The sequence below is a fragment of the Pseudomonas sp. Colony2 genome, assembly GCF_019382755.1.
Taxonomy (GTDB): Bacteria; Pseudomonadota; Gammaproteobacteria; order Pseudomonadales; family Pseudomonadaceae; genus Aquipseudomonas.
Window position 1 is genome coordinate 3404444 of record NZ_CP080030.1, and the last position, 53615, is coordinate 3458058.

The window sequence follows — 53615 nt, forward strand, 5'->3', positions numbered from 1 at the left end:
GTTGCAGATGCACCGCCCGGTCATCGCAACAGTACTGCGCTACCTCGACCTCAGTTCTTCGCCCGGCTCAATGGAAATTCGTACCGGCGCTTATCGATAAAGATCGAATAACGTAATCCTCCGTCGCCGCTCGGCTGAAGAATGCTGTGGGTCTTGGATTTATGGAAAGGGTGGCTGTAAAGAGAGGGAAGGTCTGAATAGGCATAGCTTTCAAAATGCAGTTCGTCGCCTACCCAATGCACCTCGTTGTACAGGAAGTGCCAGTTTTTGCTGGAAGCCATGTAGAGGTAGGCACTGCCGTTGGGACCCATGATGACTTCTACCTCTAGCTCGCCTTTGTCATTTGCCCACTTGCCAATATATCGCTCCATACCGGAGTGGGCAGGTATCCCGGGATCCGCTACAAAGTCACTGGCCTTGAAAGGGGTTTTGCGCGCAGCTTCAGCGGCGGCGTTTGGATAAAGGGCACACAGCGGTGCGACGTTACTGACTTTTACGTAGTTGAAGGTCAGGCTCGTATCCGAAACATCCATGCTCAGCGTCATGGTCTGCGGGTCGAATGCCAGGACCTTCAGGTCGAAGTTGTCTGAAGGTGATTTGAGATGGATGACCTTTCCATCGTCGGACACCTTGAAGTCGCTCACTTCTTTTTCCTGGTGCTTCCCGGGTTCAGCGCAGTTGAATGGATGCAATGTGGCTTTGGCATCAGCGCTGTATTCGACCACGTTGGCAATTCCGTTGCGCAGAGGAACCATGGCCCAGATGCCAACTACGTTATCTTGAGTCGCCAGCGCGTGCGTCGAAGGCTTGGCGCCATGGTTGGCACACCCGGTCATCATCAACGTGGCCAGGGAAATTGTCAGAACGTTGATCCGCATCGGGCTTATCCGTAAGAGTGTTCGCATTGATCCATCTGTCGCGGTTGGCGACCTTCTGGCAGGCAAGCATCATAAGGGATCGTTACGCTACGGTGCAGACCCAGAGGTGATTCTGCCGATAGGGCGCGCGGGTGAAGTGAACATCTGAAACCAGATGCATGCCTCGCTCTTGCAGGGCTTCGGTCAGTTGTACGAGTGTCTCTGCCTGGATAGTCATTGCTGTTACCTCGTCAGATTTACTGCGTTCATAATTCTTGACCGGCCGGGCAACTGGCTAATTCAAATTTTCTACAACGTTGATTGACGTGTGGTTGCTTCAGTTCTTTTGCTCCCGATCCCAGGATAAGCGCGACCTGAAAATACGCGGGCAGTGGTGCTCACGCACTCGAGGTGACCTACAGTGAAACATCGCGCCGGTATGACATGAGGAGATCCTATGTCCACTTTCAAGCTGACTTCGCGCGTCTTCAGTACGCCCCGTCACACAACGCATTATCTGGAGTCGGGACCTGCCGATGGGGCATTGATGATGTTCCTGCATGGTTGGCCCGAACTCGGTTTGATCTGGCGTGCACAGATGGAAGCGTTCGCTGCCCAAGGCTGGCACTGCGTCGCACCCGATATGCGCGGCTATGGCGGCTCTTCGGCGCCGGCCGCGATCAATGCGTACACGATTGAAAACATCGTGGCAGACATGACAGAGCTGCATGACCATCTCGGTGGAACGCCCGCCATCTGGGTGGGCCACGATTGGGGCAGCGTCGTGGCCGGTGAACTGGTCGCCCATGAACCTTGGCGCAGCCGCGGCGTTGTGTTGGTTTCGGTTCCGTACTTTCCTTCCACGAACGCGCTGGCGACGCTCATACCGCTGGTTGACCGAGGGATTTACCCGGTCGACCAGTATCCAGACGGCCAATGGGACTATTACCGCTACTACAACACGCATTTTGCGTCCGCCGTGGCTGATCTTGACGCGGACAAAGCAGCATCGCTGGCGTCGATTTATCGAAGAGGCGACCCTGCAAGCATCGCCAGGGTCGCCTCCAATGCCGAAGTGACCCGCAAAGGCGGGCGGTTTGGCGAAGCGCACCGGGCTCCCCCGACCCCGCCAGACCCGGCGCTCTGGCCCGAGACGGACTTCGCGGTACTGGTGCGCACGTTCGAGGAGCATGGTTTCCGCACGCCCTGCGCGTGGTATCTGAACGACGACGCCAACATCGAATACGCCCATCGCGCACCCAATGGCGGCCGCCTCTCCATGCCCGTCCTGTTTGTGAACGGTGATTACGACCCGATGAATACCATCAACGGCAATCAGTTGGGCGATCCAATGCGCGCGGCCTGCGCAGACCTCACAGTGACGAGCCTGCCTGGCGGGCATTGGCTGCCGGTGGAGTGCAAGACCGAACTCGTTGCGGCCATAAGTCGCTGGCTGATGCTCGCGAAATTCGTGGCCCATCAGTAAGCCCGGATCACACCTTGGGATGGGTGAGTCGGGTACCGGCACGCGTGCCGGTAGTCAGCGTCGTGGCTTGTGATCAACTGCGTTTTGGCTTCTTTCTTGACCGGGTTTGCCGTGATGAGATCTCGATCCACGTCGGCGCATGATCACTGGCATGCTCTTCACCCCGTACCCATGCATCTACGCCGACGTTTTTCAGGTACGGGGCGAGTACCGGGTTGAGCAGCAGATGGTCGATGCGCAGCCCGGAATTCTTCTGCCAATGCTGACGGAAATAATCCCAAAACGTGTACACCCGCTCTTCCGGGTACAGGTGCCTCAGCGAGTCGATCCAGCCCTGGGAAAGCAGCCTTTGAAAGCACTCACGGCTTTCTGGCTGGAGGAGGGCATCCTTGAGCCATGAGCGGGTGTTGTAGATGTCCAGGTCGGTGGGCACCACGTTGTAGTCACCGGCCAGGACCACGGGATGTTCGCTGGCCTGCAGTGTTGCAGCGTGGGAGATCAGGTGTTCGAACCACGCGAGCTTGTAATCAAATTTTGGCCCGGGTTGAGGGTTTCCGTTGGGCAGGTACAGGCATCCGACAATCACGCCATGGACAGCCGCTTCCAGGTATCGAGACTGCGAGTCGTCCTTGGCTCCCGGCAAGCCCTTATGGATCAAAAGGGGTTCGGAATCCCGCGCGAGAATTGCCACTCCGTTCCAGGAAGCCTGGCCATGGTGCAATGAGCCATAGCCCGCCGCCTCAAGTTCTCCAGCGGGGAACGCGTTGTCTTGCGCCTTCAGTTCCTGCAGGCAGACGATGTCCGGGCGCTCCTTTTCCAGCCACTGCAGAAGGTTGGGCAGTCGCGTCTTTATGCCGTTGACATTGAATGTCGCGATCTTGAGGTTCTGCATGGCGTCGGTCCTTCAATGTGCCGGGTGCGCCGGGTGTTCGGCCACCGTGGGGGTAGGGGGCCTACCCTTGCTCATTTGGCGATGTCCCCTATACCGGTTTAGTCGCAAAGCCTCTTTTCGACTACAGCAAGCCTGCTTTTGCTCACTGACATTACGACCGGAACCTGTTTTTGAAACGACCATTGGTGTCATTTTCCGGTTGTGCCCCCGACTGGTTCAACGCTCACTGATCCAGCACAAGCACTTCGCGGCAGACCGAGAGGGGGCAGGTTGTTCAGGCGAGCTGTCGGAACGTATGATCGCAGCGAGCGCCCTTTTCCGGGCGCTGAGACTCACCCTTTGAAGGACATGAGCATGGAAAAGCACTTCGGTAATTCAGGCCTGTTCAAGGCTGCTTCGTATCACTGCAACACGCTCCTGGGCAGCGGCATTGCTCGCTGGGAGCTGAAAAATATTGCGTTGAATACGAAGGAGTTTTTGATATGTCCAAAGAACTACTCGGAGTTTCTGCTCTAGGGTTGATGGTGGTGGGGGAGTTTTGTGCAATCTACAGCGAGGTGGTAACCGCCAGGCTTGCCCAGACAGGGCATGGTTCATGGGAGGCGTTCGTCCTTCCCGTTGTGCTGATGTGTTTTGCCGGGCTTTGCCTGTTGGGTGCGTATTGGCTGGGGTACGTGGCGGTCGGTGATATCTGGGTCGTCACCGTGGTCTCAGTCACCTCCCTGGTGCTGCTTGAGCCCGTGGTGGTCTGGGCGCTGTTCCATGAAGCACCAGGGCGTGGCGCGCTCATCGGGTTTGTCCTCGGCGCCTTGGGCATGCTTGCTACTGTATTGCTTTGACTCCGCCCTCTGGCCCGGCAATCAAACGCCGGGCCAGCTCGCCTCAAATGGTCACAGATTCATCTTGAAGCCTGTGTGGGTTGGCAAGAACCCCAGGGACTCATAAAACCTATGAGCATCTGGCCGCGTACGATCACAGGTAAGCTGGATCAGTTGGCAGTGGCGCTGACGTGCTTGCTCAAACGACCATTCGAAGAATTGCCGGCCCAATCCGCTCCCACGCATTCGCTCGTGCACGCGGACGGCTTCGATTTGAGCTCGCCATGCGCCCCGATGAGAAATATTCGGAATGAAAGAAAGTTGGAGAGTACCGACCACCTCTTCATCAGCCACAGCGACGCCAAGAAACTGGTTCGGGTCTGCGTCGATGGCCTCAAACGCTCGTGTGTAGGAGCTCTGAAGCGGAAGACTGCTATCCTCTCGAACAGGCCCCAGGGAGTCATTTGCCAGCAGCAAAACAATGAAAGGCAAGTCGTCGATACTGGCGCGTCGTATGGTCAGATTCGTCACAACGGTTTCCTGAGGTGCGGTGGTATAGAGGAACCCAGCCGATGGGGGCATTCGCATCCAAACATAACATTCATCCACGGAGCAACGAGCCCATGTCAAATACCGCTGGCATGTTCATCCGTCAGTTCTTTCACGGTACCCGGGCCGACCTGGAGCCGGGCGATCTGATCCGCGTCGGCTACCCGTCCAACTTTACAGAAGGTAAAGCACTGTCCTGGGTTTACTTTGCGGGCACGCTGGATGCCGCCATCTGGGGGGCTGAGCTGGCGCTCGGCAGTGGGCGGGAACGGATTTATGTTGTGGAGCCAACGGGGGCAATCATGGATGACCCCAACGTGACGGATAAGAAGTTTCCCGGCAATCCCACGCTTTCCTATCGCTCCACTGACCCTTTGCGCGTCGTGGCGGAGGTCACGAAATGGCACGGGCATCCGCCTGAACGGTTGCAGCAGATGAAGGACAACCTCGCGCGTTTGAAGGCCGAGGGTCGCGACGTGATCATTGACTGATATCATCGGGCACAAGCCGGCGTCACCCGATCGCCAAGGGGCTTTCCTTAACTGTTCCAGCAGGTGCTTCCATGCAGAATTCCCCTCCTGAAGGTCTACCTACCTATCGGATCCTGACAGGCAAGGACGATGCCTCCTTCTGTCACCGGGTCTCTGAAGCGCTTGCGCTGGGTTACCAGCTTTACGGCTCGCCAGCGGCAACCTTCAATGGCGAGTACGTGGTGGTGGCACAGGCTGTCGTTTGGAACGCCGATAACAACGCTACTGTCAGGAACTGACGCGGGCTTGAATTAAGGTGAGTTCTCTCACTCCTGTCAGGTCAAATGATGAAATTCTCGTCTGTTCGTCTCGTTACCAACCACTTTGAACGGCTCGTTCAGTTCTATCACAACCTCTCGACTGTCGAGCCAAGGCACCTGGCTGACGGGTTCGCTGAAATTCACCTCGACGGCGTCGTCCTGGCCATAGCCGATGAACGCCTGGTCCGCCTTCACAACGATGGACTGGCAGTCGCCGCCAGCAACCGTTCGGCGATCCTGGAGTTTCAAGTGGACGATGTGGAGGCCGTCCTGCTGCGTATCGGTCGGGCTGACGTGGTGATGCCGGTGACGGTCATGCCATGGGGCAACACTTCGGTATTGCTGCGTGATCCGGATGGAAGCCTGGTCAACGTCTTTTCGAGACCTTGCCGCTGAATTGGTCCGCTGTTGTCGACAGGTTCGGTAGGGTCGATAACGGGTTAAAGTAATCAGCTTAAGCGCCGATCAATTAACATCGATACCGGAATTGGATATTTGACATGATCACGAACGTCAGCAGTCTCGCTTCAGTACCCGCCAACCCAAGTCCGGCCAGCGTCAGCGATAGCTCCAAGACCGAAGACTCTGGAACCTTGAGTCTCAACCCGGACACGGGTGCCAAAAGTGCGCCCGCTGCAGGTGGCGGCCAGGCGGCATCCACGTCGCAGGAGTCCGACACCGTCAAGGCGCTGAAAAAGCAGATTGCGGAGTTGCAAAAGCAGCTTCAAGAGCAGCAGCAAAACATGCAAAAGGCCCAGGCCAGCAATCAAAGCGCAGACGCCAAAGCGGCCGCCGTGGCTGCCGCCCAGGCGCAGATTGCCGCAACGGCAGCTGCATTGCAGTCTGCGTCTTCGGCGTTGTTGCAGGCACTGACTTCCGACGGTGGAAGCGGTACCGGTTCCATCGTCAGTACCACCGCCTGAGAGGCAGATTTGGTTTTCCACAAGAAGCATTCGTGTACCCACGGGCCATTCTGTTCGACCTGTATAACACGCTGACGCACCGAGCCTTGATTAGCCTCACCTTGCACACCAAACGTCAACGGAACTGCGTTTATGAAATACAGCTGGATCGCACTTGTCTTACTGCTTTGTGCCTGCACGAGCGGCCCCACCCGGGAACAACTGGCAGAACAACGCTTATGGGAATACCAGTTGCTCACTCACCTCAATCACTTCAAGTCGTACCCCGAAGAAGCTCGCCTGCAAGGATTGACCGGCCTGGTCAGGGTTGAATTCGTGGTCGACGCCAAAGGCAACCTGATACGCCACAAAGTCATCAGCCATACAGGTTCGGATCTGTTCGTCAGCGCCGTGGAGAGATTCGTTCCGGCGGCGTCGCCAGTGCCTGCGCCTCCACCCTCAATGCTGCTCAAAGGCGAGATTCAAGTGGTGGCCCCGTTTGTATTCTGCCTGGAGGGCGTGGCCTGCGGCGGCTCACCGCCACGCCGGCTGTAGCTGACCTGCGGATAAATTCCGGGCAAAGAAAAGCCCGCGATGGGGAGCGCGGGCTTAAAGGTTTTCACCAGGAGCTGAGGTGACCATAGGCGCCCGACTGTGAAAGGGTTGTGAAAGGGCGCCAGCGCTGCACTCAACTCAGTAGGCGCCCGCGGCCGCCTTTGCACCGCTGACGATGGCGATCCCGGAGCTGCTGCCCAGGCGCGTAGCACCGGCTTCGATCATCGCCTGGGCCGTCGCCAGGTCGCGCACGCCGCCCGACGCCTTCACGCCTATCTGCGCCCCCACCACGCCGCGCATCAGGCGCACATCCGCCAATGTCGCGCCGCCATGGCCGAAACCGGTGGAGGTCTTGACGAACGCCACGTTCAGCTCGCGGCACAGGCTGCAGGCATGGGTTTTCTGCTGGTCATCCAGCAGGCCGGTCTCGAGGATGACTTTCAGCGGCACCGCGCCGCAGGCCGCCAGCACCTGGGCAATATCGTCGCGTACCTGGTCCAGCAGGCCATCCTTCAGCCAGCCGATGTTCAGCACCATGTCGATCTCGCCTGCACCGGCCTCGATCGCAAGCTTTGCCTCATAAGCCTTGGCCGCACTCAAGCCCGCACCCAGGGGGAAGCCGACGACGGCACAGACCAACGGCGCGGAGTCGCGCAGGCATTCGGCGGCCAGCGGCACGTTGGCGCTGTTGACGCACACGGACTTGAAGCCATGCTCGCGGGCCTCGGCGCACAGTTGGCGAATGCTCGCCTGGGAAGCATCGGCGGCCAGCAGGGTGTGGTCGATATAGGCTGCGAGCGGCAACGGATCAGTCGGCATGGCAAGTGTCCTGTAAGGATGAGGTGCTGGGAAAAGGCGGTTTGTGTTAAGTTGGATGCATTAAATGTGAAATAAATAACATTGTAAATGGAATTTGTGACTGTCCTGATCAAGGGCACGCATTCAACGAGGGTTGGAACGCAGTGGATTCAAAGAAAAGCGAAAGATTTCGGGCCATGCACAAGGCCTTGCAGGGCGAGTCGGCGATTCACTTGCGTGACATGGCCGCATTGCTGGGTGTATCGGAAATGACCCTGCGCCGCGACCTGGCAGACAGCCCACAGGGCCTGCGACTGTTGGGCGGGCACGTAACCCGCAGCGGGCCGCCGGAGCCCGATTACCAGGTCGCCGAACAGGACCAGCGCCACGTCGCCGAGAAGCGTCAGATCGGCGTGCTGGCCGCCAGCCTGGTGCGCCCCGGCGACACGGTGTTCATCGATTGCGGCACCACCACGCCGTTCATTATCGAGGCGTTGCCGGATGACCTGGAGTTCACCGCGCTGTGCAATTCCCTCAACGTATTGCTCAAGCTCCAGCAAAAGCCCCACTGCACCATCATCCTCTGCGGTGGCACCTTTCACCGGCGCAACATGGTCTTCGAGAGCCATGCCGAGGCGGGCATCCTGGATGGCATCCGTGTGGCGTGGGCGTTCATTTCCGCGGCCGGCGTCAGCGCCGCCCACGGTGTGACCTGCTACAACCTCAACGAAGTGGAGGTCAAGCGCCGGGTCATGGCGCGGGCGCAGACCTGCGTGCTGGTGGCCGACCACAGCAAGTTCGACGAAGTACGTGCGGCACACTTTGCCGAGCTGTCGGACTTCCAGCGGGTGATCAGCGACCCCGGGCTCGAGGCGGTACAGCAGCAGGTGATCAGGGACAGCGGGGCGATCCTGCTGATCTGACTCAAACAGAATTGTGATTTTTATTTCATTTGTTCGGAATTTAACAAATTGGCCTTGACACTCTCGGGAGCAAGGCATAGTTTTTCAAATGTGATCGCGGTTCACATTTGTGAGCACGACCTCCCTGAAGGCCGTGCCCGAATCCTGACAACAATAAAAATAGGAATCACCATGCTCCAGATAGCCCGTAAACCTGTTCATGTGCTGGCCCTTGCACTGGCTGTCGCGGCCTCGGCGCTGGCGCTGAACGCCCAGGCCAAGGATCTGAAGATCGGTTTCAGCCAGGTCACCCTGCAATCTCCCTTCTACGTACAACTGCGCGACGGCGCCAAGGCTGCAGCGGCCAAGGGCGGCGACGAGCTGATCTTCCTCGACGCCAACGGCGATATCAGCAAGCAGAACAACGATATCCAGGACCTGCTGACCCGCAAGGTCGACATCCTCATCATCAATGCCGTGAACCCCGACGCCGTGGGCGCGGCCCTCGACGCCGCCAAACGCGCCAAGGTGCCGGTGATTGCCGTCGACCGCGCAATCAATGCCCCGGTCGCCACCACTATTGGCCGTAACAATGCCGAGATGGGCGAGCTGTCCGGCAAGGCGCTGCTCGCCGCGCTCAAGCAGCGCGGCGTGACCAAGGGCAAGATCATCGAGATCCAGGGCGACGCCGGCGGTACGGTGATGAAAGAACGCCGCAAGGGTTTCCACACCGCTTTGGCCTGCACCGACTTCAAGATCATCGACGGCCCCTACAGCGAGTACATGCGCGCCAACGCAGTCACGGCAATGCAGGATTTGCTGCAAGCGCACCCGGACCTCAAGGCGGTGATCGCGCATAACGACGACATGGCCATGGGCGCGCTGCAAGTGCTCACCGAAAGCGGCAAGAAAGACGTCCTCGTGGCCGGGATCGACGGCTTGTCCGAGGCCTTGAATGCCATCCAGAGCGGCGATCAATACGTGGCCACCGCCCTCAACGACCCACGCTACCTGGGCGAGGTCGCCATTGAGGCGGCGCGGGCCCTGGCGGCCGGCAAGTCGGTGCCGAACTTTGTCGACGCCGGCACCCAGGTGGTGACCAAGGCCAACGTGGCCGAGGTCAAGCATGACTCTACCTTCGGCGAATACCGCCCCGGCGCGCTCTGACGGATCTGCGCCGCCACGCTATGGATTTTTGCGGGCACCTCTTGCGGGAGGTGCCTGTTCGAACGCACTCGTCACTCAACAGAGGAATTCACTGTGAAAGCTGCCGTCATGTACCAACCGGGCGATATCCGGGTCGAAGATGTTCCAAAACCTGCGGTCAAGGCCGGCCACGCGCTGGTTCGGGTCGCCGCCTGCGGCGTGTGCGGCTCGGATATCCCGCGCATGCTGAGCAAGGGCGCCCATGTGATGCCGCTGATTTGCGGCCATGAATTCGCAGGCTTTATCGAAGAGATCGGCAGCGGTGTCGAAGGCTATGCCATCGGCGAACTGGTGACAGTGCCGCCGATGATCCCGGACGTCAGCAGCGACCAATATGCCCGAGGCTTTCCGTCCCGCTCGGAGCGCTACGATTACTTCGGCAGCCGCCGCGACGGCGCATATGCCGAGTACGTCAATGTGCCGCTGAGCAACCTGATCAAGGTGCCCCAAGGCATGGACCCGATTGCCGCGTCCCTGGTGGACCCGGCGGCGATTGCCCTGCATGCGATCTGGAAAGCCGACTTCAAGGCCGGGCAGAGCGGGGCAGTGGTAGGTTGCGGGCCAATCGGCCTGTTTGCGATCCAGTGGCTGCGGATCATGGGGGCCAAGGACATCGTCGCCATCGACATCGCCGAAGAGAAACTCGCCATGGCCCGCGAAGCCGGCGCCACCCACACCCTGCTCAGCGGCGCGGCGGATGCCGAGTTGCCCCGTTGCCAACTGGTGATTGAAGCGGCAGGCCATCCCAGCTCGATCAACCAGGCCGTGCAACTGACCAAGGCTGGCGGGCATGTGGTGTTTATCGGCATTCCCACCAGTGACGTGGCCCTCAGCACTGCGACGTTCTCGCACTTCCTGCGCCAGGAAATCTCCCTGCACGGCGCCTGGAACTCGTTCTCGGCACCGTTCCCGGGCGATGAGTGGACGGCCTCCATCGACAAGCTGGCTTCCGGTGAATTGCAGTGGCAGTTCATGATTACCCACGACTTGCCGCTGGATGAATTGCCGGCGATGTTCAAGCGCTATGCCGATCGCAGCGAAGTCGCGGCCAAGGTAATTTTCCGTCCCTGAGCCGCGCCGTCAGCTGTGTGTCGCCAAGCCCGACGACGCTGTGCGTTGCCGGGCTTAAAACAAAAAGCGTTGTTACAAGACGCAGGAGAACTACCGATGACCTTGTTGTTGGGACTGGATTTCGGAACAGGTGGGGTGCGGGCTGGTTTGTATGACCTGCACAGCCACAAACTGGTACACGTCGCCGAGGCGCCGTATGCCACGCAATACCCGCAGTTGGGTTGGGCCGAGCAGGCGCCGGCGGACTGGTGGTCGGCGCTGGGCAAGGCCTGCCGGCAGTTGATGGCCCAGGCCGGGCACCCGCAGGTGGCGGCGGTGTGCGTCGCCACCACAGCCTCCACCGTGGTGGTTGCCCAGGCGGACGGCCAACCCCTGGCCCCGGCGTTGTTATGGATGGATTGCCGCGCCGCTGCCGAGTCGGCGCGCACCGCCCACGTCAGCCACCCGATGATGAACCAGGGCGGTGACGCGGTGGAATGGCTGGTGCCCAAGGCCATGTGGCTGGCCGAGCACGAGCCTCAGGTTTACCAGCGCGCCGAGCGTATTTGCGAGGCCGTGGACTGGATCAACTTTCAGTTGACCGGGCGCTGGGTCGCCTCCCAATTGAATGCCAGTTGCAAGTGGAATTACGACACCTTGCAGCAGCGTTTTCCGGTGGAATTGTACGCCGAACTGGGCGTGCCTGAACTGGCGCAAAAACTCCCTCAGGAAGTGATCAAGGTTGGTGGCCGGATCGGCCCATTGAGCGCCGATGCCGCCAATCATCTGGGCCTGAGCCGCGACACGCTGGTGGCCCAGGGCGGAATCGACGCCCACATGGCAATGCTCAGTGCCGGCACCACTGGCGCCGGCGAGCTGTTGTTTATCGGTGGTACCTCGGTGGTGCAACTGATGCACACCCCGCAACGCATCGACGTACCGGGCATCTGGGGCCCGTACCCCGGCGCCTTGCTCGACGGCCAATGGTTGATGGAAGGCGGGCAAGTCTCCGCCGGTTCGATCCTCAACTGGCTGGCGCAAAAGATGTTCGGCCTCGACGATGCCGGGCACCAGCGCCTGATCCGCCAGGCCGCAGAACTGCAGCCCGGCTCCACCGGCTTGCTGGTGCTCGATTACTGGATGGGCAACCGTACACCGTACCGCTCACCGGACATGCGCGGCGCGATCATGGGCCTGTCGCTGAACCATGACCGGCATGACCTGTACCGCGCCTCGGTGGAAGCGATTGCCCTGGGCTCGGCGAACATCTTTCACACCTGGCGCTCCGAGGGCATCGAGATCACCCGGGTGGTCGCCGCCGGTGGTTTCCAGAAGAACCCGTTATGGTTGCAGGCCACGGTGGATGCCACCGGTGTGCCGTTCGAAATGGTGCCCCACGACAACCTCACCCTGATCGGCACCGCCGCCGCTGCCGCCTGCGCCCTCGGCGAGTTCGGCACCTTGCAGGAAGCCGCTACCGACTTCACCACCATCGGCCGGCTGATCGAGCCCGACCCTTACGCCCACGAGCAATACATCGAGCTGTTGGGCCGCTATCGCGCCGCCACCGACAGCGTCGCGCCCATCAGTTGCAAGCCACCGGCGAACCGCACGCTCGGCGTAAGGCCGGCAGCATGAGCGCCCATCCTGAAGAAACGTTTGCCACGCGGTTGTCGGCCGATTCCCAGCGTGATGACTTGATGGTCCAGGTGGCCAAGCTGTATTACGACCTGGAAAAGACCCAAAGCGATATCTCCCGGGAGACCGGCCTGACCCGCTGGCAAGTCAGCCGCTTGCTGCGCGAGGCGCGGGATTGCGGGGTGGTGCGCATCGATATCGTCGCCCGCTCGGCGCGCTTGCCGCAGCTGGAAGTGGCTTTGCAACGGCGTTTCGGCCTGCGTGAAGCATTGGTGCTGGATGTGGAAGATGCCGACACCGCGCTGAACGTGGTGACCCAGGCCGCCGCCCGTTACCTGTGCAACTTGCAGCCGATGCCGGCGCTGATCGGCGTGTCGTGGGGCCGCACCCTGACCAAAATGGCCCAGTGGCTGGTGCCGCGCTGGAACGAGGGGGTCAACGTGGTGCTGCTGAACGGCGCGATCAATACCCGTTCGATGGGCGAGTCCAGCCATAACGTCGCCGAGCGCTTCGCCCAGGCTGCCCGTGGCCAGGCCACGTTGCTGCCGGTGCCGGCGATTCTCGGGCATGCGCATACCCGCGAGGCGCTGGAGCAGGACCCGGTGATCGCCCAGGTATTGCGCCTCGGGCAACAGGCGCCGGTGGCGTGTTTCAGCCTGGGGGAGTTGTCTGATCATTCGGTGTTGATGGAGTCGGGTTACATCGACCGGCCATTGCTCGAAGAGCTGGAACGCCTGGGCGCCGTCGGCGACATCATGGGCCGCTTTATCGGCATGGACGGTGAACCGGTGATGCCCGAACTCGACGCCCGCACCCTGGGCCTGCCGTTGGCCGCCTTGCGCGACAAGGCCTGGTCCATTGCCGTGTGCGTCGGCGCGCAGAAGCACCGTATCGTCCACGCCAGCGTCAAGGCCGGCTACGTCAATGTGCTGGCCACCGACGCGGCCACCGCCCGCTATTTGCTGGAGCAGGATCATGAGTGAGTTGGCCCTGGATATCCGTCATGTCAGCAAGCGTTTTCCGCCCAATGTGGTGGCGCTGACCGATGCCTCCCTCGACGTTCGGCCCGGTGAGGTGCATTGCCTGCTGGGTGCCAATGGCGCGGGCAAAAGTACCCTGTTGAAAATCGTCGCCGGCGCCCATCGCCCGGATGGCGGCGAGATGTCGGTGGCGGGCCGGCGGGTGGAACTGAAGAATCCGCAACAGGCGCGCCAGGCCGGGATCGCGATGATCTATCAGGAGCTCGACCTGATCCCGCAGATGACCGTCGAAGAGAACCTGATGCTCGGCTACGCGCCCCAGCGCTTCGGGATTATTTCCCGGGGCAAGCGCAGTGCGTTGGCCAAGGCCGCACTGTTGCGGGTCGGGGCCAACTTCTCGAGTTCCGACCGGGTGGGCAGCCTGTCGATTGCCAACCAGCAATTGGCGGCCATCGCCCGTGCACTGACCTGTGAGGCCCGGCTGGTGGTGATGGATGAGCCTTCGGCGGCGCTGAACGAGACCGAACTCAAGCGGGTGTTCCAGGTGATTCGCGAGATCACTGCGGCGGGTGTGGCGGTGCTGTATGTCAGCCACCGCTTGAATGAAATTCGCGAGATCGGCGACCGGGTCACGGTGCTGCGTGCCGGGCGAACCCTGCAAACCCACGAGCTGGCGCAGATCGACGACCAGGCGCTGATCGCCGCCGTGGTCGGCGAGCACCGCGACCTGCTGGAACGCAGCCCGCGTCAGGCGCCGCGGGATAACCTGGCGCTGAATATTCGCCGGCTGCAAGGCGAGCAGGGCCTGGACGTGCAGGGGCTGGAAGTGCGTCAGGGCGAAATTGTCGGGCTTGCCGGGCTTAACGGGGCAGGGCGCAGCACGTTGCTCAAAGCCTTGTTTGGCGTGGGGCGCAACGACAGCGATGTTGAACTGTTTGGCCAGCCTTATCAGCCGCAAACCTCGCGCCAGGCGATCCGCCAGGGCGTCGGGTTGGTGCCGGAAAACCGCAAGACCGAAGGCCTGCTGCTGGATGCGCCGATCTACCGCAATGCCTGCCTGGTGCACACCCGGCACTTGAACTGGTTTTCCCATCGCCAGGCCAAGGACCGCGCCGGCCCGGTGCTGCAGCGCTTGCAGACCAAGCTCGACAACCTTGAGCAACCGGTACGCCAGCTCTCCGGCGGCAATCAACAGAAGGTGGTCATGGCCAAGTGGGTGATCGACGGCGCGCGCCTGTTGCTGCTGGACGAGCCCAGTCGTGGCCTGGATGTCGGCGCCAAGGCCGACCTGTATGCCCTGGCCCGCAGCCTGGCGCAGGAAGGGGCGGCGGTGCTGGTCGCCAGCAGCGAGCTGGACGAGTTGTACGTCAATTGCGACCGCATCTGGGTGATGCATGAGGGGCGCAACGCGCTGTGTTTCGACCCCTTGACTGCCAGTCGCGACCAGATCGACCAGGCCATCCTTATCGGTAGAACGAGTGTAGAACCATGACTATTGCAAGCAACCCAAGCCCGGTTTTCGATAAGCCCGTCACCCTTACCAGCCGCCGTCGCAGTGCGGTGCTGGAGTGGGTGATGCGCTACAACTTTGTGTTCATTTTCCTGTTTGCGGTGGTGGTGGCGACGTTCCTGTCGGACGACTTCCTGACCTTCGGCAACATCGCCAACCTGTTCCAGCAGGGGGCGATTGTCGGGATCATCGCCATCGGCATGACCTTCGTTATCCTTACGGCCAATATCGACCTGTCGGTGGGCAGCCTGTGTGCCTTCGGCGGGATCCTGGTGGCGGTGCTCCTGCAGCAGCAGGTCAGCGGCTGGCTGGCGGTGCCGGCCACGTTGCTGGTGGGACTGGCCATCGGCACCTTGATGGGCAGCCTCACGGTCTTTGGCAAGGTGCCGAGTTTTATCATCACCCTGGCCGGGCTGGTGTCGCTGCGCGGGGCCACCTTCCTGGCATCCGACGGTGCGCCGATTGGCGGATTGCCGGCCAGCTTCACCTCGTTCGGCTCGGCCATGATCGACATCTGGCCCAGCGCTGGCATTGCGTTTCCGGTACTGGGGCTGATCTTTATCCTGATCACCGTCATCGCCTGGCTGGTGCTGCGCTACACGGTGTTTGGCGAATACGTGCTGGCCACCGGCGGCAACCTGGAGGCTGCGCGGCTGTCCGGCGTGCCGGTGCGGGCGGTGACGATTGCGGTGTTCGCCATCTGCGGCGGCCTGGCAGCATTCGCCGGCTTGTTGATGACCTCACGCCTGCACGTCGGCCAACCGACCGCAGCCCAGGGCCTGGAACTGGATGCAATTGCCGCCGTGGTGCTGGGTGGCACCAGCCTGTTCGGCGGGCGCGGCAGCGTGGTAGGCACGGCGGTGGCGGTGATGCTGCTGCAGGTGTTGCGCAATATCTTCAACCTGCTGGGGCTGGGCTCGTTCTACCAGATGGCGATCACCGGGGTGATCATCGTGCTGGCGATTTTGCTCAACCGCTTGATCGACCATTACGCCGGGCGCACCTGAGGACACCGTGATGAATGCACCGCTACCCGCGCCGATCAAGGCCGTGATCTTCGACATGGACGGCCTGCTGCTCGACACCGAAGGCATCTACACCGAAGTCACCCAACTGATTGCCGACCGCTACGGCCGCACCTTTGACTGGAGCATGAAGCAGAACACCATCGGCCTGGGGGCTTATGAACTGGCCAGCTATATCGTGCAGGCCGTGGGCTTGCCGATGAGCCCCGAGGCGTTCTTGCAGGAACGCACACCATTGATGAATGCGCGGTTTCCCCAGGCGGCGGCCATGGCCGGGGCCCAGGCGCTGGTGCGGCATTTGTCGGCCCACGGTGTGCCGATTGCGGTGGGTACCAGTTCGTCGCGGCACTATTTCGAACTGAAAACCACCTTGCACCGCGACTGGTTCTGCTTGTTCGATGCCATCGTCACCGCCGATGACCCTCAGGTAGGCGCTGCCAAGCCGGCGCCGGATATCTTCCTGGTGGCTGCCGAGCGACTGGGAGTGACGCCCGCTGAATGCCTGGTGTTCGAGGATTCGCCATTTGGCATCACTGCGGCCAAGGCGGCCGGGATGTACGCCGTGGCCATCCCGGACCCGGCGATGCCGCAGGAGAAGTTCCTGCATGCGGATGGAAGACTGCTGAGCCTGGAGGCGTTTGACCTCGCGCGATGGGGGTTGCCAGCCTACCGCTGACTCGACGTCCGGTAGGCTGCCTCGTCGTCAGCGGGTGTATGGTAGACCGGGCAAACACCTGGATTATCTCTGGAGAGAGAGGTGACTATGAGCACTCCCATGCTGAACAAGCTGCATCTCAACGGTTATGACATCGTGCAGGTCAACAGCGGCCCGTGGCGCGTCTGTACCAAGGCTGATCGCCTGGCATCCTTCGGTTCCCGTGAGCAGGCGCTGGCGTATGCCGCTGCGCTGCCGGGGTACAAGGCCAGGTCGATGCCGGTGGCCAATGATGCTTGAACCATCAAAAGCCTCGGTCAATCCGGGGCTTTTTATTGGGTCTCGCTTGAGCAATACATAAACGGTGGCGAGGGAACTTGCTCCCGCTGGAGTGCGAAGCGCTCCCAGGATTTTGGGGCCGCTACGCAGCCCAACGGGAGCAAGCTCCCTCGCCACACAGAGGATATGGTGGGATGATTCGCAGCTGATCAGCCCGTAGGAACCTGTCATGTCCCTGGCAACCTTATTTCTGTTCGTCATGATGAGCGCCGCGATTATCGCGATACCTGGCCCGACGGTTCTGTTGGCCCTGCAAAATGGTTCGCGCCATGGTTTGCAGGCGGCGTTCTGGGGCATGGCCGGGGCGGTGTTGGCCGACGCGTTGCTGGTGACGGCGGTGGCGTGTGGCCTGGGATTGCTGCTCGCGGCCAGCGAAGGGTTGTTTCAGGCGCTGAAATGGATCGGTTCGGCGTACCTCATCTGGATCGGCTGGCAGATGTTGCGATCACCCCAGGCGGCGTTGCCATCGGTGGGCGAAGGTGAGGATGGCGGCACCCGCTCGGCGAGTATTTTCACCCGCAGTTTCCTGGTGGCGATTTCCAATCCCAAGGCGTTGTTGTTCATGTCGGCATTCCTGCCGCAATTCGTCGACAGCACCCAGGCGCAACTGCCGCAGTACGCGTGCCTGTTGCTGGCGCTGTGCGTGCTCAATGTCAGCATCATGATGTTCTACGCGGTATGCGGGGCACGCTTGCTCAGTCGCCTGCGGCCCGCACATTTGCAGCATTTCAATCGCGGGGCGGGTGGGTTGTTGATGACGATGGGCGTGCTGTTGGCCGCTTACCGTCGTGCCCCGGCCGCGTAACTTAAACGAATGGCTGGCCGTGGAACCCGCGTGGCAGGCGCTGACGGCCTGGCAGGTCGGTCAGGCGCTGGGTCCAGGCACTGCGCCAGTCACCGGCGGCATGGGCGGTTTTGGACTTGCGCGCGGCACGCCGAGCGGCGTTGCGTTGGGTGCGGCGGGCTTCCTTGAAGACTTCGGTGTTACGGCAGGTACGGCACTTGACCCGATTCAGCTCGGTGCTGGAAGGGAGGTTGTTGCCGTGATGACCGCAGGCAAGATGCCCGGCGACCTTGAAGTGAATGACCATGTAAGCGTCTCCTTCTTGGGGGATGCGTCGCATCGGTAATCTGCTGATGCGCGCGGGCAGGGCGGGGCAGCCATTGGCTGATGTTCACCGCTCTGTCTTTTATGACAGTTCGCTGCTCCATGCGTTCGTTTGAGGGTATTGCGCCTCCGTCGACACCCGTAGCGCCTGCTGGTAATGCAACGGCGAGCGCCCGATCTCACGTTTGAAGGCATGGCTGAATGCGCTCTGGGAGTTGTAGCCCAGCGAGAGCGCGAGCTCGATCAACGAGCGTTTGCCCTCAGCCAGCGCCCGCGCTGCCAGACGCATGCGCCACTGGGTGAGGTAGGCCATCGGCGAGACCCCGGCGACGTCCTTGAAGTAGGCCGCAAAGCTGGCTCGCGACATTGCACACGCCTTGGCCAGTACCTCCAACGGCCTGGTTTCGCCCGGCTCGCCATGGATAAGGCGCAGCGCCGGCGCCAGGCGTTTGTCGGTCATGGCGCGCAGCCAACTGCCGGACAGCGGCGGTGCGGTTTCGAAATGCAAACGCAGAATTTCGATGAACATCAGGTGCGCCAGTTGCGATGAGGCCACTGCTGCACCCGGACGATCATGCTCCCGTTCACGCACCAGTTGATTGAGCAACCAATGCAGTGTTTCGAGCGCATGGGTCCTGGCATTCAAATGGATGAAGGGCGCCAGTGCTGCACGTAGCAGGTGTTCGGAGTCAGGGCTGAGTTCCACCTTGCCGCCAATCATGAAGAACTCATCCCCATCGCCGTGATACGCCAGGGCACCCACTCGCTTGTCGAGGATCTGTTGCAAATCCACCGGTGTTGCACTCAGGTCGCTGGCCATGACATGGGGCCTTTCGGCCGACAGTAGAAACACATCGCCTTCGTTTACCGCAATGGGCGTGCTTTCGCCTTTGATCTTCAGCCAGCACGTCCCTCGCAACACGCCCCAGAACTTCAATTGGGTAGCCGGTGGAAAGGCGATCGCCCAGCGTCCGCCCGCCACCAGGCCGCCGGACATCACGGAGCGGGCTTGCATGAAGGTGAGCAACTCGGAAAATGGATCAGTCATGATTTAGACGATTGCTTATAAAAACTGGAGTCTAGCGCATTCATCGTCTAGGTCGGATGGATATGCTGGGGTCTCCAACGTCACTACAGAGGGTTTGATCATGACATCACGCACTTGGTTGATCACCGGAGCCAACAGTGGCTTTGGACGCGAGATGACCGAGCAATTATTGGCACGGGGGGAGCGCGTTGCGGGCACGGTCCGGGATTTGGCGAGCATGGCGGACCTGCGAGCGCTTCATGGCGAAAGGCTGTGGCTGGCCGAGTTGGATCTGACTGATACCCCGGCGATTCGCCGGGTGGTCGATCAGGCATTCAAGGCGCTGGGGTCCATTGAGGTGGTGGTCAGTAACGCAGGCTACGGCCTTTTCGGCGCCGCAGAAGAGATGACCGATCAGCAGATCGAGCATCAATTGGGTACCAACCTGCTGGGTTCCATTCAATTGTTGCGCGCCGCGCTGCCCCACCTCAGGGCCCAGGGTGGCGGGCGGATCCTGCAACTGTCCACCATGGGCGGGCAGGCCGTTTTCCCGGGTGGTTCGCTGTACCATGCGAGCAAGTGGGGAATTGAAGGCTTTGTCGACGCCTTGGGCGAGGAAGTGGCTTGTTTCAACATCGGCTGCACCCTCATCGAACCCGGTAGCGCCCGCACCGGTTTTCGCTATCGCAGCGCGCAACTGGCGCCACGCCTGGAAGACTACGACCGTTCTCCTTCCAGCCACGCACGGCGGATGATCGAAGGCGGCACGACGGTGTCGTCGGGTGACCCGGCCAAGATGGTTGCGATCATGCTTGCCAGCGTCGACCAGCACCCTGCGCCCAAGCGCATTGCCTTGGGGCCAGACGCCTACACCGTGATGCACAAGCAGCTCAGCGACCGTCTGGCAGCACTGGAAGCGCAAAAGGACCTGGCATTTTCGACGGACTTCTTTGTGCCGTAACGAAACCGGCATCGCTGTCCGCGACGCACCCGCTCGTTTATCCTCCGGTCACACACACAATGTGACTGGAGTGGAAGATGAGCAATCAAGAGTCCCAGGAAGGCGGCTGCCGTTGTGACCGGGTGCGTTTTACCGTGACCGAAAAACCATTGATCACCATGGCGTGCCACTGCACCGGGTGCCAGAAGATGTCATCCAGCGCGTTCTCGCTGAGCGCGCTGATCCCCAGCCACGGATTCACCATCACCCAGGGCAACCCGGTGATCGGCGGGTTGCATGGCGTAGACCGCCACTACTGCTGCCCCCACTGCATGAGTTGGATGTTTTCCCGCCCCAATGGCGTGGAAGATCTGATCAACCTGCGTCCCACCATGCTGGATGACGCCAGCGGTTATGTGCCATTCATTGAAACCTGGACCAGTGAAAAGCTGCCGTGGGCGACTACCCCGGCGCAGCACAGCTTTGCGCAGCTCCCGGAGAGGGAGAATTTCCCCGCGCTGATACAGGCGTACGCCGAGTACAGCGGCGGTTGAACTAGTCCATCAGCGCCAGCAGGTCGGTGTCGCCCACGTCGCGCCCGGCCTGGGTCAACAGCGTTGTCACCTGGCCCCGGTGGTGGGTCTGGTGATTGAAGAAGTGCACGAGCAGTGCATGAAAATTCTTGTTCATGGGCGTGCCCGCCATGTTGTGGTACTGCAGGGGCTGATCCAGGTCCGACTCACTGATCGACTGCACCCAGTCGATGATGAGCTGGTCGAGCCAGGCGCGGTGGGCCGACAGTTCACGGATATCGGCGAAGGCCAGTTTATTCAGACGTGGCGGCAACCCCAACGCGTCTAACGGTACCAGCGCGGCAAAGCCTGCTGGATGCTCGGCGAAACGCTTGAGCCAGACGCGATCACCCAGGGCGAGGTGGTTCAGCGTGCCAAGAATCGACCCGAAGAACGCGCCACGGTCGGCAATCAAGTCTTCGTCGCTCAGGCCGTGGGCCGCTTCATACACCTTGCGGTTCATCCACTGGTTATAGGTCGCCATCAAGGCAATCTGCTCGGTACGGGTCACGTGAGGTTCCTCGATGGGGCGCGCGTCGCCATGATAATGCGAGCCTGCCGGGCGGTCATGGTGTTCTCGCGCAGCGCAGCTATTGTTGTTGATCTGGAACTCTGCGCCCTGGGAGGGTGACACCATGAATACCGGCGATCTACTGGAACAATTGCTGCGGGCGGGCCAGGCCTCGTCCAGCCAGCAGGGCGGCGCTGCACCCGGGTCTCAGGGCGGGCTCGGTGGTTTGGGCGGCTTGCTTGGCGGTTTGCTGGGCGGCAGCGGTGCTTCGGCTTCCGGCGGTGGCGGCCTTGGTGGCTTGCTCGGTGGCCTGGGCGGCATGCTCGGCGGAACCCGTGCGGCGCCTCAGGGGCGCACCGGCGGCACCAACTACGCGGCGCTGGCGTCGTTGGGGATGATGGCGTTCCAGGCGTATCAGGCCTGGCAGCGGCAACAGGCGTCGGCGCCGCAGCAGGCGTTGCAGACGGTTGACCAGTTGTCTGGCGCGCAGGTCGAAGAACACAGCCACGCCGTGCTGCGTGCATTGATCGCGGCAGCCAAGGCGGATGGCGAGATTGATGAGCGGGAGCAACAGATGATCTCGGCCGAGATCGGCAAGCACACCGATGATCCGCAATTGCAGGCGTGGCTGGATGCCGAGGTGGCCAAGCCGCTGAATGCGGCGGATTTTGCCGAGTTTGCCGGCGACCCGGCGGTGGCGTCGGAGGTGTACCTGGTCAGTGTGCTGCTGGTGGATGACCAGCGGGACGCGGAGCGCAATTATCTGGATGAGCTGGCGGCGCAGTTGAAGATTGATCCTGCGTTGCAGGTGCATCTGGAGCAGCAGGCCAAGGGGCAGGTTTAAACCGCTATTACGGTCATACCAAACCTGTGGCGAGGGAGCTTGCTCCCGCTGGGCTGCGTAGCGGCCCCGGAATCTTTGGGAGCGCTTCGCACTCCAGCGGGAGCAAGCTCCCTCGCCACAGCAAGCTCCCTCGCCACTGGGATCATCGTCTGCGGGTTAGAACCGCAGTGTGGCCCCCGTCGTGAGCCATTGATGCTGATCCCCGATCAAACTGCGTCCTACCACCAGGTCCACGTCCACATTCTTGCCGATATGCATCCTCGGCCCGGCTTGCCACGCCTGGTCGCCGCCTTGCTGGCCGTAGCGTTCGGCGATCAGTGTCAGTGAGTCCATCAGGCTGTATTCAAACCCGGTGCCCCAGGTCGGCCGATGGGTCTGGTCGCCGTCGTTATAAGCGTGGCTCCAGCCGGCGTTGAAGTTAAGCCGCAGGGCCTCCATGGGCTGCCAGGTAAACGGCACATTCAAGTCCGCGCCATCAAATGAGTGCCGGCGGTTCAGCGCGTAATGCACGCCGGCAGACGCGGCCAGTTCCAGGCCCAGGTCTTCCCGGGCCCACAACTGCGCCTTGAGCTGCGGATTCACTTGGGTTTCGCCGTCGCCATCATGGTTGGCCCGGGACACGGCGGCAGTCCACTGCAACCAAGGAATGGCAGCGGAGGTGCAGGCCGGCGCCAGGGTTTCACTGTGGGTTGAGCCAGCGTGCCGGTTGGCGGTGAACCAGGCGTCGACATTGCATTCGCCCGGGGCGTTGATTGCGCCGTCGTCGACCACGTAGGAGCCGCCGGCCGCATGGGCATTCGACATCAGGCTGAGCACCAGCACGATGCCCGCGGTCACGCCGACGAAAATCAGGTTGCGCCGCACTGCCCGAAGCTTGGAGGCGGGCAGGGGATGGAAGGTAACGTGGGTGGTGCGGTTGCGGTATTTGGCGAAACCGTCAGGGGTGTGTTTCTTGTACATGGTGAACCTCGATCAACAGCCGGTGGCGCGCCCCGACCGGACTTGGCAGGGACGCGCCGTGTTTCAAATAGAAAAAAGTGTGCAACGGGGTACCGCTACAACGGGGTTCTTCGTTCATGCCTGGATACTCCAATAAGGGTTGATTCAGCTGTCTACAGTCAGCACATGGATGCCACTGGCCCTGGCCTGGCTCACCAGTTCCGAGGTGTCGTCGCCACCGGGCAGCGCGATGATCACGTCGGGCCGGCTGTCGGTGAGCATGAACTGGTTGCGATGGCGTTCGGCCTGCTTGCCATGGCGTTGCCAGTTGGGTGGGTAACGCACCACATCCACTCCGGTTTCCCGGGCCCAGTCTTCCACGTCGCTGCCCAGGAACTGGCTGCCACCGTGGATCAACACCTGCACCGGGCGCAGGCGGTGGTAGGCGTCCAGCACCTGGCGGGACATTTTTGTATCGGCGTAATGACGACCTGCACAGATCAAGACGCGCATGGTGATCTTTCCTTGTAGTGCGTATTGCCATTTATCGACGCGGGCGCAGCAAGCGGATACAGGTGCTGTTCAAGCTGCTGGAAAAACCCAGCATGAAGCGCATTTCCACGGCGCTGAGCACGTTGCGCGCGTACAGCCGTACGCCCAGCACCATCACCGCCTTGGCCGCCTGGGCGAGGCCGTACACCAGCAGCGCGCGAGCAGCGTTGTCGAGGTAGCTCATAAGTGTGTTCATTGTCTGTCTCCGCGTGCACTGGCTATCTACCGATAGCCAGCGCTTTCAGGGGCGGTTGATCAGTACCACTGCTTGAAGCGGCGGATGTAGAGGGTTTTCATCAGTTGTGCCACGCAGCAGTAGGCGACCAGGGTGCCCACCAGCCATGGGAAGTACGCAAGTGGCAGCGGCTCCAGGCCAACCATCGCGCCCAGCGGCGAGAACGGTACGTAGATGCCCAGCCCGATCACGATGCAGGTCATCATCATCACCGGCCATGCGGCGTTGCTCTGGAAGAACGGGATCTTGCGGGTGCGCAGCATGTGCACCACCAGGGTTTGCGAGAGCAGCCCCTCGATGAACCAGCCGGACTGGAACAGGGTCTGCATTTCCACGCTGTTGGCCGAGAACACGTACCACATCAGGGCAAAGGTGGTCATGTCGAAGATCGACGAGGTCGGCCCGATCCAGATCATGAAGCGGCCAATGTTTTTCGCGTCCCACTTGCGTGGCTTGGCCAGGTATTCCTTGTCCATCTTGTCCCACGGCAAGGCCAGCTGGGAGATGTCGTACATCAGGTTTTGCAGCAGCAGGTGGATCGACAGCATTGGCAGGAACGGGATGAACGCACTGGCCACCAGCACCGAGAACACGTTGCCGAAGTTGGAACTGGCGGTCATGTTCAGGTACTTCATGATATTGCCGAAGGTCTCGCGGCCTTTCAGCACGCCTTCTTCCAGCACCATCAGGCTCTTTTCCAGCAGGATAATGTCGGCGGATTCCTTGGCAATGTCCGTCGCGCTGTCCACCGAGATGCCCACGTCGGCATCCCGCAAGGCCGGAGCGTCGTTGATGCCGTCGCCGAGGAAACCCACGGTGTGGCCGTTGGACTGCAAGGTCTTGAGCACCCGCGACTTCTGCAGTGGCGTCAGCTTGGCGAACACCGTGCGCTCCTCGACCCGCAGCTTGAGGGTGGCGTCGTCCATCGCTTCGATTTCCGTCCCCAGCAACGGTACGCCTGGCTCAAGGCCGACCTGGCGGCAGATCTTGCTGGTGACGATGGCGTTGTCGCCGGTGAGCACTTTGACCGCCACGCCAATTTCGCGCAGGGCAGCGATCGCCGGGCCAGCGGTTTCCTTTGGTGGATCAAGGAAGGTCAGGAAGCCACGGATCACCAGGTTGCGCTCATCGGCCGTGGTGTACTGCTTGCGGGCGAGTGCATGGGGAATGTTGCGGGTGGCCAGCACCAGCACCCGGAAGCCGTCTTCGTTGTAGTCCTGGGCAATCGCCAGCAACTCGTTGCGACGCCGATCATCCAGCTCGACGGCCACGTCGCCTTCCATCACGTGGGTGGAAATGCTCAGCATCTCCTCGACCGCACCCTTGCACACCAGCAGGTGATCGTTTTGCGCGTCCTTGACCACGATCGACAGGCGACGGCGAATAAAGTCGAACGGCAACTCATCCACCTTGCTGTAGGCAAACGGCACCTGGAACTTCGGATTCTGCTCGGAGAACTGTACGACCGCCTGGTCCATCAGGTTCTTCATGCCGCTCTGGTGATGGCTGTTGAGCCAGGCGAGGGTCAGCACTGAATCATCACGGTTGCCAAAGGCGTTGACGTGGTGCTCGAGGATGATCTTGTCCTGGGTCAGGGTGCCGGTCTTGTCGGTGCACAGCACGTCCATCGAACCGAAGTTCTGGATCGCGTTGAGGCGCTTGACCACCACCTTGCGCTTGGCCATGGCGGTTGCACCCTTGGCCAGGTTGGCGCTGACGATCATCGGCAGCATTTCCGGGGTGAGGCCTACCGCCACTGCCAGGGCGAACAGCAACGCGTCGCTCCAGTCACCCTTGGAGAAGCCGTTGAGGAAGAACACGATCGGCGTCATTACCAGCATGAAGCGGATCAACAGCCAGCTGACGCTGTTCACCCCGCGGTCAAATGCGGTTTGCACTCGGGAGCCGACAATCGCCTTGGCCAGGGAGCCAAAGTAGGTGCGCGGGCCGGTGGCAACCACCACGGCTTTCGCCCGGCCGCTGACCACGTTGGTGCCCATGAAACAGATGTTCGGCAGGTCCAGCAGGTTGCCCTGGTCGGCCGCCGTGGACGTGGCGGATTTTTGCGTCACATCCCCGAGGGTGTCGTACTTCTCTACCGGCAAGGCTTCGCCGGTCAGCACGGCCTGGCTGATGAACAGGTCACGGGACTCGATCAGGCGGATGTCGGCCGGGATCATGTCGCCGGCAGACAGTTGCACGATATCGCCGGCCACCAGGTCGCGCATTGGCACTTCCCGCAGGGTCGGCTTGGAGCCCACTTGCTCGCGACGCAACACCGTGGCGGTGGTGCGCACCATGGCCTTCAAGGCCTCGGCGGACTTGGCCGAACGATGCTCCTGCCAGAAGCGCAGCAGGCTGCTGAGCATGACCATGGTCATGATAATGATGACCTTGGTCAGGTCGGCTTCTTCACCGGCCTGCAGTGGCAGCCAGTAGTCAGTGAAGAAACTGATGGCGCCGAGGGTCAGCAGCACGTAGATGAACGGGTTGTTCAGGGCCTGGAGGAATTGCACGATGGCGTGAGGCGGCTTGTCGTGGGCCACCTCGTTGTAGCCTTCACGTTGCAGGCGAGCAGAGGCATCCAGTTCGGTCAGGCCATCCTTGGTTGCCCGGACATTGGCGAGGGTTGCCGAGAGGCCGTTCTGGGCTTCGCGGGCGGCGCGCATCGACAGCTTGGTGTCGGTATCCGTGCCGTTTTTCTTGTGCAGTTTCGGGTTTTTTACTGCGCTCATTGTGTGTACTCCTGTCGCCAATTTTTCGACAAAACATACCCGGTACTTACCTGATGACAGGCGAGCGAAAGCATGCCGAGTCGCTGACTTCGCGATCGGTTTAAATAAAGTGTTGGGTAACTTTCTACAGGCCCGCTAACAGCGCGTTAGTTAACTAACGCGCAGCGGGCTACTACTGGCTTCGTCCATAGAGAACTCCAGCTAATCAACTAACGGATAATCAGGAAGTTGCTGTTTCCAGCTGGCTTATGCCGCGCGAGCGTCCACGTAGAGGCTCAGCATCAGGCTCGCTTGCGCGACCAGGCTGGAAACGTCCCGTCTCTGTGGGTCTTGAGGGTCGGCGTGATCCCATTGCTGGACCAGGTGGCCGGTGGTGGGGCAGATACGCCAGTGTGCCCGGGGAGTCGGGCACACGCGGGGGGATGAGGTCACAAAGGTGCTGCGGGTAGGGGAAAAGCCTACGGGCTCGCGGCACAATTTGGCACGCAGGGCGTTAGCCAGCGTACGCAGATCAGGTAAAACAATCAGTTGAAAGGTCATAACACACCTCGGGACCGGACTGGCATCCGGTGAGGCAGTTACGTTGGAGCGTCAGGCTCTAGCGCAGCTTACTCGGCCGGAAAGGCGAGTCCCGTCATTTTTTCTGGGTTTGGCGCCCGATTCGCCGCATTCACGGTGATCGGACAACGACTAGATACTGTGTCCATTGGCTTCTTTTGTGAGGTTGAAAAATGGCCCTGAGTTGCAGGCACGGGGAATTTACTCAGGCAGTTGCCGGATGTCAACGTTTAATGACTTAAATTGTTACTGGTTCAGAGTTTGTTCAGATAGAAGGTTGGGGAAGTTGCAATATCAAATGTGCTTATTGATAAGTGGCCGGTGTGTGGCGGGCAGGTGAAGTAACAATAGCCGGATAACTTATGCGGGGTTCCGAAGCCTGCGTTCGGCCAGCGTGGTTTAACGGGGCGCCCAAGATCAACAGCAAGAGCACAGCGGCCTACCGGCCGGCTTGAGTGTTGTAGAGCAAAAGCCAAATCAAAAGCTAAAGCGGGCACGGTCCAAATGTGGGAGCGGGCTTGCTCGCGAAGGTCGTTAACGATGACGTGGGTATTCTGGATGAACGCGGCGCTCTCAGGTTTTTCGCGAGCAAGCCCGCTCCTACAGAAAGCAGATCTGTTTTCGCTCTGGTCTTTGCTTTTGCTTTTAACACTCAGGTCGGCTTTCAGGCCGCCGTGCTCTTGCTTTTGATCTTGATCTGACTGCCCCAATAAGCCCGAGGCCGAACGCAGGTATTGCGGAGCCCTTTGCCTACTTTGGGCTGGGCCGGCATTCCGGCTTTTCCAAAGTGAGCCGCTGTAAGAGCGGAACCATAGGCCGCCGTTACCCAAATAACGGATATGCCCCCTCAAATCCCCCGCAACGCCAAAATCGCCAAATACAGCAGCACCACCCCACAAGCCCCATAGCTAACCCTCTGCCACATGGGCGAAGCATTCCGCCGCAGCAAATTGACCAACCCCGCAATCAAAAAACACGACAACACCGAAGCCAGCATAAACCCCGCAAAAAACATCAACGTCTGCCCATGGCTAGGCGCCGCCCCGACTATCCCCGATAACGCACTCCCCAGCGCCCCCCAATAGACAATGTTCTTCGGATTGGCCAGGGAAATCGCCGCCCCCACCACCAGCGCATTCTGCCCGGACCTGGCCGGCGCACTCCCGGCCTCTGGCAAGCGCCAGGCATCCATCAGGCTGCGAATCCCGAGCCAGGCCAGATACAGCCCACAAACGGCCGTCAGCGGCACCCGCACCGACTCATGCTGGATCAACAACGCCATGCCCGTAAGCCCGATCACCGCCCACACGGCATCGCCCACCAGCGAACCGATCTGCACCAACAGCGCAGGGGTAAACCCATGCAGCAGCCCACGGCGCAGCGTCTCCGCCAGCACCGCCCCCGGCGACAGGCAAAACACAAACCCAAACACCAGCGCCGAAAAAAAGATCGTCAACATGCCTGCCTTCCTTCAAGTGATGGCCGGCATTTTAGGGAAGGGTGTGTAAGTCGTCTTGAACCAGATTGCGCTTTTCAGCCCTTGAGCACGCGTTGATAGCGCCCCGGTGTGATCCCGTAGGCCGCCCGGAAATGCCGATTCAGATGGCTCTGGTCAGCAAACCCCAAGGCATGGGCAACCTGCGACGCCGCAACGCCTGAGCGCAACAGCCCCTTGGCGCGCCGGGTACGCAGTTGCATCGCCCACTGGCGTGGACTCAGCCCGGTTTCTTTCTGAAAAGCCCGCAGCAGATGGAATTTCGACAGGCCCAACTCGTCACCAAGGGTCTCGAGTGCCACCGCCTGGTGCAGGTTTTCAGCCAGCAATTCCTGGGCCTTGATCACCAACCCGCGTCCCACCGCAGTGCTGCCAGGCAAGCGGACGCCGCTGCAACCGACGACTTCGCCGAGCAGCACCACCAGGGCTTCCTCACTCAGCTCCCGGGCCAGCGGATCGACACTCAACGCACCTTCAATCGCCCCGGCGAGTTTCATCGCCAACGCCGGCTGGAAGCACAGCGAACGGTCGAACTCCAGGTGCGCCAGGCCCAGATCAGCCGCCAATTGCTCGGCAGTCGCATACAAGCTGACAAACCGCCACGGCTGCCCTTCGGCCGCGCCGCCGCCTTGAATCTGCCCCGGGTTGTACAGGGTGATGCTGCCTGGGCCGGCCTCGAAGGTGCGACGATCCAGCCACACCTGTTCCTCGCCGAGCAGGTTGACGCCGATCACGCATTCATCATGGCTGTGGCGGGCAAATGTCAGGCCGGTGCAGGTGGTGCTGCTGACTTCGTAGTTGCCCAGCCAGGCGTGCTGCATGGAACTCATTGAGGGGGCTCGCTGTGACCGTTGCCCGCGAGCATACGCCGGAAAAGACCTTCAGATCGACTACTCGCCCGGCTCTTCGGTTACGGCGTGGCGATGCGATCAAGCTCGGCCTTGATTTCGATGGGACTGAGGCTGGCGAACGGAATCTCGAAAAAAGCCCGGCAGCGCCGTTCAATGATTTCCAGGGTGGCGCGGAACGCGGCGTCGACCTGGGCTTCATCGCCTTGAACATCCGACGGGTCCTCCAACCCCCAATGTGCCTTCATGGCCGGGCCGAAATACACTGGGCAAGCTTCTCCGGCAGCCTTGTCGCATACGGTGACGACGATGTCTGGCGGGCTGCCTTCAAAGGCGTCGTTGCCCTTGCTGTACAAGCCTTCGGTGCTGATGCCGGCGGCCTTCAGCGTGGTCAGGCTGCGTGGCAGCACCTGGCCCTTGGGGAAACTCCCGGAGCTGATGGCCTGGAAACCGTCCGGCGCCAGATGGTTGAACAAGGCTTCCGAAAGAATGCTGCGGCAGCTGTTGGCGGTGCACATGAACAGGACTTTCATCAAGCGAACTCCGTCAGAAACTCAGGCGCAAGGCCAGGGCGGCGAGGGTGATCAACAGTACCGGCAGGGTCAGCACGATCCCGACCTTGAAGTAGTAACCCCAGGTGATGGTGATGCCTTTGCGTGCCAGGATGTGCAGCCAGAGCAAGGTCGCCAGGCTGCCGATAGGGGTGATTTTGGGGCCTAGGTCGCTGCCGATCACGTTGGCGTAGATCATCGCGTCCTTGACCACGCCCACGGCGTGGCTGGCCTCGATGGAGAGCGCGCCGATCAGCACGGTTGGCAGGTTGTTCATCGCCGAAGACAGCAGCGCGGTGAGTACACCGGTGCCCAAGGCCGCGCCCCATACGCCATAGCTTGCGAAGGTGTCGAGCCAGGTCGCGAGGTAGTCGGTCAGCCCGGCGTTACGCAGGCCGTAGACCACCAGGTACATGCCCAGGGAGAAAATCACGATCTGCCAGGGCGCTTCCTTCAGCACCTTGCGGGTGGAGATTTTGTGGCCCTTGGCGGCGATCACCAGCAGTAATATGGCGCAGGCGGCAGAAATTGCACTGATGGGAATGCCCAGCGGTTCCAGGGCAAAGCAGCCCACCAGCAGGATGCCCAGCACCCACCAGCCGGCGCGGAAGGTGGCGCGGTCGTGGATCGCGCTGGCAGGGTCGTCGAGGTCGGCCGGGTCGTAGGTTTGCGGAATGTCCCGGCGGAAAAACCACAGCAATACGGCGAGGGTCGCGGCGACGCTCACCAGGTTCACCGGCACCATCACTGCGGCGTATTCGTTGAAGCCGATCTTGAAGTAGTCGGCCGAGACGATGTTCACCAGGTTGGAGACTACCAGCGGCAGGCTCGCGGTGTCGGCGATAAACCCGGCGCCCATGACGAACGCCAGGGTGGCCGCCGGAGAAAAGCGCAACGCCAACAGCATCGACATCACGATGGGCGTGAGGATCAGCGCCGCGCCGTCGTTGGCGAACAAAGCCGATACCAGCGCGCCCAGCAGCACCATGTACGCGAACAGTCGCCGACCGCGCCCACGGCCCCAGCGCGCCACATGCAAGGCAGCCCAGGCAAAGAAGCCCGCCTCATCCAGCAGCAGGCTGATGACGATCAGCGCGACAAAGGTCCCGGTGGCGTTCCAGATGATGTGCCACACCACCGGGATGTCGGCCAGGCTGATAACCCCACAGGCCAGGGCCAGGATCGCACCCATCGTGGCGCTCCAGCCCACGCCCAGGCCCTTGGGCTGCCAGATGACCAAAATGATGGTGAACAGAAAGATAGCAACGGCAACAAGCATGAAAAGCTCTCCGCAGGATCAGCAGCAGGCGCTGGCCCGTTGTGGTCGGTCACCCATGGTTTCCAGACGCTGGGCGTCTGTTTTTAACCAGGCTTGGTTGGCTTGCAGGGTGGTGTCGAGCACTTCCGTCACCCACTCCGGCAAGGCCGGGTTGAGGCGGTAATAAATCCACTGGCCCTGGCGACGGTCCAGCAGCAACCCGCAACTGCGCAGTTGCGCCAGGTGGCGGGAGATTTTCGGCTGGCTGTCGTCCAGAGCATGGATCAATTCGCACACGCAAAGTTCGCCTTCACGCAGGATCAACAACGTCAGCCTGGCGCGGGTGGCGTCGGCCAGGCATTTGAAGACGTTGGGCGGGGAGAAAAGATCTGACATGGTCAGTGCCTTGATACATATGGAAATTCGAATATACGGATTTCCATATGTATTGGTCAAACCTTGTTTCGATTGACCTGCGTCAAGTGCCCGACAATCGATGACAAGTGGTTGAAATTAAACTGAAACACAAATGTCCTAAAGTGCCTGCCCATTGGTGATGAAGGAAGAAAACGTGTGACCCGTGCCACTCGCAACCTGCGCAAGACCCTGGATTCCGTCGCGGACAATAACGAAACCGCGGCGTTTGACCTGATGCGCGCCGTCGAAAAGCTCAGCGATGAAGTGCTGCGCCAGCGCCTGCTCAATACCATCCACCGGCTCAACCAGGACGCCCACGAACTGCGCGAAGCCCGGGACGCGGTGGAGCGGGTGTCGGTCAAACTGGCTTGAGCACGATCGTTCAAGACAATCCCTGATACCGCTGGCATGCTTGTCGACTGACTGTCGATGAGCTTGTTGTGTATGCCTAACGCTCTGCCTCTGAATGCCTTTTCCCGTGGCGCGATTGCGATCATTCCATTGTCCCTGGCGTGTGCGCCGTGGGGATTGCTGGCCGGTTCGACTGCAATTGATGCCCAATTCACGCCGCTGGAAGCCCAGGGGCTGTCGACCATCGTGTTTGCCGGTGCCGCACAATTGGTGGCCATCGGTATGGTCAAGAGCGGCGCCAGCCTGATTTCGATCCTGCTGACCACCTTGCTGCTGACCTCCCAGCATTTGCTCTACGGCATGCACATGCGTCCCACGCTGTCGCCGCTCAAACCACGGTGGCGCATGAGCCTGGGCTTTTTGCTGACCGACGAATTCTTCGCCCTGGTCAGCCAGTACGACCGCCAGACCTTCAATCGCTGGTACGCCCTGGGCGTCGGCCTGACGTTCTATATCATCTGGAACGTCTTTACCTTCGCCGGCATCGTGCTCGGCAAAAGCATTCCCGGGCTGGATCAACTGGGCCTGGAATTCTCGATCGCAGCGACCTTTATCGCCCTGATCACCCCGGTAGTGCGCGACGTGCCGACCATCGTCTGCGTAGCCGTGTCGTTGCTGTGCTCGGTTTGGCTGAGCTACCTGCACTGGGAATCGGCGGTGGTGGTGTCCGGTGTGTTGGGGATGAGCGCAGGGTTTGCCTGCAAGCGGCTGGGAGTAGGGCAACAATGATCTTCGTGATGATTTTTGGCATGGGCCTGATCGTGTTTCTTAACCGCTACCTGTTTCTCGAGCCGCGCCTGCCGGTGCGCCTCAATCGCGGGGCGCGGGAGTTTCTCGGGTTTGCCGTACCGGGGATGCTCACCGCCATCTGCGGCCCGATCATTTTCCTGGCTGATCACAAGCTCAACCTGAGTGTGGGCAACCCCTACCTGCTGGCCGGAATCAGCGCCGTGGCGTTGATGTTCTGGACCCGTAGCGTGCTGATCACCGTGTTGCTGAGCATGGCGCTGTTCTATCTGTTCCGCTGGCTGCTCTGACCAGCAAACTCCTGCTACGGGGGGAGCAAAACCAAGGCAAAAAAAAGCCTGCGGGAGGGCAGGCTGGAAGGGAGACTTCTTAAAAATGAGCCTGCCGACTATAGGCGGCGAGATCTTCCTTCACAGTGAAACAAAGTTCATGAATCTGTCAGCTATTCGATAACCGGGGCGGCGGCTTTCTTGTTGGCTTTCGCCTCGGCCGCCAGGCATTCCAGGGCAAATTGCTCGGTGTAGGTCATCTGGATCGGGGTGCTTTCGCCCTTCACGGTGCGCTCGCCGTCAAGGATGTAGCGGATGCGCTTGTCGGTCACGCCGATGCGTTTGGCGATCCACGAAGGCGTCTGGCCGATGCGCCTGATCAGCTTGTCGGCGTAGTCGGTGGAGGGGTTGTAGCGCTCGGCATTGGGTGTCATGGGGTTTCCGGGTAAAAGCGGGTTCGTAAGTAGGCGGCAGGGTGACGCAATAATCCTTCGGTGTCGCCTGCTAATGGTACAGTCGCGTTTTTTCCAAGGAAGCTTCGGTATGCGGATGGTGGTAATTGGCGCTTTGGTCCTGGCATCGCTGGCCGGTTGCGCGGGCTCGAAGATGAAAGAGGCGCGTACCGGCGCGCCCTACAAAACCCTGGCCTCGGACAAGGCTCCGCTGGTGGTTGCCCAGTGCATCCAGTTCGGCTGGCAGGATGAAGCGGTGTTCGGGGTGGATGCCGGTGGTTTCATGGAGCCTGCACAGGCTGGTGGCTTCACCATCTACACCACGGCAGGTGACTATTTTGTCGACGTGCGCAGTGCCGGCGCCGGCGCCTCCGTCAACTATTACGCGGCCCAGGATGACTATCCGGCCAAGCGCCGCCTGGCGGCACTGGCGACCTGCCTGTAATCCATTCCGTTAGAAAAGTTCAGAAATGCCCTGCGGACAGTCCCGCAGGCATTGTTTTAGTATTTTCCCGCTCACCCGGCGTGACGGCTCTTTACCGGTACAGGGATGTCGAGGCCGAAGCGTCGGGAGGGCAACTGTTTTCTAGCGGGGCATGTACCCCAGGTGCCAGCGCCGCGGAATCTTCAGCGACACCAGCCCCAACAGCGCCGACAGCACCCCGCTGACCAGCAGCGCACGAATCCCCATGTGGTGCTCCAGCAACGCACCGATCACCGCACCCACAAACATCCCGGCCCACGGGATCAGTTGCACGCGCCAGCCGTTGCGGCGTTCACCGAGCATCCAGCGGCCCAGTCCGCGACCAAAGCGTGACAGCGCCCCGGTGACATAGGTAAGCCCCACGGGCAACCCGTTCACTTCTTCGACGGCGGCATTCAGCATGCCCATGGCGATGATCGCTGCCAGCAACGCCGGCAATTGATCGGCGAACGGCCAGGCCGCAGCCCCGCACAGCAGGGTGGCGATGCACAGCAACAGGGGCAGGGCGTGGCGCCGGCTGACGCGGCTGACCATCACGCCCAGCGCATTCCCGGCGATAAACGTCGCCACCAGCAGTGTCAGGCGCCCGGTAAGGCCCAGGTCGCCTTCGCTGATCGCCACGGCGAGGCGCGTGGTGTTGCCGCTCATGAACGAGACAAAATCCCCGCTGGCCATGAAACCAATCGCATCGGTCATGCCCGCCAGCACGGAAAGGCTGGCCACCAGCAGCAACCCGACACGCCCGCGCCATTTGTGGCGATGCAGCAAGGCGGCGTTGGTGTAGGGCTTCAGGGATGAAGGCAGCATGGGGCCGGGTTCCTCGGTGAGATTATCCGGCCACTACCGTAGGGCGCTTCGTGCTCCGCTGCAATGACTTGGCGCACTTACAGGCGTTCGGCCAGTTGCTCCAGAAACATCGCCAGCCCGACTTCCTCGGCTTTCAAGCCTTTGCGCACTCGGGGCTTGGGCAGTTTCGCCAGTTCGCCCAGGCTGAAATGCTCCAGCACCGCCGGGTGGATGTAGCACTTGCGACACACCGCCGGGGTGTTGCCCAATTGCTTGGCAACGTTCTTGACCATCTCCACCACATGTTTCCTGGCGTCGGATTCCGGCTGCCACTCAAGCTCGCGCAGCACTGCCAGCGCCAGGGCGCTGCCGGCCCAGGTGCGGTAGTCCTTGGCGGTAAAATCCGCGCCGGTCAGGGTGTGCAGGTAGGCATTCACATCGGTGGAACTGACGGTATGGCGCTCGCCGTTCTCGTCCAGGTACTGGAACAGGTTCTGCCCCGGCAACTCCAGGCAACGCTTGATCACCGTGGCCAGGCGCCGGTCCTTGACGCTGATCTGGTGCTCGATGCCGCTCTTGCCGCGAAACTGGAACAGGATCTCACTGCCCTTGATATCCACATGGCGGGTGCGCAGGGTGGTCAGGCCGTAGGAGCGGTTGTCGCGGGCATATTGGGTATTGCCGACGCGGATCAGGGTGGCGTCGAGCAGCAGCACCACCGTGGCCAGGACCTTTTCCCGATTGAACCCGGGCGCCTCGATCTGTGCTTCCAACTGTTTGCGCAACTTGGGCAGCGCGCTGCCGAACTGTTGCAGCCGGGAGTATTTGTCGGTGTCGCGCACCTCGCGCCAGCGCGGGTGGTAGCGGTACTGCTTGCGCCCCCGGGCATCCCGCCCGGTGGCCTGCAGATGGCCGCGCGGGTCGGCGCAGATCCACACATCGGTATAGGCCGGCGGCACTGCCAGTGCGTTGATGCGTTTGATTTCGTCGGCATCGGTTATGCGTGTGCCGTCGGCCTTGAAGTATTGGAATTTGCCCCGCAGCTTTTTCCGGGAGATCCCGGGCTGGGTATCGTCGACGTAATGCAGGTCGCGGGGCAGGTCGGCAAGCAACGCAGGATCGGGCATGGCGCAAATTCCTTGGCAGGTATTTCTGATTGACCGCAGGGTTTTGCGGTCGTGCCAACAAGTTTGCTCCCCCGTAGCAGCTGTCGGGCAGTCAGGCCAGTACCGCCACCGCCTTGATTTGCGCCCACAGCGTCTGGCCGGGATGCAGCTGCAACTGGTCCCGCGAATAACGGGTGATGCGCGCCAGCAGCGGCGTGCCGGCGGCGTCCAGGCTTACCAGCACGTGGGCTGCGTTGTCCGCCGGGATTTCCTCGGTCACCGTCACCGGCAGGCGATTGAGGATGCTGCTGTGTTTCTCGGCCTGCAGGCTCAAGCTGACGTCCCGCGCCTGGATCTTGAAACGCAACGGTTTGCCCAGCGCCAATGGTGCATGGGCCACGCGCATCTGCAATTGGCTCGCGGGCAATTGCAGGGTGAGCAACTGGTAATGCTCGTCGTAGGCGCAGACCGTTCCGTTGATCACCACGCCGGCGTCGTCGCCCAGGGCCATGGGCAGGTCAAGCCGGGCCAGGGTCTCGCCGATGGGACCGCTGGCCAGGGCCTTGCCGTCACTGAGCAACACGATGTGATCAGCCAGGCGCGCCACTTCGTCCTGGGCATGGCTGACGTACAGCACCGGAATCTCCAGTTCGTCATGCAGGCGCTCTAGGTATGGCAGGATTTCACTTTTGCGTTTGCTGTCCAGCGCGGCCAACGGTTCATCCATCAGCAACAGGCTCGGGCTGGTGAGCAGGGCGCGGGCGATTCCGATGCGCTGGCGCTCACCGCCGGAAAGGTGCTGCGGATGGCGGTCCAGCAGGTGGCCGATGCCCAGCAACTCGGTGGCGTGGGCCATCTCCACGCGGCGTTGCTGGCGCGGGATGCGCTTGAGGCCGAACTCCAGGTTGGCCAGCACCGACAAATGCGGGAACAGGCTGGCTTCTTGAAACACGTAGCCCAGGGCGCGTTTGTGGGGTGGCACGAACAGTCCTTTGCGGCTGTCTTGCCAGACCTCGTCGTTGATCTGCACGAAACCCTCTTCAGCCCGCTCCAGCCCGGCGATGCAACGCAGGCAGGTGGTCTTGCCGGAGCCGGAATGGCCGTACAGCGCCGTCACCCCGCGACCGGGCAGGTGCAGGTCGACGTCCAGGGCAAACCCGGAATACTTCAGTTGCAGGCGCACCTCGATCATCGACATCAGCTCCAGCCCGCCTTGGTTTTACGGCTGGAGTAGAGCGCCAGCAACACCAGGAAAGAAAACACCACCATGGACCCGGCCAGCCAGTGGGCCTGGGCATATTCCATGGCTTCGACGTGGTCGTAGATCTGCACCGAGACGACCCGGGTCTTGTTGGGAATATTGCCGCCGATCATCAGTACCACGCCGAACTCGCCGACGGTGTGGGCAAAACCGAGAATCGACGCGGTGATAAACCCTGGGCGCGCCAGGGGCAGGATCACCGTGAAAAAGGTGTCCCAGGGATTGGCCCGCAAGGTCGCGGCCACTTCCAGCGGGCGAGTGCCGATGGCGGAGAAGGCGTTTTGCAACGGCTGCACCACGAACGGCATCGAATAGATCACCGAGCCAATCACCAACCCGGCGAAGCTGAAGGTCAGGGTGCCCAGGCCCAGCCATTGGGTGAACTGGCCGAAGTAGCCATTGGGGCCCATGGTCAGCAGCAGGTAGAAGCCGATCACCGTGGGTGGCAACACCAACGGCAAGGCCACCACCGCGCCAATGGGGCCGCGCCACCACGAGCGGGTGCGCGACAGCCACAGGGCTATCGGAGTGCCGATGACCAGCAGGATGACCGTGGTCAGCGATGCCAGTTTCAGGGTCAACCAGATCGCGGAAAAATCGGCACTCGACAGCGGCATTTACAGCTCGTAACCGTAGGACTTGATCACCGCGGCGGCTTTCGGACCCTTGAGGTATTCAACCAGGGCCTTGGCGGCGGCGCTGTCCTTGCCCTTGTTGAGGATTACCGCGTCCTGCTTGATCGGGTCATGCATCGACGACGGCACGATCCAGGCCGAACCGCTGGTGACTTTGCCGTCCTTGTAGATCTGCGACAGCGCTACAAAACCCAGTTCGGCGTTGCCGGTGGAGACGAACTGATAGGCCTGGGTAATGTTCTGGCCCTCAACGAGCTTGTCCTTGACCTTCTCGGTCAGGCCTTCCTTCGCCAGCACCTGGGTGGCGGCCAGGCCATAAGGCGCGGCTTTCGGGTTGGCGATGGACAGGTGCTGGAACTGGTTTTTCTTCAGCACTTCGCCCTTGGCATCGACGTAGCCTTCCTTGGCCGACCATAGCGCCAGGGTGCCGACCGCGTAGGTGAAGCGCGAGCCCTTGACGGTGTCGCCCTCGGCTTCGAGCTTCTGCGGGGTGGTGTCGTCGGCGCTGAGAAACACTTCAAACGGCGCGCCGTTCTTGATCTGGGTGTAGAACTGGCCGGTAGCGCCGTAGGCAGCGACCAGTTTATGGCCGGTGTCTTTTTCAAAGTCGGCGGCAATCGCCTGGATCGGTGCGGTGAAGTTGGCAGCCACGGCCACCTGTACTTCATCGGCATTCGCCGAGGAGAAGGCAAACGCGGCGATCAGGGTAGCGAGGGCCGTGGGGGCCAGGCGTGAGGCGCGAATCATCATCAAGAAGCTCCTTGGGGTTTGCGGCTTGTTAGGCAGAGGGGGACTACCGCTATGTATGGGAATATATAGCGGTTGGCCACTGCCGGTACAGCGCAAAGTTGTCCCGGGAGTTCAGGTTCAGCCTCGGCCGAGTTTTTCCAGGGTTTGCGCGGCCAGTTGCAGCGTCAGGTCATAGCTGGAGATGTCTTTGCCGAGGCGCAGCGCCTGGCCCGACCACAAGTTGCTGAAGCCGGCTTCGTCCTTGGCCTTGAGCGGCATCAACGCACCGCCGGACAGCGGGAACGCCGGCGCCGTGGGGTTGATCGCGCCCAACTCACGCATTACGCGGTTGATGATGCCCCGCGCCGGGCGCCCGGTGAACAGGTTGGTCAGCGCGGTTTCACTGGCCTGGGCAGTGCGCAAGGCTTGGTGGTGTGACTTCGAGACGGTGGCCTCGGGGGTAAACAGGTACGCGGTGCCAATCTGCACCGCTGACGCGCCAAGGGCGAAGGCCGCGACAATGCCCCTGGCATCCCCGATGCCGCCGGCCGCAATCACCGGCACGCGCACGGCATCGACGACCTGTGGCACCAGCGCCATGGTGCCGATCTGGCTATTCAGGTCGTCGCTGAGGAACATCCCGCGATGGCCACCGGCTTCGCTGCCCATGGCGATGATTGCATCGCAGCCGTGCTGTTCCAGCCAGATGGCTTCTTCGACGGTGGTAGCCGACGACAGCACTTTCGCCCCGGTGGCCTTGACCCGGTCCAGCAGGGTTTTTTCCGGCAGGCCGAAGTGAAAGCTCACCACTTCCGGGCGGAATTCTTCCACCACTTCACAGGCGGCGTTGTTGAACGGTGCGCGGTTGGAGACGGGCGTCGGCGCGTCAAAATCGGCGCCCAGCTCGCGGTAGTAGGTTTCCAGCAGGTTCTTCCACTGAAGGTCGCGGTGAGCATCCGGCGTCGGTGGCTGATGGCAGAAGAAATTTACGTTCAGCGGCCGCGAACTGGCCTGGCGAATCGTGGTGAGTGCTTCGCGCAGTTGCTCGATGCTGAGCGCCGCCGCCGGCATTGAACCGAGGGCGCCGGCCTGATTGGCCGCGATCACCATGGCCGTGCTCGTTGCATTGGCCATGGGCGCCTGAATGATCGGTAACTCGATGCCCAGCAGGTCAAGAATTCGGGTGTCTGGCCAGGTGCTCATGGGACGCTTCTCCAACGGTGGAATGCTGTTCTGTCGTTTTAGCAGGGCCAGGCAGCACCAGGCCAGTCTGTATTATTCACTGGACGAATCCAGTGTTTCATGGGCGGTTATCAGTTGATGGCGTCACCCAGTACTTCATGAATCCGCTGGGCAATATGCGCGGCGTGGGTTTCCAGGGCGAAGTGGCCGGTGTCGAGTAATTCCACCACGGCGTTGGCGTTGTCGCCTTTGTAGGCATGGGCGCCCGGCGGGATGAAGAAGGGATCGTTCTGGCCCCAGATCACCAGCGCCGGCACTTGCGTGGCCTTGAAAAACGCCTGGAACGCCGGGTACAGCGTCAGGTTGTTGCGGTAGTCGAGGAACAGGTCCAACTGGATCTCGTCATTGCCGGGACGCTGCATCAGGAGCACGTCGAGCATGTAGGACTCCGGCGCCACCAACTCCGGTTGCGACACGCCATGCAGGTACTGATAACGCGTGCCTTCCAGGCTGATGACCGCGTTGCGAATCACCTCGCGATTGGCCTGGCTCGGCTCGGCCCAGTAGGCCCGGATCGGATCCCAGGCGTCACCCAAACCTTCCAGGTAAGCATTGCCGTTTTGCGATATCAGCGCGCTGACCCGTTCCGGGTGGGCCACGGCGAGGCGCAGGCCCACCGGTGCGCCGTAGTCGAACACATAGAGGGCATAGCGACTGAGGTTCAGGGCGTCGACGAAGTGGCCAACGGTGATCGCCAGATTATCGAAGCTGTAGTGGTAATTGCGTTCGGCGGGGACTTCAGTGAAGCCGAAGCCTGGCAAGTCCGGGGCGATGATCCGGTAACGGGTGGCAAGCAGCGGGATCAGGTCACGGTACATATGGGACGAACTGGGAAAGCCATGCAGCAGCAACAACACCGGCGCGGACGGGTCGCCGGCTTCACGGTAGAAAATGCGCACACCATCGGCATCAACGTGCTGATAGCGAACAACCGGGGCTGAAATCGACATGATCGTAGTCCTCTTTGTAACTGGTTAAATTGATTTGTTGGGTTACTGGTTTTGCAGGCTGCGCTTGAAAATGTAACCTGTCAAATTAATTTAATGGGTTACTGATTGACGAATTTAGTAACTATTCAAAAGCGAAATCAGCGGTTACGATGGCGCGGACTTGAAGAGGATTCGCCATGCCCGCCATCACCCCATCCCCATTGGAACCCTACGTCCTGGCTGATCATCCCGTGCTGGACATGCTCAATACCCGGGCGAATGTCGACGGTGTGCCCTTTGAATTCTGGCAAGGCGATGCCGATGTCGAGCGCTGGCTGGTGCGGCTTGGCTGGGCCGAGGAGGGCGCAGTACCGGTATTTGAGGAGGGGGCATTGCTGGGCGCGGCGCGGGGATTGCGGGAAGTGATCCGCGTGTTACTGGAGCAGCGCAAGGCCGGCCAGCAGGGCGATCCCGGCGCGCTGAATGCGTTCCTGCGCAAGGCGGTCAGTCACCCGCAACTGGCTTGGCCGGCGCCTGGCGAGTTGCGGCTGGAGCGCCAGCGCAAGGTGCAGACTGCCGAGCAGTTCCTGGCGCCGATTGCCGAAGCCGCCGCGACGTTACTGGTGGAAGGGGATTTCGGCCTGATCCGCACCTGCGAACATCCCGAGTGCGTGCTGTGGTTCTACGACCGCACCAAGGGCCACAGGCGCCGCTGGTGCAGCATGGCGCTGTGTGGCAATCGGCATAAGGTGGCCGAGTTTCGCAAGCGCAAACTGGTGTAGACGTCCTCAGGATTCTGCCGGGCTTTCGCGCTCCAGCAACTGCCGCTTGCGCTCGACCCCCCAGCGGTAGCCCGACAGATTGCCGTCGGCGCGCACCACGCGATGGCAGGGAATCGCCACCGCCAGGCTGTTGGCACCACATGCCTGGGCCACGGCGCGATAGGCGGTCGGCGCGCCGATGCGCTGGGCGATCTCGGCGTAGCTGGCGGTGCACCCCACCGGGATTTCCCGCAAGGCTTGCCACACGCGTTCCTGAAACGCAGTGCCGCGCAAGTCCAGGGGCAAGTCCAGGCCCAGGGCCGGCGCTTCGATGAAGCCCACCACCTGGGCGATCAATTGTTCGAAGTCGTGATCGGCACCCAGCAGATTGGCGCGGGGAAACTGGTCCTGCAGGTCGCGCACCAGTTTGTCCGGGTCATCCCCCAGCAGGATCGCGCACACACCGCGATTGCTCTGGGCCACCAGAATGGCGCCCAACGAGCATTGGCCAACGGCAAAGCGAATATCCGTATTGGTGCCGCCGGCTTTGTAGTCGCGGGGCTTCATGCCGAGCAATTGGTCGGCAGCCTCATAAAAGCGGCTGTTGGAATTGAAGCCGGCGTCGTACAGCGCATCAGTCACCGAGTGCTGGTCCTTGAGGCCGTCCCGTACCTTGCGCGAGCGATGAGCGCTGCCGTAGCGCTTGGGCGTCAGGCCGGTCACCGCCTTGAACACCCGATGAAAATGGAACGGGCTCAAGCCGGCGAGGGCGGCCAGATCTTCAAGGGGCGGCAGGGTTTCGGCCTGTTCGATGTGCCGACAGGCCGCTGCCACCAGTTGCGCATGGCGTGCGGCCACCTGGGTCTGGTCCCCCGACGCGCGCTTGTTGGGCCGGTAGCCCGCCGCTTCAGCCTGTTGCGGGGTGTCGAAGAACTCGACGTTCTCCGGGCGCGGGCGCCGTGCGGAACTGCTGGGGCGACAGTACACACCGGTGGTTTTCACACCATAGACGAAGGTCAAGTCGGCCTTGGCGTCTCGGGCGACAATCGCTGCCCAGCGGGGGTCTTGTTCGGTGGCGTGGCGCGCGGTCATGGTGGTGGCTCCTGGTTGAAGAATGCCAGGTTAGTCCCGTGGGGCATTCCCATCACTCCGATGCTTGCGGTCAAGTTCATCCGGCCGTGCGAAACGTCAGGTTGATGCGCTGCGGCCCCATGACCGGATGCGTGCCGGGCTTGATCGGCATCACGCCGTGAAAGCGCAGGCGGTCCACGCCGCCCCACACCACTACGTCGCCATGGAACAACGAGACTTTTTGCGTCTTGTCGCTGCGCTCATGGCCGCCGAACAGGAAGATCGCCGGTAAACCCAATGACACCGAGACCACCGGGGCGGCATAGCGACGCTCGTTCTTGTCCTGGTGCAGGGACATTTTCGCGCCTGGCACATAGCGGTTGATCAGGCAGGCATCCGGCTCGAAATCGTCGAAACCTGCATCTGCTGCCGCCATCACGGCCAGTTCGCGCAATGCGGCCGGCAGGGCTGGCCAGGGTTGTTGGTTATTCGGGTCAATCGGGGAGTAGCGATAACCGGTGGAGTCGGTCGTCCAGCCCAAGTCACCGCAACTGCTTAACGCCGCCGACATGGTAAAACCACCGGGCGTGACCATTTGCCGGAAGGGCGATTGAGCCAATACCCGTCGCAGTTCCGGTAGCAAACGCTCGAGCCAGGGCAGGGCATAGCCCCTGAGGACGTAGGATTGTTCACCGATTTGCTCGCGCCCCGGGGGCTGTTGCAGCGCCTCATCGGCGAACAAATCGGCGGTTGATCCGGGAAGGGTCTTACTGCGCATCGTGAAAAATCACTCCCAAGGTATGCCGGGTACCACTGTGCAGAACACTGACCCCATGGCGCAAGGTCACCCGATGAAACCCCCTAACACTCGGCATGGGTCGCTGATTGACCGCGAAAATTACCGCGTCACCCTGGTTAAGAGGGACGACCTGGGCCCGGGATTGCATTCTTGGCCGCTGCTCCGTCAGCACCAACTCCCCGCCACGAAAGTCCTCTCCCGGCTGCGACAACAGGATGGCTACTTGTAGGGGAAACACATGTTCCCCGTACAGATCCTGATGCAGGCAGTTGTAGTCGCCTGGGCCGTATTGCAGCAATAACGGGGTAGGGCGTTGCTGCCCGGCAGCGTGGCAGCGGGCAATGAAGTCGGCATGGTGCACCGGATAGGTGATCGGCAGGTTCATCTGTTCGTTCCAGCGATTGGCCTGGGGCGCCAGGAACCCATACAGCTGTTCACGCAGCGCGCAGATCGGCGCTGGCAGCGGGTAGCGGAAATATTTGTATTCGCCCCGGCCAAAGCCGTGCCTGGCCATCATCACATGGGAGCGAAACAGTTCGGGTCGGGGGTAGTGGCCGCTCAGTTCAGCGCATTCCTGCTGATCCAGCAGGGCCGGAATCAGTGCGTTACCCTGTTCATCGAGGGCTTGCTCGATGGCGGCCCAGTCCAGCTTGGCCAGGCGTTCATGCAGTGGAGTGGAAGGCATCGACAAGTTCCTGTGGCAGCGCATTAGGGCTGCCAGTCTAGAAAGTCGTCAGCGTCAGAACACTCCGATGCTTGCGCTCGAATTACAGCGCCTTGCTCACATTGATGTCGGTAATCTCATCGCTGGCATCGTGGATTTTCGCCAGGGCTTCCTTGGCTTCCTCCACGCTGCCTGCTTGCAGTTGGGCGAACTCGAAGCGGCGCTCACCGTTGAGTTTGTACTTGATCACATATTTGGTGGTAGTCACGGGCATTCCTGTCAGCTCAGTTTCGAATTGGTGCGGCGCACAATGCGGATCTTGTGGGACAACGTCGGCTTTTTGGTCACGCTGATGGCGCGGCGGGTCACGACATCCAGGGTGATGTTCCAGAACCCGGTGCTGGGCGCAGTGATTTTTGCCGGGAACTTGTCGAACGCGCCGCCGTGGTAAGTATGGCGGCCGCCGTTCTTGAAGCTGCGAAAGTTGGCATCGCTCATCAGGCGGATGTTGCAGGTTTGCGAGCATTCAATGACGACAATATCTCCTTCATTGAGGTGCTCACGCTGGTGGATGAATTTCATAAGGTGTCTCCAGAAGGGCTTTTTCTGAAAAATCAGAACGATACGTAGGTTAAGATGGAGTTTATCAGCCCCAGCACGTTTATTATCGGACCGTCGTCGACGACTTCGACAATTTAAAACAGTTATTTACCGAGTTATCAGGGATAAATCCTACGTGGGCGGGAGAAAAATACCTTCTTCGCTGTCGTAGGGTCTTTATCGGAGGTTTTTATATGAAGTGGAGTGTGTTGGTTCTGGCCCTGGCGTTGGGTGGATGTGCTTCGGTGGCGGATATCAAGCAGACCCCACCAACGCTGGCAGTGATCTCCGGGAAAAAACCACAGGAATACGCGGCGTGCGTTGTCCAGAAATTGTCTAAAACCCGCAGGCCTTCGCAGATCGAGCCTCACAAGGATGGTGTTCAAGTTATCGTACCGCAGAAGTTTTCTGCCGACCCGTCGGCCATTTTTGAAATTGAAGAGCGCTCCAGCGGGAGCAGTATCAAGCTCTACGAGAGCATGTCCAATGTGCCTATTCGTCCAGGTGACGTGAAGGCTGCGGGGGAAGCGTGCATTTCCGGCTGAGTCTGTAGCCGCCCACCTCGAATCCGATCAAGAAGCCCGACCCTGCTGCCGCAGCGTCGGGCTTTTTTGTGCGCGAGGTTCAGTACACCGTCCTTTGCTCGCGGATGAGTGTTGTCGCGACCGGGCCATTGCCCTACCATTTGTAGGCTTATGCCTAATTCGCCTAAGCATATAACTATAAAAATGGAGTCGTGATGATGTCTCTGGAACGAGTTCTGATGGGTAGCGCGTTGTTGCTGATGTTGGGCAATGCCCACGCGCTGGAGGGAAAAAACGTTTATATGCAGGGCGGCTCGCAGCCGGGAGCTGCGCCGTGCGTGGCCTGCCACGGGGCTGATGGCCTGGGGCTGGCAGCCGCGGGTTTTCCGCGTTTGGCCGGTTTATCGGCGGGGTATTTGCGTAAGCAACTGCACGATTTTAAAAGTGGCGCCCGGAACAGCCCGGTGATGCAGCCACTGGCCAACGCCCTCACGGAAGAGGAAGTCAGCGCTGTAACCCGGCAGCTGGCGGCAATGCCTGCGCCCGCACCTGTGCCGGTGCACCGCAGCGAGATGCCTACTGACGCTGCGCAAAAGATTGCCCTGCAAGGCGCGTGGGAGCGCCAGATTCCGGCCTGTGTCAGCTGTCATGGCCCGGCCGGCGTGGGCGTCGGCGACGGGTTTCCACCCCTGGCCGGACAATCTGCGGCCTACCTCGCGGCGCAGTTGAACGCCTGGCGCAGCGGCACGCGCCATAACGATCCGAATGATCTGATGGGCCATATCGCCAAATCCCTCAGCGCTGAAGAAGTGCAGGCCGTGGCCACCTATTTTGCCTCGTTGAGCGGCCAGGAGGCCAAGCCATGAAGCGCTTCTTGTTTGCTCCGCTGCTGGGAAGCCTGATCGGCGTACCCGTCCATGCCGCCCCTATTGCCATGGAAGACCAGTCACAGTTGCAGCCAGCCGGCGCTCATGGGGCTGCCGTGCAGTTCCAGCCGCCCAAAGAAAGCGAGCTGCCGGACAACGCCTACGGCAAGCTGGTGAAACAGGGCTACGCGCTGTTTGTCGACACCAAGCGCCTGGCGCCGCAATTTGTCGGTAATGGCCTCAATTGCAGCAATTGCCACCTGGACCAGGGTCGCCTGGCCAATTCGGCGCCGCTGTGGGGTGCCTACCCGATGTACCCGGCGTATCGGAAAAAGAACGACAAGGTCAACACCTTCGCCGAGCGTTTGCAGGGCTGTTTCCAGTTCAGCATGAATGGCGGCACGCCACCGGCTGCAGACAGCCCGGAGATTACCGCGCTGTCGGTATATGCCTACTGGCTGGCGAGCAAGGCTCCCTTGGGCGTCGAACTGCCGGGCCGTGGCTACCCGGACGTGCCGGCACCCGCCAAGGGTTACGACCTGGCCCAGGGCGCAGAGGTCTACAAGGGCCAGTGCGCGGTGTGCCATGGCGCCGAAGGCCAGGGCCAGAAAGTGGGCGACAACTACGTGATGCCGCCGCTCTGGGGTAAAGACTCCTACAACTGGGGCGCCGGGATGCATCGAATCAATACGGCAGCGTCCTTCATCAAGCACAACATGCCCCTGGGCCAGGGCGGCAGCCTGACCGACCAGCAAGCCTGGGACGTGGCGGCCTACGTCAACCGTCACGAGCGTCCTCAGGACCCGCGCCTGGTGGACGGCTCCGTGGAGAAAACCCGGGTGAAGTTCCACGCCAATGACGGCGTCAATCTTTACGGGCAGACGGTCGATGGCGTACTGATTGGCCAAGGCATCCGTTAAACTGTCGATAACCCATAAAAAATGCCGCTGAATCAGCGGCATTGTCTTTTCGGAAACTCAGTCATGAAACGTGAGCAAGTCAGGGAACAGCATGCAGGGGGGCATATTTCTGCGACCCATGTGATTCAAAATCCCGCGGATACGGGCGAGTGGATCGTGTTCTTCAAGAAGAGCGGCGGTCGCAGCTACTTCCTGGTGGATGACCAGGATGAAGTCGAATCCTTCTCCCGCCTGGACGACTTGATCGAGACCATTCGCGGCCTGGGCATCAAGTTCGCCGAAATTCACATGTAGTTATTTGCAGACCACCGTCACGCTGCGGGTCTTGTAGTTGCCGACATCCTTGCCCAGGGTCTTGTCGCTTTCTTTCAGGGCCGGTGTGCCTTCGGTGCCGACAATCCGGTAGCCGGTGCCCGCGCAGGACGCATCAGCCTTTTCATAACAGCTGGCCCAGGAGTTGGCTTCGCCGGAGCAGTCGATGGCCAGTCCTTGTTCGCCGTTCTTCAGGACCGTGTCGGAAGTGGTGGTGCAGCCACCGGTAAGCGCCAGTACCGCAATCAGTGCCAGGATCTTGTTCATGTAGGAGTCGTCATCAGGGTGTTGGAGGGGAGCGCTGACACTGTCGTGGGGCGTTACAGGCGAGATTATAGCGAACCGCCATCAACGTACAGACAAACACAAAAAAGCCCCGTCAAACGAGGCTTGATTGGCGTTACCGCGGTGTTACTTGGTTTTCGGACGCTTGCTCGACGCGTGGCCGGCCTCATCCACAAACACTTCGGCCACGGCACAGGCTTGAGCTTCGGTCGCGAATGCGCCGGCAACGCTGTCGCCATGGAAGTTGATCAAGTGCCAGCCGTCCGCTCGCTTGGTGATCAGGTAGCCGTTCACGCCTTTTGGTTCTGACATCTATCAATCTCGTTGTCTGGTTCAAGGGCGTAATGATAGCGCCAAACGGCGTGGGGCGGCGCAAGTTGTTGCAGGTCAGTGCCGATCGTCATAAAGCGTGCTAAAAAGGTTGGAGCCCTTTGAATGACGGGCACAAGCCGACGATTTCTAACAGCGGCGAAGGTACTTGATTGAATGCCGGCGGAACTTACGCCGACATTTTTTCTCTATGTTGACATCGCAACGCCAGCAGGACCCATTGTAAGGTGACTGCGGCCTGATTAGACTGCGCCGAATTTCGTACGCACAGCCCTTTGTAAGGACTCATATGATCAAGAAATGCTTGTTCCCAGCAGCCGGTTACGGCACTCGCTTCCTGCCAGCGACCAAGGCCATGCCCAAAGAAATGCTGCCGGTGGTGAACAAGCCACTGATCCAGTATGGCGTGGAAGAAGCACTGGATGCCGGCCTGAACGAAATCTCGATCGTGACCGGCCGTGGCAAACGCGCCCTGGAAGACCACTTCGACATCAGCTACGAGCTGGAAAACCAGATCAAGGGCACCGACAAGGAAAAATACCTGGTCGGCATCCGTAAGCTGCTCGACGAGTGCTCGTTCTCCTACACCCGCCAGACCCAAATGAAAGGCCTGGGTCACGCGATCCTGACCGGTCGTCCGCTGATCGGTGACGAACCGTTCGCCGTGGTACTGGCCGATGACCTGTGTGTAAACCTGGAAGGCGACGGCGTCCTGACCCAGATGGTCAAGCTGTACCAGAAGTACCGTTGCACCATCGTCGCGGTTCAAGAGGTCGATCCTCAGGAAACCAACAAGTACGGCGTGATTGCCGGCGACGATATCGGTGATGGCCTGATCCGCGTACGCGACATGGTTGAAAAGCCAGCGCCGGAAGATGCTCCGTCGAACCTGGCGATCATCGGCCGCTACATCCTGACCCCTGACATCTTCAAGCTGATCGAAGAAACCGAGCCAGGCAAGGGTGGCGAGATCCAGATCACCGACGCCCTGCTGAAGCAGGCAAAAGACGGTTGCGTGATTGCCTACAAGTTCAAGGGTCGTCGTTTTGACTGCGGTGGCGCTGAAGGCTACATCGAAGCGACCAACTTCTGCTACGAGCACTTCTACAAGACTGGCAAGGCTTACTGATTCATCGTTGCCAGCCCGTTGAAAAAGCCTGCGAGTCGAAAGACCGCAGGTTTTTTTATGCCTTGCCCAAATAGCGGCTGGGGGCTTCGCCCAGTACCCGCTTGAACATTGCACCAAACGCATTGCCGTTGGCATAGCCCATGTCCCGTGCAATAGCCCCCAATGGTCGGCCCTGGGCTAACTGGCAAACGGCTTCGGCAATCCGTAGCTGCTGGCGCCATTGGTTGAAGCTCAGCCCGGTTTCATCCCGAAACCGCCGGCGCAGGGTGCGCACGCTGGCGCCGATGGATTCACTCCAGTCTTCCAGGGTGGCCGGGTTCGCCGGGTCTTCCAGAAGCATTTCACACACACTGAGCACGCGTTTGTCCCGGGGCAATGGCAGGCTGCAGCCTTCGGTTTCAGTCGCGGATATCAACTGGTGCAGCAGCAATGGCGTGAGCAGGGCAGTGTGGGCGTCGGGTGCGAGCATGCCCAGAATCAGCTCCCGCAGCAGCGGCTCCACCCTGATCAATCGGCAGGATTGCCACGCCGTGGGTAATTGATCGCTTTCCACGTACAGTGCGCGCATCGCAACCTCACCGACCATGTGCAATTCATGGTCGACACCCGGCGCAATCCAAAAGCCGTATGCCGGCGGGACGGTCCAGGCGCCCATGCGGGTCAACACCCGGATCACGCCTTGGGTGGCGTGCACCAGTTGGCCATATTCATGGCTGTGCCAAATCTCTCGTGCGCCATCGACATAGTCATGGGCCCGAACCCGTAATTCCTCGCTGGTGCTGCGAGCGGGCGCCCCAAAGCGTTTACGCCAGATGTTGTCCAATCAAGAATGATTCCTGAGATGTAGGTTGGAACGGTCATTAATTGACCCGTGCGCGTAGAAGAATGACCGGATCTTTAACGCGATTCAATATTAAATAAGAACGATTAACAAAAAGACTTTTCAAGGAATCGTCATGTCCGGTGCGTTGTCTTCTCCTCCGTTTTACCTTTCCAGGCTGGCGCTGGTGGTGTTGGCGCTTGCTCCTGTTGTGTGGGCCGATGACGCGCCCATCGTGTTGAAGGACACCGCGGTGACAGCCGCCGAGGCCGAGCCGGCAGACGGCGTGGTGCCAGGCTATGTGGCGCGCAACACCACCGTGGGCACCAAAACCGGCGCGCCGATCGTGGAGACGCCGCAATCGATCTCGGTGGTCAGCCGCCAGCAGATGGATGACCAGGCGGCGCAAACCGTCGACCAGGCATTGCGCTACACACCAGGGGTTTACTCCCAGGATAACGACCTGCGGTTTGACCAGTTGAGCATTCGCGGCTTCGATGCCGACTCCTACCTCGACGGGCTCAAGCTCAATCGCACGACCTGGTTCGCTACGCCTCGGGTCGACCCTTGGTTTCTGGAGCGCATCGACGTGCTGCGCGGGCCAGCTTCCGTGCTGTACGGCCAGAGCGGGCCGGGCGGCCTGGTGGACATGCAGAGCAAGCGGCCGACGGATGAGCCACTGCACGTGTTGCAAATGAGCGTGGGCAATGACAACCGCTATCAGGCCGGCTTCGATTTTGGCGGGCGCCTGGACGAGCAGGGCGATGTGACCTATCGGCTGACCGGGCTGGGCCGCATGGCCGATACCCAGACCGATCACATCAAGGACCAGCGCATCGCCATCGCGCCGGCCATCACCTGGAACATCGACGACGACACCAGCCTGACCCTGCTGGCCAACTATCAATACGACCCGGAAGGTGGGCTGTTCAACCCGGTACCCGCGTATGGCACCGCGCTGCACAACCCGAATGGGCGCTTGCGCCCCGATGATTACCTGGGCGACCCTGACCGCGATCGCTTCAAGCGCAATCAGTTTTCCCTGGGCTACGCGTTCAGCCACCGGTTCAACGACACCTGGAGCTTTCGCCAGCACCTGCGCTATATGCATGATGACGTCGACTACTACCAGACTTCCCTCACCGGGCCGCTGGACGCCAACCTTGCCACCGCGCCGCTGTGGGCCAACGTCAATCATGAGCACCTTGGCCAGTTCGCCCTTGATAACCAGTTGCAGTCCGACTTCAGCACCGGCCCGGTCAAGCACACTGTGCTGATGGGGGCGGACTTCCAGCGGCTGTTGCAGACCATCAACCGGGGCGGTCAGTATTTCCCGAGTGCGATCAATATCTACAACCCCGACTTCAGCGCCTTGCCGAGGGTGCCGGTGTCCATCAACCAATACACCACCCAGAGCCAGTTTGGCGTGTACCTGCAGGACCAGCTCAGCTTCGACCATTGGCGCTGGCTGATCGGTGTGCGGCAAGACTGGGCGCGTACCTACGACAATCAGGACAGCGCGTTGACCGGCGCCAACCTGAGCAACACGCGCCAGCACGACGAGAAACTCACCTGGCGTTCGGGCCTGAGCTACGTGTTTGATAACGGCGTTGCGCCGTATGTCAGCTACAGCGAATCGTTCCAGCCGCAACTGGGCACTGACCGGCTGGGCGCGACATTTGTGCCGACCACCGGCAAGCAGTACGAAGCCGGCGTTAAATACCAGCCTGTGGGCTCCCGCAGCCTGTACAGCGCGGCAGTGTTCGACCTGCGTCAGCAAAACGTCCTGACCACCGACGATGTCGACCCCAATTTTGCCACCCAGAAAGGCGAAATCCGCTCCCGCGGCATCGAGCTGGAAGCCCATGCCGAGGTCACCTCGAACCTCAGCCTGATCGGTTTTTACACCTGGATGGACCAGCGCATCCTCAAATCCAATGACGGCGACCAGGGCGAACACCCGACCGGCATCCCGGGCAAGAGTGCCTCGCTGTGGGCGGACTACACCTTCCACGACGGCCCGCTGCAGGGCGTCGGTTTCGCGGCGGGTGCGCGCTATTTCGGGCCGAGCTACGGCAGCGCCGACAACACGCTGGAGGTGTCATCGCGCACGCTGTTTGATGCCGCGGCGCACTATGACGTGCAGAACTGGCGCCTGGCCCTCAACGCCAGCAACCTGTTCAACAAGGAATACCTGGCCTACTGCAGCAACGGTTTCCTTTGCTACTGGGGCGCAACCCGTTCGTTGCAGGCCAGCGCGACGTATCGCTGGTAAGGCGCTGACCTCTGGCGCGGCAGCAGGTATGCTGTTGTCCTGCCGAGGAGAGTGAAATGGCCTACGATTTTGACCTTTATGTAATTGGTGCCGGTTCCGGCGGTGTGCGCGCTGCACGATTCGCTGCGGGTTTTGGCGCCAAAGTGGCAGTGGCTGAAAGCCGCTACCTGGGCGGTACCTGCGTGAATGTGGGCTGCGTACCGAAGAAACTGTTGGTGTACGGCGCGCATTTCGCCGAAGACTTCGAGCAGGCCAGCGGTTTTGGCTGGTCCCTGGGTGAAGCGAATTTCGATTGGGCGACCCTGATCGCCAACAAGGATCGTGAAATCAACCGTCTCAATGGCATCTACCGCAACCTGCTGGTCAACAGCGGCGTGACCCTGCACGAAGGGCATGCGCGGCTGGTGGACCCGCACCAGGTAGAAATCAACGGCGAGCGTTTTACCGCCAAACACATTCTGGTAGCCACCGGTGGCTGGCCGCAGATCCCGGACATCCCGGGGCGCGAGCACGCCATTGGCTCCAATGAGGCGTTCTTCCTCAAGGAGCTGCCCAAGCGTGTGCTGGTAGTCGGCGGTGGCTATATCGCCGTCGAGTTCGCCGGGATTTTCCATGGCCTGGGCGCACAGACTTCGCTGCTGTATCGCGGCGACCTGTTCCTGCGCGGTTTTGACGGCTCGGTGCGCACGCACTTGAAGGAAGAGCTGACCAAGCGCGGCCTGGACCTGCAGTTCAACGCCGACATCGAGCGTATCGACAAACAGGCCGATGGCAGCCTCAAGGCCACCTTGAAAGATGGCCGCGTGCTGGAAGCCGATTGTGTGTTCTACGCCACCGGCCGGCGCCCGATGCTCGATAACCTGGGGCTGGAAAACACCGGCGTCAAGTTGGACAAGCGCGGTTTTGTCGAAGTGGATGAGCTGTACCAGACCGCCGAGCCGTCGATCCTGGCGATTGGTGATGTGATCGGCCGCGTGCAACTGACGCCAGTGGCCCTGGCTGAAGGCATGGCCGTGGCACGTCGCTTGTTCAAGCCTGAGCAATATCGTCCGGTGGACTACGCGATGATCCCGACGGCGGTGTTCAGCCTGCCGAATATCGGCACCGTGGGCCTCAGCGAAGAGCAGGCCCGTGAAGACGGGCACAAGGTGCAGGTGTTCGAAAGCCGCTTCCGGCCGATGAAACTGACCCTGACCGACTGCCAGGAAAAGACCTTGATGAAGCTGGTGGTCGACGCCGAGACCGACAAGGTCCTGGGTTGCCACATGGTCGGCCCCGACGCTGGCGAGATCGTGCAGGGCCTGGCGATCGCGCTCAAGGCTGGCGCGACCAAGCAGCATTTCGATGAAACCATCGGCGTGCACCCAACGGCGGCGGAAGAGTTCGTCACCATGCGCACGCCAGTGGCGCAGTAATCAGCCCTCGGTAGTTGCTTCCGGCACCGTCGCAACGACGGCTGCCAGGCGCAGCGCATCAATACTGGCCTGGGCCTTGACCAGGTCCAGTTCCAGGGTTTTGTTGGTCTTCTGATGCTCGGCCAGCGCTTCCTGGCGCGCCTGATTCTCCAGTTGGGCAACTCGCAAGCGCTCCTGCAACAGGGTACGCTCGCTGTCGATCACACTCACTTGCTCGCTCAATTGACGCTGCTGTTCACGGTCCTGGCGAG

General features: G+C 61.0%; 68 protein-coding genes (1 of these 68 cut by a window edge). 33 read left to right on the top strand and 35 right to left on the bottom strand.

The window, feature by feature from the left end:
• Positions 1-50: 50 nt before the first annotated feature.
• Together JV201_RS13470 and JV201_RS29720 are read right to left on the bottom strand one after the other, a co-directional pair.
• Positions 51-878 (bottom strand): hypothetical protein, encoded by an 828-nt coding sequence (locus JV201_RS13470; RefSeq protein ID WP_177023105.1) that lies wholly within the window; start codon positions 876-878, stop codon positions 51-53.
• Positions 879-960: 82 nt separating this feature from the next.
• Positions 961-1095 carry a hypothetical protein gene (locus JV201_RS29720; protein WP_023658805.1) on the bottom strand — a complete coding sequence of 45 codons (135 nt, stop codon included), beginning with the start codon at positions 1093-1095 and terminating at the stop codon, positions 961-963.
• 219 nt (positions 1096-1314) lie between these two features.
• Here JV201_RS29720 and JV201_RS13475 point away from each other — a divergent pair, with 219 nt between their 5' ends.
• Positions 1315-2343: an alpha/beta fold hydrolase gene (locus JV201_RS13475; protein WP_219407069.1), complete on the top strand. Its 1029-nt coding sequence runs from the start codon at positions 1315-1317 to the stop codon at positions 2341-2343.
• 73 nt (positions 2344-2416) lie between these two features.
• Here JV201_RS13475 and xth read toward each other — a convergent pair whose 3' ends face one another.
• A complete protein-coding gene (xth, locus tag JV201_RS13480; RefSeq protein WP_102368989.1) occupies positions 2417-3235 on the bottom strand; it encodes an exodeoxyribonuclease III in 819 nt (272 codons plus the stop codon).
• A gap of 354 nt (positions 3236-3589) precedes the next feature.
• On the opposite strand from xth, the gene JV201_RS13485 reads away from it, so the two are divergent.
• Together JV201_RS13485 and JV201_RS13490 are read left to right on the top strand one after the other, a co-directional pair.
• Entirely contained in the window at positions 3590-3751 is a 162-nt protein-coding gene (locus tag JV201_RS13485) for a hypothetical protein (protein WP_166742167.1), read from the top strand.
• The gene (locus JV201_RS13490; RefSeq protein ID WP_250884657.1) at positions 3718-4074 is read left to right on the top strand and encodes a hypothetical protein; all 357 of its coding nucleotides are present in this window, start codon (positions 3718-3720) and stop codon (positions 4072-4074) included. Before JV201_RS13485 ends, JV201_RS13490 begins: the two co-directional genes overlap by 34 nt.
• Positions 4075-4125: 51 nt before the next feature.
• Here the strand turns inward: JV201_RS13490 and JV201_RS13495 are convergent, their stop codons facing one another.
• On the bottom strand, positions 4126-4584 hold the full coding sequence (locus JV201_RS13495; protein WP_219407070.1) for a GNAT family N-acetyltransferase: 459 nt from the start codon (positions 4582-4584) through the stop codon (positions 4126-4128).
• 92 nt (positions 4585-4676) lie between these two features.
• On the opposite strand from JV201_RS13495, the gene arr reads away from it, so the two are divergent.
• The 5 genes from arr (at position 4677) to JV201_RS13520 (ending at position 6849) form a co-directional block, all read left to right on the top strand.
• Positions 4677-5093 carry an NAD(+)--rifampin ADP-ribosyltransferase gene (gene arr / locus JV201_RS13500; RefSeq protein WP_023658807.1) on the top strand — a complete coding sequence of 139 codons (417 nt, stop codon included), beginning with the start codon at positions 4677-4679 and terminating at the stop codon, positions 5091-5093.
• A 71-nt stretch (positions 5094-5164) separates the two neighbouring features.
• Positions 5165-5371 (top strand): DUF1737 domain-containing protein, encoded by a 207-nt coding sequence (locus tag JV201_RS13505; RefSeq protein ID WP_003207731.1) that lies wholly within the window; start codon positions 5165-5167, stop codon positions 5369-5371.
• 48 nt (positions 5372-5419) lie between these two features.
• Entirely contained in the window at positions 5420-5788 is a 369-nt protein-coding gene (locus JV201_RS13510; protein ID WP_008435061.1) for a VOC family protein, read from the top strand.
• A 104-nt stretch (positions 5789-5892) separates the two neighbouring features.
• Complete coding sequence (locus JV201_RS13515) at positions 5893-6315, top strand: hypothetical protein (RefSeq protein WP_003207738.1); 423 nt, start codon at positions 5893-5895, stop codon at positions 6313-6315.
• A gap of 132 nt (positions 6316-6447) precedes the next feature.
• Positions 6448-6849, top strand: coding sequence for a TonB family protein (locus JV201_RS13520; protein ID WP_177035506.1), 402 nt, complete (start codon positions 6448-6450; stop codon positions 6847-6849).
• Between the two features lie 138 nt (positions 6850-6987).
• Here JV201_RS13520 and deoC read toward each other — a convergent pair whose 3' ends face one another.
• Positions 6988-7668, bottom strand: coding sequence for a deoxyribose-phosphate aldolase (gene deoC, locus JV201_RS13525; RefSeq protein ID WP_177117017.1), 681 nt, complete (start codon positions 7666-7668; stop codon positions 6988-6990).
• Positions 7669-7811: 143 nt separating this feature from the next.
• On the opposite strand from deoC, the gene deoR reads away from it, so the two are divergent.
• The 10 genes from deoR (at position 7812) to JV201_RS13575 (ending at position 17757) form a co-directional block, all read left to right on the top strand.
• Entirely contained in the window at positions 7812-8570 is a 759-nt protein-coding gene (gene deoR / locus JV201_RS13530) for a DNA-binding transcriptional repressor DeoR (protein WP_219407071.1), read from the top strand.
• A 171-nt stretch (positions 8571-8741) separates the two neighbouring features.
• Positions 8742-9716, top strand: a complete 975-nt coding sequence (locus tag JV201_RS13535; RefSeq protein WP_219407072.1) for a substrate-binding domain-containing protein — start codon at positions 8742-8744, stop codon at positions 9714-9716.
• 93 nt (positions 9717-9809) lie between these two features.
• Positions 9810-10826 (top strand): galactitol-1-phosphate 5-dehydrogenase, encoded by a 1017-nt coding sequence (locus JV201_RS13540; RefSeq protein ID WP_023658808.1) that lies wholly within the window; start codon positions 9810-9812, stop codon positions 10824-10826.
• A gap of 96 nt (positions 10827-10922) precedes the next feature.
• Positions 10923-12443 carry a ribulokinase gene (locus JV201_RS13545; protein WP_087693921.1) on the top strand — a complete coding sequence of 507 codons (1521 nt, stop codon included), beginning with the start codon at positions 10923-10925 and terminating at the stop codon, positions 12441-12443.
• On the top strand, positions 12440-13426 hold the full coding sequence (locus JV201_RS13550) for a sugar-binding transcriptional regulator (RefSeq protein WP_003207750.1): 987 nt from the start codon (positions 12440-12442) through the stop codon (positions 13424-13426). The genes JV201_RS13545 and JV201_RS13550 overlap by 4 nt, the downstream gene beginning before the upstream one ends.
• Positions 13419-14915, top strand: coding sequence for a sugar ABC transporter ATP-binding protein (locus JV201_RS13555; RefSeq protein WP_003207752.1), 1497 nt, complete (start codon positions 13419-13421; stop codon positions 14913-14915). Before JV201_RS13550 ends, JV201_RS13555 begins: the two co-directional genes overlap by 8 nt.
• Entirely contained in the window at positions 14912-15940 is a 1029-nt protein-coding gene (locus JV201_RS13560; protein ID WP_003207754.1) for an ABC transporter permease, read from the top strand. Before JV201_RS13555 ends, JV201_RS13560 begins: the two co-directional genes overlap by 4 nt.
• 10 nt (positions 15941-15950) lie before the next feature.
• A complete protein-coding gene (locus tag JV201_RS13565) occupies positions 15951-16634 on the top strand; it encodes an HAD-IA family hydrolase (RefSeq protein WP_177028280.1) in 684 nt (227 codons plus the stop codon).
• A gap of 87 nt (positions 16635-16721) precedes the next feature.
• Positions 16722-16913: a DUF2188 domain-containing protein gene (locus tag JV201_RS13570; RefSeq protein ID WP_219407073.1), complete on the top strand. Its 192-nt coding sequence runs from the start codon at positions 16722-16724 to the stop codon at positions 16911-16913.
• Between the two features lie 208 nt (positions 16914-17121).
• The gene (locus JV201_RS13575; protein ID WP_008435048.1) at positions 17122-17757 is read left to right on the top strand and encodes a LysE family translocator; all 636 of its coding nucleotides are present in this window, start codon (positions 17122-17124) and stop codon (positions 17755-17757) included.
• A gap of 1 nt (position 17758) precedes the next feature.
• On the opposite strand, the gene JV201_RS13580 is transcribed toward JV201_RS13575, so the two are convergent.
• On the bottom strand, positions 17759-18043 hold the full coding sequence (locus tag JV201_RS13580) for a hypothetical protein (protein ID WP_003207761.1): 285 nt from the start codon (positions 18041-18043) through the stop codon (positions 17759-17761).
• A gap of 99 nt (positions 18044-18142) precedes the next feature.
• Positions 18143-19108: an AraC family transcriptional regulator gene (locus tag JV201_RS13585; protein ID WP_102368998.1), complete on the bottom strand. Its 966-nt coding sequence runs from the start codon at positions 19106-19108 to the stop codon at positions 18143-18145.
• A 100-nt stretch (positions 19109-19208) separates the two neighbouring features.
• Between JV201_RS13585 and JV201_RS13590 the strand changes: the two genes are divergently transcribed.
• Complete coding sequence (locus tag JV201_RS13590) at positions 19209-20048, top strand: SDR family oxidoreductase (protein WP_032899357.1); 840 nt, start codon at positions 19209-19211, stop codon at positions 20046-20048.
• A 77-nt stretch (positions 20049-20125) separates the two neighbouring features.
• Positions 20126-20581: a GFA family protein gene (locus JV201_RS13595; RefSeq protein ID WP_003207766.1), complete on the top strand. Its 456-nt coding sequence runs from the start codon at positions 20126-20128 to the stop codon at positions 20579-20581.
• Between the two features lies 1 nt (position 20582).
• On the opposite strand, the gene JV201_RS13600 is transcribed toward JV201_RS13595, so the two are convergent.
• A complete protein-coding gene (locus tag JV201_RS13600) occupies positions 20583-21110 on the bottom strand; it encodes a DinB family protein (protein WP_219407074.1) in 528 nt (175 codons plus the stop codon).
• Positions 21111-21234: 124 nt separating this feature from the next.
• Here JV201_RS13600 and JV201_RS13605 point away from each other — a divergent pair, with 124 nt between their 5' ends.
• Positions 21235-21954 (top strand): tellurite resistance TerB family protein, encoded by a 720-nt coding sequence (locus JV201_RS13605; RefSeq protein WP_008435042.1) that lies wholly within the window; start codon positions 21235-21237, stop codon positions 21952-21954.
• Positions 21955-22110: 156 nt separating this feature from the next.
• Here the strand turns inward: JV201_RS13605 and JV201_RS13610 are convergent, their stop codons facing one another.
• From JV201_RS13610 to JV201_RS13655, 10 genes are all read right to left on the bottom strand, one after another.
• Positions 22111-22914 (bottom strand): hypothetical protein, encoded by an 804-nt coding sequence (locus JV201_RS13610; RefSeq protein ID WP_134326563.1) that lies wholly within the window; start codon positions 22912-22914, stop codon positions 22111-22113.
• A 144-nt stretch (positions 22915-23058) separates the two neighbouring features.
• Positions 23059-23406: a DUF2493 domain-containing protein gene (locus JV201_RS13615; protein ID WP_003217865.1), complete on the bottom strand. Its 348-nt coding sequence runs from the start codon at positions 23404-23406 to the stop codon at positions 23059-23061.
• A gap of 31 nt (positions 23407-23437) precedes the next feature.
• Entirely contained in the window at positions 23438-23641 is a 204-nt protein-coding gene (locus JV201_RS13620) for a hypothetical protein (protein WP_257903320.1), read from the bottom strand.
• Positions 23642-23700: 59 nt separating this feature from the next.
• The gene (gene mgtA / locus JV201_RS13625) at positions 23701-26415 is read right to left on the bottom strand and encodes a magnesium-translocating P-type ATPase (RefSeq protein ID WP_102606048.1); all 2715 of its coding nucleotides are present in this window, start codon (positions 26413-26415) and stop codon (positions 23701-23703) included.
• 246 nt (positions 26416-26661) lie between these two features.
• Complete coding sequence (locus tag JV201_RS13630) at positions 26662-26955, bottom strand: hypothetical protein (RefSeq protein ID WP_003219143.1); 294 nt, start codon at positions 26953-26955, stop codon at positions 26662-26664.
• Positions 26956-27820: 865 nt separating this feature from the next.
• Positions 27821-28432, bottom strand: coding sequence for a LysE family transporter (locus JV201_RS13635; RefSeq protein WP_003212608.1), 612 nt, complete (start codon positions 28430-28432; stop codon positions 27821-27823).
• Positions 28433-28506: 74 nt separating this feature from the next.
• On the bottom strand, positions 28507-29298 hold the full coding sequence (locus tag JV201_RS13640; protein WP_177035512.1) for an AraC family transcriptional regulator: 792 nt from the start codon (positions 29296-29298) through the stop codon (positions 28507-28509).
• Positions 29299-29378: 80 nt separating this feature from the next.
• Positions 29379-29849: an arsenate reductase ArsC gene (locus JV201_RS13645; RefSeq protein WP_087693911.1), complete on the bottom strand. Its 471-nt coding sequence runs from the start codon at positions 29847-29849 to the stop codon at positions 29379-29381.
• Between the two features lie 13 nt (positions 29850-29862).
• Positions 29863-31146 carry an arsenic transporter gene (locus tag JV201_RS13650; protein WP_003212605.1) on the bottom strand — a complete coding sequence of 428 codons (1284 nt, stop codon included), beginning with the start codon at positions 31144-31146 and terminating at the stop codon, positions 29863-29865.
• A gap of 18 nt (positions 31147-31164) precedes the next feature.
• Positions 31165-31521 carry a metalloregulator ArsR/SmtB family transcription factor gene (locus tag JV201_RS13655; RefSeq protein WP_219407075.1) on the bottom strand — a complete coding sequence of 119 codons (357 nt, stop codon included), beginning with the start codon at positions 31519-31521 and terminating at the stop codon, positions 31165-31167.
• 177 nt (positions 31522-31698) lie between these two features.
• Between JV201_RS13655 and JV201_RS13660 the strand changes: the two genes are divergently transcribed.
• The 3 genes from JV201_RS13660 to JV201_RS13670 all read left to right on the top strand — a co-directional run bounded on the left by JV201_RS13660 (position 31699) and on the right by JV201_RS13670 (position 32990).
• Positions 31699-31914 carry a hypothetical protein gene (locus JV201_RS13660; protein ID WP_003212603.1) on the top strand — a complete coding sequence of 72 codons (216 nt, stop codon included), beginning with the start codon at positions 31699-31701 and terminating at the stop codon, positions 31912-31914.
• 72 nt (positions 31915-31986) lie between these two features.
• Positions 31987-32682, top strand: coding sequence for an AzlC family ABC transporter permease (locus JV201_RS13665; RefSeq protein WP_003212602.1), 696 nt, complete (start codon positions 31987-31989; stop codon positions 32680-32682).
• The gene (locus tag JV201_RS13670; RefSeq protein WP_008432487.1) at positions 32679-32990 is read left to right on the top strand and encodes an AzlD domain-containing protein; all 312 of its coding nucleotides are present in this window, start codon (positions 32679-32681) and stop codon (positions 32988-32990) included. Before JV201_RS13665 ends, JV201_RS13670 begins: the two co-directional genes overlap by 4 nt.
• A gap of 152 nt (positions 32991-33142) precedes the next feature.
• Here the strand turns inward: JV201_RS13670 and JV201_RS13675 are convergent, their stop codons facing one another.
• Entirely contained in the window at positions 33143-33403 is a 261-nt protein-coding gene (locus tag JV201_RS13675; protein WP_219407076.1) for a hypothetical protein, read from the bottom strand.
• A gap of 109 nt (positions 33404-33512) precedes the next feature.
• Here JV201_RS13675 and JV201_RS13680 point away from each other — a divergent pair, with 109 nt between their 5' ends.
• Positions 33513-33866 (top strand): hypothetical protein, encoded by a 354-nt coding sequence (locus JV201_RS13680; protein WP_087693907.1) that lies wholly within the window; start codon positions 33513-33515, stop codon positions 33864-33866.
• A gap of 141 nt (positions 33867-34007) precedes the next feature.
• Here the strand turns inward: JV201_RS13680 and JV201_RS13685 are convergent, their stop codons facing one another.
• The 7 genes from JV201_RS13685 to JV201_RS13715 form a co-directional block, all read right to left on the bottom strand.
• On the bottom strand, positions 34008-34712 hold the full coding sequence (locus JV201_RS13685) for a YoaK family protein (RefSeq protein ID WP_003212598.1): 705 nt from the start codon (positions 34710-34712) through the stop codon (positions 34008-34010).
• Between the two features lie 77 nt (positions 34713-34789).
• Entirely contained in the window at positions 34790-35818 is a 1029-nt protein-coding gene (locus JV201_RS13690; protein ID WP_102369005.1) for a DNA topoisomerase IB, read from the bottom strand.
• A gap of 91 nt (positions 35819-35909) precedes the next feature.
• On the bottom strand, positions 35910-36995 hold the full coding sequence (gene modC / locus JV201_RS13695; RefSeq protein ID WP_219407077.1) for a molybdenum ABC transporter ATP-binding protein: 1086 nt from the start codon (positions 36993-36995) through the stop codon (positions 35910-35912).
• The gene (gene modB / locus JV201_RS13700) at positions 36995-37675 is read right to left on the bottom strand and encodes a molybdate ABC transporter permease subunit (protein ID WP_177027854.1); all 681 of its coding nucleotides are present in this window, start codon (positions 37673-37675) and stop codon (positions 36995-36997) included. The genes modC and modB overlap by 1 nt, the downstream gene beginning before the upstream one ends.
• The gene (modA, locus tag JV201_RS13705) at positions 37676-38443 is read right to left on the bottom strand and encodes a molybdate ABC transporter substrate-binding protein (protein ID WP_102604918.1); all 768 of its coding nucleotides are present in this window, start codon (positions 38441-38443) and stop codon (positions 37676-37678) included.
• Positions 38444-38560: 117 nt separating this feature from the next.
• Positions 38561-39625: a nitronate monooxygenase family protein gene (locus JV201_RS13710; RefSeq protein ID WP_219407078.1), complete on the bottom strand. Its 1065-nt coding sequence runs from the start codon at positions 39623-39625 to the stop codon at positions 38561-38563.
• A gap of 110 nt (positions 39626-39735) precedes the next feature.
• A complete protein-coding gene (locus JV201_RS13715; protein ID WP_214498839.1) occupies positions 39736-40614 on the bottom strand; it encodes an alpha/beta fold hydrolase in 879 nt (292 codons plus the stop codon).
• A gap of 176 nt (positions 40615-40790) precedes the next feature.
• On the opposite strand from JV201_RS13715, the gene JV201_RS13720 reads away from it, so the two are divergent.
• Entirely contained in the window at positions 40791-41375 is a 585-nt protein-coding gene (locus JV201_RS13720) for an ABATE domain-containing protein (protein ID WP_177008530.1), read from the top strand.
• Between the two features lie 6 nt (positions 41376-41381).
• Here the strand turns inward: JV201_RS13720 and ada are convergent, their stop codons facing one another.
• The 5 genes from ada to JV201_RS13745 all read right to left on the bottom strand — a co-directional run bounded on the left by ada (position 41382) and on the right by JV201_RS13745 (position 44470).
• On the bottom strand, positions 41382-42446 hold the full coding sequence (gene ada, locus JV201_RS13725; RefSeq protein WP_008432501.1) for a bifunctional DNA-binding transcriptional regulator/O6-methylguanine-DNA methyltransferase Ada: 1065 nt from the start codon (positions 42444-42446) through the stop codon (positions 41382-41384).
• 76 nt (positions 42447-42522) lie between these two features.
• Positions 42523-43203, bottom strand: a complete 681-nt coding sequence (gene alkB, locus JV201_RS13730) for a DNA oxidative demethylase AlkB (protein WP_134326567.1) — start codon at positions 43201-43203, stop codon at positions 42523-42525.
• Positions 43193-43909, bottom strand: coding sequence for a 2OG-Fe(II) oxygenase (locus tag JV201_RS13735; RefSeq protein WP_177023086.1), 717 nt, complete (start codon positions 43907-43909; stop codon positions 43193-43195). The genes alkB and JV201_RS13735 overlap by 11 nt, the downstream gene beginning before the upstream one ends.
• Before the next feature lie 82 nt (positions 43910-43991).
• Positions 43992-44156: a hypothetical protein gene (locus tag JV201_RS13740; RefSeq protein ID WP_166742130.1), complete on the bottom strand. Its 165-nt coding sequence runs from the start codon at positions 44154-44156 to the stop codon at positions 43992-43994.
• Between the two features lie 11 nt (positions 44157-44167).
• Entirely contained in the window at positions 44168-44470 is a 303-nt protein-coding gene (locus JV201_RS13745) for a DUF1883 domain-containing protein (RefSeq protein WP_003212586.1), read from the bottom strand.
• A 212-nt stretch (positions 44471-44682) separates the two neighbouring features.
• On the opposite strand from JV201_RS13745, the gene JV201_RS13750 reads away from it, so the two are divergent.
• The 4 genes from JV201_RS13750 (at position 44683) to JV201_RS13765 (ending at position 47092) form a co-directional block, all read left to right on the top strand.
• Positions 44683-45033: a hypothetical protein gene (locus JV201_RS13750; RefSeq protein WP_003212585.1), complete on the top strand. Its 351-nt coding sequence runs from the start codon at positions 44683-44685 to the stop codon at positions 45031-45033.
• Positions 45034-45227: 194 nt separating this feature from the next.
• On the top strand, positions 45228-45878 hold the full coding sequence (locus tag JV201_RS13755) for a c-type cytochrome (RefSeq protein WP_256344302.1): 651 nt from the start codon (positions 45228-45230) through the stop codon (positions 45876-45878).
• The gene (locus JV201_RS13760) at positions 45875-46798 is read left to right on the top strand and encodes a c-type cytochrome (RefSeq protein ID WP_003212583.1); all 924 of its coding nucleotides are present in this window, start codon (positions 45875-45877) and stop codon (positions 46796-46798) included. The genes JV201_RS13755 and JV201_RS13760 overlap by 4 nt, the downstream gene beginning before the upstream one ends.
• Positions 46799-46861: 63 nt before the next feature.
• Positions 46862-47092, top strand: coding sequence for a hypothetical protein (locus tag JV201_RS13765; protein ID WP_003212582.1), 231 nt, complete (start codon positions 46862-46864; stop codon positions 47090-47092).
• Here the strand turns inward: JV201_RS13765 and JV201_RS13770 are convergent, their stop codons facing one another.
• Both JV201_RS13770 and JV201_RS13775 read right to left on the bottom strand, forming a co-directional pair.
• A complete protein-coding gene (locus JV201_RS13770; RefSeq protein ID WP_003212581.1) occupies positions 47093-47377 on the bottom strand; it encodes a hypothetical protein in 285 nt (94 codons plus the stop codon). It lies immediately after the preceding gene.
• Positions 47378-47521: 144 nt separating this feature from the next.
• Positions 47522-47707: a hypothetical protein gene (locus JV201_RS13775; RefSeq protein WP_003212580.1), complete on the bottom strand. Its 186-nt coding sequence runs from the start codon at positions 47705-47707 to the stop codon at positions 47522-47524.
• A gap of 307 nt (positions 47708-48014) precedes the next feature.
• Between JV201_RS13775 and galU the strand changes: the two genes are divergently transcribed.
• Positions 48015-48854 carry a UTP--glucose-1-phosphate uridylyltransferase GalU gene (gene galU, locus JV201_RS13780; RefSeq protein WP_003212579.1) on the top strand — a complete coding sequence of 280 codons (840 nt, stop codon included), beginning with the start codon at positions 48015-48017 and terminating at the stop codon, positions 48852-48854.
• A gap of 55 nt (positions 48855-48909) precedes the next feature.
• Here galU and JV201_RS13785 read toward each other — a convergent pair whose 3' ends face one another.
• The gene (locus JV201_RS13785; RefSeq protein ID WP_177020095.1) at positions 48910-49677 is read right to left on the bottom strand and encodes a helix-turn-helix domain-containing protein; all 768 of its coding nucleotides are present in this window, start codon (positions 49675-49677) and stop codon (positions 48910-48912) included.
• Positions 49678-49810: 133 nt separating this feature from the next.
• Here JV201_RS13785 and JV201_RS13790 point away from each other — a divergent pair, with 133 nt between their 5' ends.
• A complete protein-coding gene (locus JV201_RS13790; protein ID WP_134326572.1) occupies positions 49811-51949 on the top strand; it encodes a TonB-dependent siderophore receptor in 2139 nt (712 codons plus the stop codon).
• 56 nt (positions 51950-52005) lie between these two features.
• On the top strand, positions 52006-53364 hold the full coding sequence (gene gorA / locus JV201_RS13795; RefSeq protein WP_102369015.1) for a glutathione-disulfide reductase: 1359 nt from the start codon (positions 52006-52008) through the stop codon (positions 53362-53364).
• On the opposite strand, the gene JV201_RS13800 is transcribed toward gorA, so the two are convergent.
• Positions 53365-53615: the 3' end of a DNA-binding protein gene (locus JV201_RS13800; protein ID WP_177027858.1), read on the bottom strand. It continues 757 nt past the right edge of the window; the window shows 251 of its 1008 coding nt (coding positions 758-1008); the start codon falls outside the window, past its right edge; its stop codon occupies positions 53365-53367.

Excerpts from the sequence above, each read along its gene's own strand:
- JV201_RS13470 (WP_177023105.1), bottom strand. The coding sequence starts at position 878 with ATGCGGATCAACGTTCTGACAATTTCCCTGGCCACGTTGATGATGACC.
- JV201_RS29720 (WP_023658805.1), bottom strand. The coding sequence starts at position 1,095 with ATGACTATCCAGGCAGAGACACTCGTACAACTGACCGAAGCCCTGCAA.
- JV201_RS13475 (WP_219407069.1), top strand. The coding sequence starts at position 1,315 with ATGTCCACTTTCAAGCTGACTTCGCGCGTCTTCAGTACGCCCCGTCAC.
- xth (WP_102368989.1), bottom strand. The coding sequence starts at position 3,235 with ATGCAGAACCTCAAGATCGCGACATTCAATGTCAACGGCATAAAGACG.
- JV201_RS13485 (WP_166742167.1), top strand. The coding sequence starts at position 3,590 with ATGGAAAAGCACTTCGGTAATTCAGGCCTGTTCAAGGCTGCTTCGTAT.
- JV201_RS13490 (WP_250884657.1), top strand. The coding sequence starts at position 3,718 with ATGTCCAAAGAACTACTCGGAGTTTCTGCTCTAGGGTTGATGGTGGTG.
- arr (WP_023658807.1), top strand. The coding sequence starts at position 4,677 with ATGTCAAATACCGCTGGCATGTTCATCCGTCAGTTCTTTCACGGTACC.
- JV201_RS13505 (WP_003207731.1), top strand. The coding sequence starts at position 5,165 with ATGCAGAATTCCCCTCCTGAAGGTCTACCTACCTATCGGATCCTGACA.
- JV201_RS13510 (WP_008435061.1), top strand. The coding sequence starts at position 5,420 with ATGAAATTCTCGTCTGTTCGTCTCGTTACCAACCACTTTGAACGGCTC.
- JV201_RS13515 (WP_003207738.1), top strand. The coding sequence starts at position 5,893 with ATGATCACGAACGTCAGCAGTCTCGCTTCAGTACCCGCCAACCCAAGT.
- JV201_RS13520 (WP_177035506.1), top strand. The coding sequence starts at position 6,448 with ATGAAATACAGCTGGATCGCACTTGTCTTACTGCTTTGTGCCTGCACG.
- deoC (WP_177117017.1), bottom strand. The coding sequence starts at position 7,668 with ATGCCGACTGATCCGTTGCCGCTCGCAGCCTATATCGACCACACCCTG.
- JV201_RS13535 (WP_219407072.1), top strand. The coding sequence starts at position 8,742 with ATGCTCCAGATAGCCCGTAAACCTGTTCATGTGCTGGCCCTTGCACTG.
- JV201_RS13545 (WP_087693921.1), top strand. The coding sequence starts at position 10,923 with ATGACCTTGTTGTTGGGACTGGATTTCGGAACAGGTGGGGTGCGGGCT.
- JV201_RS13550 (WP_003207750.1), top strand. The coding sequence starts at position 12,440 with ATGAGCGCCCATCCTGAAGAAACGTTTGCCACGCGGTTGTCGGCCGAT.
- JV201_RS13555 (WP_003207752.1), top strand. The coding sequence starts at position 13,419 with ATGAGTGAGTTGGCCCTGGATATCCGTCATGTCAGCAAGCGTTTTCCG.
- JV201_RS13560 (WP_003207754.1), top strand. The coding sequence starts at position 14,912 with ATGACTATTGCAAGCAACCCAAGCCCGGTTTTCGATAAGCCCGTCACC.
- JV201_RS13565 (WP_177028280.1), top strand. The coding sequence starts at position 15,951 with ATGAATGCACCGCTACCCGCGCCGATCAAGGCCGTGATCTTCGACATG.
- JV201_RS13570 (WP_219407073.1), top strand. The coding sequence starts at position 16,722 with ATGAGCACTCCCATGCTGAACAAGCTGCATCTCAACGGTTATGACATC.
- JV201_RS13575 (WP_008435048.1), top strand. The coding sequence starts at position 17,122 with ATGTCCCTGGCAACCTTATTTCTGTTCGTCATGATGAGCGCCGCGATT.
- JV201_RS13580 (WP_003207761.1), bottom strand. The coding sequence starts at position 18,043 with ATGGTCATTCACTTCAAGGTCGCCGGGCATCTTGCCTGCGGTCATCAC.
- JV201_RS13585 (WP_102368998.1), bottom strand. The coding sequence starts at position 19,108 with ATGACTGATCCATTTTCCGAGTTGCTCACCTTCATGCAAGCCCGCTCC.
- JV201_RS13590 (WP_032899357.1), top strand. The coding sequence starts at position 19,209 with ATGACATCACGCACTTGGTTGATCACCGGAGCCAACAGTGGCTTTGGA.
- JV201_RS13595 (WP_003207766.1), top strand. The coding sequence starts at position 20,126 with ATGAGCAATCAAGAGTCCCAGGAAGGCGGCTGCCGTTGTGACCGGGTG.
- JV201_RS13605 (WP_008435042.1), top strand. The coding sequence starts at position 21,235 with ATGAATACCGGCGATCTACTGGAACAATTGCTGCGGGCGGGCCAGGCC.
- JV201_RS13610 (WP_134326563.1), bottom strand. The coding sequence starts at position 22,914 with ATGTACAAGAAACACACCCCTGACGGTTTCGCCAAATACCGCAACCGC.
- JV201_RS13615 (WP_003217865.1), bottom strand. The coding sequence starts at position 23,406 with ATGCGCGTCTTGATCTGTGCAGGTCGTCATTACGCCGATACAAAAATG.
- JV201_RS13620 (WP_257903320.1), bottom strand. The coding sequence starts at position 23,641 with ATGAACACACTTATGAGCTACCTCGACAACGCTGCTCGCGCGCTGCTG.
- mgtA (WP_102606048.1), bottom strand. The coding sequence starts at position 26,415 with ATGAGCGCAGTAAAAAACCCGAAACTGCACAAGAAAAACGGCACGGAT.
- JV201_RS13630 (WP_003219143.1), bottom strand. The coding sequence starts at position 26,955 with ATGACCTTTCAACTGATTGTTTTACCTGATCTGCGTACGCTGGCTAAC.
- JV201_RS13635 (WP_003212608.1), bottom strand. The coding sequence starts at position 28,432 with ATGTTGACGATCTTTTTTTCGGCGCTGGTGTTTGGGTTTGTGTTTTGC.
- JV201_RS13640 (WP_177035512.1), bottom strand. The coding sequence starts at position 29,298 with ATGAGTTCCATGCAGCACGCCTGGCTGGGCAACTACGAAGTCAGCAGC.
- JV201_RS13645 (WP_087693911.1), bottom strand. The coding sequence starts at position 29,849 with ATGAAAGTCCTGTTCATGTGCACCGCCAACAGCTGCCGCAGCATTCTT.
- JV201_RS13650 (WP_003212605.1), bottom strand. The coding sequence starts at position 31,146 with ATGCTTGTTGCCGTTGCTATCTTTCTGTTCACCATCATTTTGGTCATC.
- JV201_RS13655 (WP_219407075.1), bottom strand. The coding sequence starts at position 31,521 with ATGTCAGATCTTTTCTCCCCGCCCAACGTCTTCAAATGCCTGGCCGAC.
- JV201_RS13665 (WP_003212602.1), top strand. The coding sequence starts at position 31,987 with ATGCCTAACGCTCTGCCTCTGAATGCCTTTTCCCGTGGCGCGATTGCG.
- JV201_RS13670 (WP_008432487.1), top strand. The coding sequence starts at position 32,679 with ATGATCTTCGTGATGATTTTTGGCATGGGCCTGATCGTGTTTCTTAAC.
- JV201_RS13675 (WP_219407076.1), bottom strand. The coding sequence starts at position 33,403 with ATGACACCCAATGCCGAGCGCTACAACCCCTCCACCGACTACGCCGAC.
- JV201_RS13680 (WP_087693907.1), top strand. The coding sequence starts at position 33,513 with ATGCGGATGGTGGTAATTGGCGCTTTGGTCCTGGCATCGCTGGCCGGT.
- JV201_RS13685 (WP_003212598.1), bottom strand. The coding sequence starts at position 34,712 with ATGCTGCCTTCATCCCTGAAGCCCTACACCAACGCCGCCTTGCTGCAT.
- JV201_RS13690 (WP_102369005.1), bottom strand. The coding sequence starts at position 35,818 with ATGCCCGATCCTGCGTTGCTTGCCGACCTGCCCCGCGACCTGCATTAC.
- modC (WP_219407077.1), bottom strand. The coding sequence starts at position 36,995 with ATGTCGATGATCGAGGTGCGCCTGCAACTGAAGTATTCCGGGTTTGCC.
- modB (WP_177027854.1), bottom strand. The coding sequence starts at position 37,675 with ATGCCGCTGTCGAGTGCCGATTTTTCCGCGATCTGGTTGACCCTGAAA.
- modA (WP_102604918.1), bottom strand. The coding sequence starts at position 38,443 with ATGATGATTCGCGCCTCACGCCTGGCCCCCACGGCCCTCGCTACCCTG.
- JV201_RS13710 (WP_219407078.1), bottom strand. The coding sequence starts at position 39,625 with ATGAGCACCTGGCCAGACACCCGAATTCTTGACCTGCTGGGCATCGAG.
- JV201_RS13715 (WP_214498839.1), bottom strand. The coding sequence starts at position 40,614 with ATGTCGATTTCAGCCCCGGTTGTTCGCTATCAGCACGTTGATGCCGAT.
- JV201_RS13720 (WP_177008530.1), top strand. The coding sequence starts at position 40,791 with ATGCCCGCCATCACCCCATCCCCATTGGAACCCTACGTCCTGGCTGAT.
- ada (WP_008432501.1), bottom strand. The coding sequence starts at position 42,446 with ATGACCGCGCGCCACGCCACCGAACAAGACCCCCGCTGGGCAGCGATT.
- alkB (WP_134326567.1), bottom strand. The coding sequence starts at position 43,203 with ATGCGCAGTAAGACCCTTCCCGGATCAACCGCCGATTTGTTCGCCGAT.
- JV201_RS13735 (WP_177023086.1), bottom strand. The coding sequence starts at position 43,909 with ATGCCTTCCACTCCACTGCATGAACGCCTGGCCAAGCTGGACTGGGCC.
- JV201_RS13745 (WP_003212586.1), bottom strand. The coding sequence starts at position 44,470 with ATGAAATTCATCCACCAGCGTGAGCACCTCAATGAAGGAGATATTGTC.
- JV201_RS13750 (WP_003212585.1), top strand. The coding sequence starts at position 44,683 with ATGAAGTGGAGTGTGTTGGTTCTGGCCCTGGCGTTGGGTGGATGTGCT.
- JV201_RS13755 (WP_256344302.1), top strand. The coding sequence starts at position 45,228 with ATGATGTCTCTGGAACGAGTTCTGATGGGTAGCGCGTTGTTGCTGATG.
- JV201_RS13760 (WP_003212583.1), top strand. The coding sequence starts at position 45,875 with ATGAAGCGCTTCTTGTTTGCTCCGCTGCTGGGAAGCCTGATCGGCGTA.
- JV201_RS13765 (WP_003212582.1), top strand. The coding sequence starts at position 46,862 with ATGAAACGTGAGCAAGTCAGGGAACAGCATGCAGGGGGGCATATTTCT.
- JV201_RS13770 (WP_003212581.1), bottom strand. The coding sequence starts at position 47,377 with ATGAACAAGATCCTGGCACTGATTGCGGTACTGGCGCTTACCGGTGGC.
- JV201_RS13775 (WP_003212580.1), bottom strand. The coding sequence starts at position 47,707 with ATGTCAGAACCAAAAGGCGTGAACGGCTACCTGATCACCAAGCGAGCG.
- galU (WP_003212579.1), top strand. The coding sequence starts at position 48,015 with ATGATCAAGAAATGCTTGTTCCCAGCAGCCGGTTACGGCACTCGCTTC.
- JV201_RS13790 (WP_134326572.1), top strand. The coding sequence starts at position 49,811 with ATGTCCGGTGCGTTGTCTTCTCCTCCGTTTTACCTTTCCAGGCTGGCG.
- gorA (WP_102369015.1), top strand. The coding sequence starts at position 52,006 with ATGGCCTACGATTTTGACCTTTATGTAATTGGTGCCGGTTCCGGCGGT.